The organism is Streptomyces sp. NPDC058662 (genome assembly GCF_042716255.1).
In the GTDB taxonomy this organism is placed as follows: domain Bacteria; phylum Actinomycetota; class Actinomycetes; order Streptomycetales; family Streptomycetaceae; genus Streptomyces.
Genome location: NZ_JBHXRU010000034.1, coordinates 1 through 52362 on the forward strand (window position 1 = coordinate 1; position 52362 = coordinate 52362).

A 52362-nucleotide genomic window follows, 5' to 3' on the forward strand; every position below is an offset into this window, starting at 1 on the left:
CCGGGGCGGGGGGGGTATGCCCCCGCGGCCGCGGCGCTCTCATGCCGGCGGGGGCGGAGTGCTCCCGATCCGGGGGAACGGAGTGGTCGAGAAGATCACCTCGACCGGGACCTCGAAGTACTCCGCGATCCTCAGGGCCAGGTGCAGGCTGGGGCTGTACTCGCCCCGCTCCAGATAGCCCACCGTCTGGTAGTGCACTCCGAGGGCGTCGGCGAGCTGCCTGCGGGTGATGGCGCGCTCGACCCGGAGTACGGCTATCCGGTTGTGGACCGTCTCGGTCCCCGCGCCGCCCCGCGTACGACCTTGCTCGCCGGGCGCCCGCCAGCCCGCCGCGGACGCGTCGGTGGCGGGCCGGGGGTCCTGCGTCCCGGCCTCCGGCTCCGCCGCGCCCCGGCGCGTCACTCCCCGCTTCCTGCCGGATTCCTTGTCACCCAACGCGCTTCAATGCCTCCTGCTGCCGAGCCTCGACCTTCGATCCCGTCTCGCCGCGCACCGTACGGCTCAGGACCTTCGGTGCGATCACCAGCGCGACGACGGCCCAGGCGAGCAGCACGACCGCGGTCATGGGCCTGCGCCAGGAGTCGCCGAGCTCGACCGCGACCGCCGCCTCGGGCAGCAGTGCGGCGCGGGTGCCCAGTCCGACCCAGTACACCGGGAAGACCTGCGCGATGCCCTGGAGCCATCCCGCCAGCGAGGTGATCGGGTAGAAAATACCCGAGATCGCCATCAGGCCCATCGTCGGGAAGATGCCCCACGTGTTCGCGCCGCGCGGGTTCTTCACCATCGCGCCGATGATCAGGCCGATCGGCAGGGTGGCGAGCAGGCCGAGGACCAGGACCCAGAGCAGGTTCAGCCACTTGCCGACCTCCCCCGTCATCAGGTCGTCGAAGAGGAACACGCTGGGCACCAGGATGATGACCAGCGTGAGCAGCGTGCTCAACGCGATGCCGAGCACCCGGCCGGAGATGTACCCGACGAGGCCCTGCGGCACGGTCCTGGCCCGCAGCAGTGTGCCGTCCTCCCGCTCCGCGGCCAGCGCGAAGGCCGCGCCGCCCAGGGCCTGGAAGGCCAGCAGTCCGCCGATCATGCTCGGCATGGACAGCGTCGCCAGCGAGAGGTCGGTGCCCTCCACGGTCGAGTCCCGCATGAAGAACAGCACCCCGAGGAACACGCCCCCGAGGAAGAGGTAGTAGATGATGTCGCCGGGCGAGGTGACGCTCTGCCGGAACTCGGTCCAGCCGCGGCGCAGTCCGAGCCGTACGGCGTACAGGGTGGGATTCACCGGCCTGCCTCCCGGAACGCGGCGATCGCCTCGTCGGACCGGCCTGCCTCGTGCTGCCGGACCATGGTCATGTACGTGTCCTCCAGGCTGGCCCGGCGCACTTCGAGGTCGCGGACCCGGTCCCCGTGCTGCTTGAACAGCTCGTGGACGAATGTGCTGGCGTCGGGGGTGGCGTGGACCAACTGCTCGCCGTTGAGGCTCCAGCGGACCTCCGCCTGGCCCGAGGTCTGACGGGCGAGCTGGTCGGCGCTGCCGTCCGCGACGATCTGGCCCCCGGCCAGGATGAGGATGCGGTCCGAGAGCTTCTCGGCCTCGTCCAGGTCGTGCGTGGTGAGCAGGATCGTGGTGTCCTCCAGATCGGAGAGGCGGTGCACCACGTCGTGGAAGTCCCGGCGCGCCTTCGGGTCGAACCCGACGGTGGGCTCGTCCAGGAAGAGGACCTCCGGACGTCCGACGATGCCGATCGCGACGTCGAGGCGGCGGCGCTGGCCGCCGGACAGGGACCCGATCTTCTGGTTCGCCTGCTCCTCCAGGCTGACCATGGCGATCAGCTCGTCCACGTCGCGCGGACGGGGCCGCTCGGCGGTGGAGTAGGGCCGGTAGAAGTCGCCCAGCTGGGCCAAGAGTTCCCGGACCTTCCATTTCCCGTGGTCACGCCACGACTGGAGCACGATGCCCAGCCTCGCGCGCCACTGCTCGTCGCCCTTGGCCGGATCGACGCCGAGCACACTGACCTCGCCCGCCGAACGCGTCCGGAACCCCTCCATGATCTCGATGGTCGTGGTCTTCCCCGCGCCGTTCGGCCCCAGCAGAGCGAGGACCTCACCCCGGCGGACGCTGAAGTCGACCCCGTTCAGCACGTCCTTGGACCCGTACCGCATGCGCAGTCCACGGATGTCGATCACTCGTTCACCCGCCGAGCCGCCCGACACTCCCTCAGCCTGACGCAGCTCGCGCAGATCGCTTAACTCGGCCATAGGCCCCTACCTTTCGATCAGACCTCTTAGATCAAAGATAGTAGCTCTACTACGACCTGTACAAGTCACATGGCGTTCTGGCTCAGAGGACGAGCGGAGCCTCGATGACGGCTCCGGTGACCCCGGACCGCAGGCGCCGCAGTACGGGCCCGCCGCCCCGGACCTCCGGCGCGTCGGCTGCCAGGACGCGCAGCCCGGTCTCGGCCTGGAAGCGCACCAGCGCGGCGAGCAGCGAGGTGGGCAGGCCCCCGGTGAAGGCCAGCCGCTCCCCGCTCTGCTTCCTGGCCGGGTCGAAAACGGACGGGTCTGCGTGGACCGCGGGGTCCCGCTCGGCCGCCTCGACCGCCACCACGACCTGGCTGCCGGCCGCGACGGCCGTCCCGGCCAGTTCGAGGTCCTCCCGCGCGTACAGGGGCACGAGCCGCAGGGGCGGGGCGTAGCGCAGCGTCTCCTCGACGACGGCGTGTGCGAGGGCCGGGTCCTCGCACAGCGCCCGCCACAGGGCGGGGCGGTCGAGCAGGGCCGCCACCGCGTCGCACAACAGGGTCGCGGACAGTTCGGACCCGACGAGGGCGAGCAGCATGCACACCGACCGCGCCTCGTCCTCGTGCGTCCCCGCCAGCAGGGCGCTGACGAGGTCGTCGCCCGGCTGCTCGCGCCGACGCGCGAGCAGTTCCGTGAACAGGGACCGCATGCCCTCGACGGCAGTGGTCAGGTCGTGCGCCGTACGCAGGTGCGGGGAGCACACGGTGGCGTCCAGGATGCCCGCCGCACCCCGGCAGAGCGCGGCGAAACGGTCGCGGTCCTCCTCCGGTACGCCGAGGAGCTCCCGTACGGCGTCGGCGGCGAACGGCTCCGCGATGTCCGCCCGCAGGTCGGGGCCGGTCCCCGCGGCGGCGAGGGCGCGGCGCAGCGCCCGCTCGAACGCGGGGGCCCACCGCTCCAGGGCCTTCGCGCCGATCAGCGGGTCGAGGAGCTCCCGCACGCGCTCGCAGTCGGCGCGGCCGGCCGTCAGGAAGACCTCGTCGAAGGGGAGGATCTCGCGCAGCGCCGGCACCTCCCACGGCATGGGCTCCCGCCCCCCGCCCCCGTCCTCGGCGGCGGGGGCGTCGGCGTCGGGGTGCCGGACGCTCAGCCGCGGGTCGCCGAGCGCGGCGGTGGCGGTCCCGTGGTGGGCCGTCACCCATGCCTCGGCGCTGCTCCAGTACAGGGGGCCCCGTTCCCGGATCAGTTCGCCGAGGCGGTGCGGGTCGTCGTCGGCCGCCCGCACCAGCAGGGCGTACGGGTCGTCCTTCGTGCCGATGATCCACTGGACGCCGCGGTGCGTGAGCAGCACACGGCCCAGTTCGCTCTCGGTCATGGTCACCATGTGCGCAACTCCGCTTCTTTCGGGGCCCGTGGCGGGGCGGTCCCGGTGTCGGTCAGGTCGGGTCAGGTCAGGTCAGGTCAGGGAGAGCCCGCCGTCGACGGGCAGTACGGCGCCGGTCAGGTAGTGCGCGCGGGGACGGGTGAGGTGCGTGACCCACCAGGCGACCTCCTCCGGGGTGCCGACGCGGCCCTGGGGGGTCAGGGCGCCGACGTGGTGGAGCATGCCGTCGTACTGCTCGGGCGACATGCCCGCCCGGCGCGCGAACCCGGAGTCGACCAGCCCGGGGGCGACGCCGACGACCCGGATGCCGCGCGGCGCGAGCTCGACGGCCCAGCTGCGGGTGAGGAAGTCGAGCGCGGCCTTGGCGGCGCCGTACACGCTGTTGCCCGGCCAGGCCCGGGAGCCGCGCGCACCGGAGGAGCTGATGTTCACCACGGTGCCGCCGCCGTCGGCGGCGAGGGCGTCGAGCGCGTAGCGGGTCAGGAGTACGGGGGCCGCGAGGTTCGTGGCGAGCTGGGTGGCCACCTGCCGCGGGTCGACGTCGGCGAGGGCGCGGTGGCCCAGGGCCGCCGCGTTGTTCACGAGGACGTCGATCCCGCCCAGTTCGCGCACCGCGGTCTCCACGACCTCCCGGGGCGCGTCATCCCCGGTGAGGTCGAGGGCGAGGGCCTTGATCGTGTCGTACCCCTTGGCCGTGTCGGCGAGGTCGGCGGCCGTGCGGCCGACGACGAGGACGGCCGCGCCCTCGTCGGCGTAGGCGCGCGCGGTGGCCCGGCCGATGCCGGAGCCGCCTCCGGTCACCACGACCGTCCGCGGGGCGGGGGGCAGGGGGGCTGTGTCAGACATCGTTCCTCGCAGGTGCGTCGTGTCCGGTGGCTCCGGGGCGCCGGTGTTCGGCGGTGAGCGACTCCAGTACCGGGACGATGTCCCGGGGGGACGGAGTCGCCAGCGCCTCCCGGCGCAGCCGGCCGGCCGCGGCCGCGAAGGACGGCTCCGTCAGTACCCGCGTGAGCGCGTCGCGCAGGGCGTCGGCCGTCAGGGTCTCCGCGTCCAGGCGCAGTCCGGCGCCGGACCGCTCCACGAGGTCCGCGCGGATCCCGTTGTCCCACATCGTGCCGGGCACCAGGATCTGCGGGACGCCGTACAGCAGCGCCGTGTGCACGGTGCCGGAACCGCTGTGGCTGATGACGGCCGAGCAGCTCGGCAGCAGCGCGTCCATCGGGACGAAGTCGACGGTGCGGACATTGGGGGGAAGGCTTGTGGCCCCGCGCAGCTGGCGGGCGTTCAGGGTGGCGACCACCTCGACGTCCAGTCCGGCGACCGCCTCGATCAGCTCGCCGATGGAGGCCTGGTCGCCGCCCATCACCTCCCGGTGCGACACGCCGAGTGTCAGGCACACCCGGGGGCGTTCGGGCGCCCGGTGCAGCCAGGGCGGGATGCCGCCCCGGCCGTTGTACGCGACGCAGCGGACGGGCACGTACGGCAGGTCCACCGGGAGCCGCAGGGAGGTCGGCACCGGGTCGATGGTCCACTGGCCGGTCACCAGGTCCTCGGTGAACGTGCCGCCGTAGCGCTCCATCACCCAGCCCAGCCATTCCCGCATGGGGTCCTCGCGCAGCGCGGCGGGCCTGCGGCGCTCCTCGGCCAGGTAGCTCTCGCGCATCCGGCCGACCAGGTCCAGGCCGAACATCAGCCGGGCGTGCGCCGCGCCGGTGACGCGGGCGGCGACGGCTCCGGCGAAGGTCAGCGGGTCCCAGATCACCAGGTCGGGCCGCCAGCCGCGGGCGAAGTCCACCAGGTCGTCGATCATCTCGTTCGAGGAGTAGTTCTGGAAGACCGCCGAGGTCATCGCGGTGAACACGCCGTGCATGTGGTCGTGGCTCAACTTCTCCGGGCGCAGTTCGTCCATCGCCAGGAGCAGCTGGGCGTCCGGTGCGTCGTCGTCGTACGTGTCGCGGGAGGCGTCCTCGCGTTCCCGCAGCTCCTCCATCACCCGGTCCTCGTTGAGCTCCCGGCCCACCGGGACGGCGGTCAGACCCGTGCGGGAGATCACGTCCGCGAGATCGGGGTGGCTGGCCACGCGGACCTCGTGCCCGGCGGCGCGCAGCGCCCAGGCCTGCGCCACCTGGGCGTGGACGTGGTTGCGGGCGCCGAAGGTGGTGAACAGGACGCGCATCAGCGCTCCCGTGCCGCGCGCTCGGCGTGCTCCTTGGCGAGCAGCATCGTCGCCGTGCTGTTGCGTCCGAGCGCGTCCCGGACGAAGGTGCGGGCATCCTCCACGGTGGCTCCCGCGCCGAGGACCGGGGCGACGGCGTCGCGGTTGAGTACGACGGTGTGCGTCGAGGTGACGGTGCAGCCGGACCCGCTCCCCCCGATCCGCCAGGCGCCGTTGTGGACGGTCATCAGCGCGGGTGTGCGCAGCTGCTTGTAGACGATGGCGGTGGCGGGGAAGCAGACCCGTACCGACTTCGTCGTGTGGACGTCGCCGTTCGGGGTGAGCGTGTCCATCTCCAGCAGCTGCAGGTCGGCGGTGCCCTCCTCCAGCCGGACGCGTTTCACGTGCGGCAGGCGCTCCTCCCACCGCTGGGCGTCGTAGAGGAAGTCGTAGACGTCGGCGGGGTCGCCGGCCACCTCGACCACGTCGTCGAAGCGCAGGTACAGGTCGTCGGCGCCGGACCCGGGTGCCTGCGCGGCCCGGCGCAGGGCGTCCAGTTCGGCGTCGCTGTTGCGGTCGATGGCGCGGGTGATCCACTCCACGCCCTGCGGGTCGTCGTCGACAGCCCGGAAGTCGTGGGTGAGGCGGACCAGGGTCCGGGAGTCCGACAGCGGTTCGATGATCCACTCGCCGCCCATCGCGGCGACCGGCGGCTGGGAGACCTCCTGGCGGAAGCTCACCCGCAGCCCCTCGGGGTCGAGGACCCGGCGCGAGGTCCATGTCTTGACGGCGTCGTTGGCGGTCGCCCAGATCCGGATGCGCTCCTCGCCCGCGGACCGCTCCAGGACGTCCACGTGCACGGTCGGGGGGAAGACCCGCGGCCACGCTTCGACGTCCGCGATCAGACCGAATACGGTGCGCGGGGATGCCTCCACGACGATGCGGTGCTCGGCTCGGTGGTTGTTCGTCATTGCGGGTCTCCTGGTCCTCGGACGGGCCGTCAGTAGTTGCCCAGTCCGCCGCAGACGTTGATCGCCTGCGCCGTGACCGGGGCGGCCTGGTCGGTGATGAGGTAGCCGACCAGCCCGGAGACCTCCTCCGGGGTGGTGTACCGGCCGAGCGGGATCTTCGCCTCGAACCGCTCCAGCACGGCCTCCTCCGTGATGTCCCAGGCCGCGGCGTACCCCTGCCGCACCCGCTGGGCCATCGGCGTCTCCACGTACCCCGGGCAGACCGCGTTCACCGTGATGCCGGACTTGGCCAGCTCCAGGCCGAGCGCCTTGGTGAATCCGACGACGCCGTGCTTCGACGCCGAGTACGGCGCGCCCAGCACCACGCCCTGCTTGCCGCCGGTCGACGCGATGCTGATGATCCGGCCGGTTCCCCGGTCGAGCATGCCGCCCTCGGTGAGGACCGCGCGGGTCACCCTGAGGACGCTGTTGAGGTTGGTGTCGATGACGTCGAGCCACAGCTCGTCGGCGATCTGCGCGGTGGGGCCTCCCCCGCTGCGGCCGGCGTTGTTCACCAGCACGTCCACCGGGCCGTACCGCTCGACGGCGGCCCGGACGAAGGCGTCGACCTGCTCGGTGGAGCGTACGTCGCACGCCTGCCCGGCGACGTCGTACCCCTTGTCGCGGAGTTGCTCGACGGTGGTTTTCACGTTCTCGGCGTCACGGGCGCAGATGAAGACGCGCTGGCCGAGCCCGCACAGCATCGTCGTGACGGCGAGCCCGATGCCGCTGGTGGCACCGGTGACCACGGCGTGGCGGTTGTCTGGGGTGGACATGTCTCTCCTCATCGTTGTCGGGTCACGACCGCGGCCGCGTTGAAGCCGCCGTGCCCCCTGGCCAGCACGAGTGCGGCCGACACGGGTACGTCGCGGGGCGTGCGGACCAGGTCGATCCCGTACTCGGCCACAGGCCGCCGTACGTTCGCCGTCGGCGGGATGACCCCGTCGCGGATGGACAGCACGGCCGTCGCCAGGTCCAGGGCCGCCCCGCCGGCGCCGAGCCGTCCGGTCATCGTCTTGGGGGCGGTCACCGGTACGCCGTGCGGGCCGAAGACCACGCGGACGGCCTCGGCTTCGGCACGGTCGAGTTCGGGGGTGCCCGCGGCGTCGGCGAACACCACGTCGATGTCACCGGGTCCGAGCCCCGCCTCGTCGAGGGCGAGTTCGGCGGCGCGCGCCAGGTTGGAGGGCCGGCCCGTCCCGGGGGCTGGGTCGAAGGTGGACGCCTGGCCGGCGATCTCGGCGTACCAGGACCGGACGCCCCGGGCGCGCGCCGACTCCGGGGACTCCAGGACGAACAGCGCGCCGCCCTCGCCCGGTACGTGGCCGGAGGCGTCCTCGTCGAAGGGCAGGTACGCCCGTTCGGGGTCGTCCACGGTGCTGATCCGGCCGCCCGACAGCTGGGCGACCCAGCCCCACGGCGAGGGTGAGCCGTCGACGCCGCCCGCGACCACCATCGGCACGCCGTCGCGCAGCTGCCGCCGGGCCTTGGCCAGGGCGTCCAGCCCGCCGGCCTCGTCGGTGACGACCACGCCGCCCGGTCCGCGCAACCCGTGCCGGATGGAGATCTGGCCGGTGTTGACCGCGTAGAACCAGGCGAAGGACTGGTAGGCACTGACGTGCTCGGGGCCCTTGCTCCAGAGGTTGTGCAGTTCCCTGTGGCCGAAGGCGAATCCGCCGGCCGTGCTGGCGGTGACGACTCCGATGCCGTACTCGGGCAGGGCCTCGGGCTCCACCCCGGCGTCCTGGAGCGCCCATGCCGCGGCCACGAGCGCCAGCCGTGTCATGTGGTCGGTCTGCGGGAGCAGCCGGTTCGCTATGCCCTGCTCCTGCGGGTCGAAGTCCGCGATCTCGCCCGCCAGGCGGCTGCGGTAGCGCTCCGCTTCGAAGCGCGTGACCGGGCCGATCGCGGTCCGCCCCGCCAGGGTGCTGCTCCAGTGGGAGGACGCGCCCATGCCGGTCGGCGCGATCACGCCCATTCCCGTGATCACAGCGGTGGATGTCATGCCGTCGCCCTCTCCGCGTTCCGCAGCACCATCGCGCTCTGGAAGCCCCCGAAGCCACTGCCCACGGTGAGTACGGTGTCGACGCGCTGCTCGCGTGCCGTCAACGGCACGTAGTCCAGATCGCATTCGGGATCGGGCTCGTGCAGGTTCGCGGTGGGCGCGATGGTGTCGTGCGCGATGGTCAGCGCGCACGCCGCGATCTCCAGCGAGCCGATGGCGCCCAGCGAGTGCCCGATCATCGACTTGAGGCCGCTGACGGGCACCCGGTAGGCGTCCTCGCCGAGGATCCTCTTGAAGGCGGCCGTCTCGTGCCGGTCGTTCTGGAGGGTGCCCGAGCCGTGTGCGTTGACGTAGTCGATGTCGTGGGGGGAGACCTCGGCCCGCTCCATGGCCACGCGGATGGCCTCGGCCATCTCCCGCCCGTCCGGACGCAGTCCGGTCATGTGGAAGGCGTTGGAGCGGGAGGCGAAGCCGCTGATCTCCGCGTACACGTGCGCGCCGCGCCGGCGGGCGTGTTCGAGCTCCTCCAGGACGAGCACCGCCGCACCCTCCCCGAGGACGAACCCGTTCCGGGTGCGGTCGAAGGGGCGCGAGGCGCTCCCGGGGTCGTCGTTGCGCGGTGACGTCGCCTTGATCGCGTCGAAGCAGGCCACGGTGATCGGCGAGATCGGGGCGTCGGTGGCTCCGGCCACCATCACGTCCACGGTGCCGTCCCGTACCAGCTCCACCGCGTGTCCGACGGAGTCCAGGCCGGAGGTGCAGCCGGTCGAGATCAGGGAGACGGGGCCCTCGGCGCCGACATCTCGGGCCACCTCGGCGGCGATCGAGCTCGGAACGAAGTAGTCGAAGAGGTGCCGCCCGGCGTAGGAGTCGTCCACGTGCCAGTGCCGGCCCCCGTCGCTGACGACGGAGTACTCCTCCTCCAGGCTCATGGTGCAGCCCACGGCGCTGCCGATGGCGACACCGGTCCGAGCCGGGTCCAGCTCCGCGGGGTCCAGGCCGCTGTCGGCGACGCCCTCCCGGGCACTCACGACGGCGAACTGCGCGGCCCGGTCCATCCGCCGGACCTGCTGCGGGGTCAGGCCCTCGGCCAGCGGGTCGAAGTCGACCTCGGCCGCGATCTGCGAGCGGTAGGGGCCGGGGTCGAAGAAGCTGATCCTCCGCGTGGCGGTGCGCCCGGCGGTCAGGGCCTCCCAGAAGGGCTTGCGGCCCACGCCGTTGGGAGCGACGACACCGATGCCGGTGATGACGACCCGGCGGCCCGCGGGCGCGGCCATCAGCGGGTCTCCCTCGCTGCCCGCTCCGCCGACACGTACTGCCGGGGGACGTACAGGCCGGGCTCGCTGCTGCTCAGTTCCCTCAGCCGGGCGACGTGCTGCGGGAAGGACGCGGTGCCCACCGCCGCGCGGAAGGCGTCGGCGTCGCGCCAGTGCGCGACGTTGACCCAGCGGGTCGGGTCCTCGGCGTGCTGGTGCAGGGTGTACCGCAGGAAGCCGTCCCGGTCCGCCAGATGCCGTCCGGCCTCGGCGAAGGCCTTCTCGAACTCCTGCGGCGAGGACCGCACGGTGAATCTGTTGATGAAGGCGACCACCCCGCTTCCGGGGGGACCAAGGTCGTTGGGCTGCATGTCACGCCTCTTTTCAGCTCCGCCGTCGGGCTCTGACGATGTGGCGTCGTCCAACGTGGGCGCCGGCTCTCGCAGCCCGCTCAACGGCCCCTGGAACCGGCCGCGCCCGCACCGGCGGGGGATGTCGAGCGGCCGTGGAGCAGCGGGTCGAGCGATCGTCGATCCGCTGACGATCGCGGTGTTGGGATGCTCGTCGGCACGGACACACCGACAGGCGGAGGCCCACTGTGAGTCAGAACCTGGACGCGGTACGGCGGATGATCAAGGCGTACAACACGGGTGAGACCGACGACGTCCACGAGTTCATCCACCCCGAGTACCTGAATCCGGCCACGATCGAGCACGGGATCGGAGAGGGCCCCCAGGCGTTCGCGATGGCGGTAGCCTGGGTGCGGATGACCTTCTCCGAGGACGCGCACCTGGAGGAGGTCAGGATCGAGGAGCGGGGCGACTGGGTGCGCGCGTACCTGGTCCTCTACGGCCGGCAGGTCGGCCCGATGGTGGGCTTCGCACCGACCGGCCGCCGCTTCGCCGGGGAGCAGATCCATTTGCTGCGCGTCGTCGACGGCAAGATCAGGGACCACCGGGACTGGCCGGAGTACCAGAGCACGTACCGCCAGCTCGGCGAGCCGTGGCCCGAGCCGGACGGCTGGCGCCCGTAGAACGAGACCGTGCGAGGAGCCGATCAGATGACCGATCAGATGACCGAACGGCGGACCGTCGATTTCTGGTTCGACCCCGTCTGCCCGTACACGTGGATCACCTCGCGCTGGATGGTGGAGGTCACCAAGGTACGGCCGGTGACCGTCCACTGGCGGGTGATGAGTCTGTCGGTGCTGAACGAGCACCGCGACGACAACCCCGAGGGCGAGTGGGAGGACTACATGTGGGCGCCGGTGCGGGTGTGCGCCGCGGTCGAGCAGCGGTTCGGCCAGCAGGCGCTCGGCGACCTCTTCACGGCGATGGGCAACCGCTTCCACCTCCAGAACGACTGGGGGAACCTGACAGCGGCCCTGGAGGACGCCGGTCTGCCGCCGGAGATCGCGGAGGTCGCCGAGTCCACGGCCTACGACGAGGCCATCCGGACCTCGCACGCGCAGGCCGTCGCCCTGGCCGGCGGCGACATCGGCACCCCGGTGGTGTCGGTCGCCCGGTCCGGCGGCGAGCGGGTCGGCTTCTTCGGGCCGGTCGTCTCCCCCGCGCCCACCGGCGAGACGGCCGGGCGGTTGTGGGACGGCCTCCTGCTGATGGCCGGCGTCCCCGGCTTCTACGAGGTCAAGCGCACCCGGACCGGGGAGCCCCGGTTCGAGCTGGCCGACTGACGCGGCGCGCCGGGCCGGGGCTCGGGGCCGGGGCTCCGGGCCGGGGTTCCGGGCCGGGGCCCCGGCCGTTCAGCGCCGCCGGTGGACGTGCTGGAGCACGGCCTCGGCGAGCGGGCCGTGCACCGACCCGGGCAGCGCGTGTCCCATGCCCTCGATCTCCACCAGGTCCGCCCCCGGGATCAGATCGGCGAGGTGGCGTCCGTGCGGGGGCGGCGCGATCGGATCCTCGGTCGCCTGGATCACCTGGGTGGGGACGCGGACGCCGCCGAGCTCGGCGGCGCGCTCGCGCGGCGGCGGCTGCACCGCGTAGTGCACCTGCGGCTCGGTCAGCGAGCCCGAGTGGTCGATCGCCTCCTGCTCCCAGCGCCGGAACTCCGCCTCGTCGAAGGCGACCTGGTCCCCGGAGAACAGCTTCCACCGGCGCACCCTGCGCCCCAGTTCCTCCTCCGGGCCGTCCACCTCCTCGTTCATGACGGCGAGCGCCCGGAGGAACCGCTCCTGCGGCAGCGGTAGGCCGTCGACGGAGGGCTCTTCGGCGAAGGCGCGTCGGATGTTGCCGGGGAAGTCCACGTCGAGCGCGCCGCCGAGCATCATCGACATGCTCAGCATCCGCCGCGGGTGGTCGAGCGCGACCAGCTGGCACAGGACCGTGCCCATCGACATGCCGACGAAGTGGGCCCGTTCGACGTCCCAGCCGTCGAGCACCGCGACGGCGTCGGCGGCCAGCTGGAGGTAGCCGTAGGGTCGCTCGGCCGGGTCCCAGACCGTGGAGCGTCCCACCCCCCAGTGGTCGTAGCGGATCACGTGCAGCCCGCCGGCGACGAGCCGTTCGACGAACTCGACGGGCCAGCTCATCGCGGTCAGGTTCCCGCCGGCCACCAGCAGCAGGGCGGGGTCGGCGGGATCGCCGAAGTCCTCGCTCCACAGCCGGGCCTCTCTCGACGTGACGACGCGTACGGCCACTTCGGCCTTCCTCTCTCGGCGGGGGAACCCTTGCTCCCGTGATCGACGGTGGTGGTGCGCGGGGGTGGTGGACGGCCGGGCTCAGCGCGGGGCGAGCTCCCACAGGCACGAGTCCAGCGGCACGTTGGGCGACACCAGGGGCCCGGTCCTGGAGACGACGCGGAGGCCGGCGGCGTCGGCCAGATCGGCCCACTCCCGGTCGGTACGGACCCTCCCGCCCAGGAAGACGAGCATGCGCATGTCGAGGACGCTGAAGTACAGGTCCGAGGTCCGCGTTCCGCCGGGGGCAGCCTCGGCCCGCTCCAGGAGGACGATCCGGCCACCCGGCCGCAGGGCGTCACGGCAGCGTCCCAGGATCCGCAGCGCGTCGCCGTCCGACCAGTTGAGGAGCACGAACGACAGCACGACGACATCGGCGGACACCGGCAGCTCGTCGAAGAAGTCGCCGCCGACGACGTCGATACGGCCGTCCGCTCCGGCCGCCGCGACGCGCTCGCGCGCTCTCCCCGCCGCTCCCGGCAGGTCGAGCAGAGTGCCGCGCGCCTCGGGCGCGGCCCGCAGGATCGCGCTGAGGAGGCCGCCGGGCGCGCCGCCGACGTCGAGCACGTGCCGGGCCCGGCTCCAGTCGTACGCGGCGACGGGCGCGGCGAAGGCCGCGTCCTCCCGTACCGCCATCAGCGCCTCGAAGGACGCGCCGAGCTCTTCGTCCTCGGACAGGTCCGTCCAGAACGGCCTGCCGTAGCGCTTCTCGTACTGCGGCCGCCCGGTGCGGACCGCCTCGCGCAGGTCGAGGAACGTGAGGTCGGCGCGCCCGACGGCCTGGTCCAGGTCGAGCCAGGAGCGCTGCCGCGACGGATGGTCGTCGGCGAGCAGGTCACCGAGGGGGGTCGGTGCGTACCGACCCGGCCCGGTCTCCTCCAGCACCCCCGTGGCCGCCAGGTGCCGCATCAGCCGCGCCAGCGCGTCCGCGTCCGCTCCGGTCGCCTCGGCGAGGGCCTCGGGCCCGTCGGCGCCCGCGCGCAGGTGGTCGACGAGGCGCAGGGTCGCCGCGACCCGCAGGGCCATGGGGGTCACCAGGTCGGACATCCGCACCAGGGTGTCGACGGGTCGTTCGCTCCCGTGTCCCGCGTCGGCCGCGTTCTTCGTACCGGTCACGGCGCGTCGCCCTCCCGGTCGGTGCCGAGTGCGTGGGCGCTCAGGTGGTCGACGGCGTCGGCGTAGGTGAACGGCTGCATGAACCAGCCCGCGCGGACGTCGCGGTAGTGGCGGGACAGCGGGTGGTCCGTGGTGAACGAGGCCCCGCCCACCAGGGTCATGCAGTCCTCGACGATGGCCGCCGCGGTGCGGTTGACGATGAGCTTCGCGTACTGGAAGGGGGCCATCATCAGCCGGCCGCGTTCGTGGGGGTCGGCCGCCGCCCGGTGCGCGTGGTGGTCGGCGTTGTCCAGTGCCGCCGCGAGGGCCGTGCGCAGCCCGTACAGCTTCACGTCGAGCTCGGCCACCAGGGTGCGGACCGCGGCCGCCGGCCGGCCGCCGCGCCGGGTGACGTCCGCGACGGCGGCGTCGCGCGCCGCCTGCGCGATCCCGGCGTACACCCCGAGCAGACCGATCGAGCTGACGGTCTGGCCCGCCATGGCGGCGTCGTTGCGCACACCGGCCGGGCCGCGCAGGAAGACGTCGGCCGCGGGAACCGGACAGTCCTCGAAGAGGACCTCGGTACTGGCGGAGGCGCGCATGCCCATGCCGTTCCAGTGGTCCGGGGCCTTCAGTCCGGGGGTGTCGGTGGGGAGGAAGGCGGAGGCGAGGAGCGGCGGGCCGGACACGGGGCGGGTCCGCGCGGCGACGACGACGTGGGTGGCGAAGGGGGCCATGCTGACCAGGATCTTGCGGCCCGTCAGCCGCCAGCCGCCGTCCTGCGCGGGCACCAGCTCGGTGGTGACTCCGGCGTCCTTGAGGGCGCCGCTGATCAGCGCCCCTCCCGTGCCCATCAGGCGCAGCAGCCGCTCGGCCAGGGCGGGTCCGGTCCCGGTGCCGTGCTCGCGTTCGTAGGACATGGTGATCCCGCGGCTGAACTGCATGTGCAGGGAGAGCGCGACGGACGCGTCGGCCTCGGCGATCCGCTTCACGGCGAGGCACACGTCGTGGACGCTGCTCACGCCCAGTCCGCCGAACTCGCGCGGTACGGTCGCGCCGAGTACGCCGTCGGCGCCCATGCGGTGGACGGCGTCCAGGGGGAATGTGCCGTCGCGGTCGTGCTCCGTCGCACCGGCCGCCAGGCGCGGCAGGTGTCTTCCCAGCACCTCCAGCAGCGCGCGGCCCTCGGGTGTGCGGGGCTCGGTGAGGTCCCCCGGCCCGGCCGCGGCCGTGCCAGTGGCGTGATCCGTCATGACGTTTCCGTCCTTTCCCTTCGGAGGGGGTCCGCTGGGCGCGATGCCGCCAGGTACCGGTCGATCGCGGACCGGTGGTATCCCGGCCCGAATCCCAGCCGGTCGACCTCGGGCACCAGCCGCCGCAGCTTGAGTACGGAGGGGCAGTGCTCGATGCTGTCGTCGCTGATCTGCCAGTGGGCCTCGGTGCCGAGCCGCTGTTCGAGGTACCGCACGACGTCGGCCACCTCCACGCAGTCCCCGGAGGCGACGTTCACGGTCTCGTCGCACACCCCGGTGCGGAGCAGGGCGTCCACGACGGTGGTGAAGTCCGCGACGTGGACCATGTCCCGGCGGGCCCCGCGCTGGACGCGCACCCGGCCGGCGAGCACCTGGGTGATGAGCGCCGCGAGGAGGCGGAAGCCGGGTTCGTCGGGGCCCGTCACATAGCCGAGGCGCAGGATGAGGTGGCGTACCCCGGAGGCCCTGACCAGCCGTTCGAGGTCCAGTTTGTGCTGGCCGTAGCGGGTGGAGGCGACGTGCGGGCCGTCCTCGTCCCCCGTACCGCCCGGGCCGCCGTACATGCTGACGGTGGAGAAGAACACGAGCATCCGGTCGCGCCGCAGGCACCGCCGGACCGTGTCCTCGACGAGCGCGGTCTCGCGCCGGTGCTCCGCGTCGGACAGCGGGTGGGTGGGCACGCCCGCGGCCAGCACGGTCGCTCCGGGGTGCTCGGCCGAGAGCGGCGCGAGGTGTCGTGCGAGGAACCCGTTCCCGATGATCTCCATCTGACAAGGCAGCCCTTCGACTCGCTGGGGCACCGACCCTCCCAGCGGGATGTCGAGGGACGCTCGAAAGGTCTCGGACGGCGGACCGAGGCCCGCCCCGGGCGCCCGTTCACCAGGGCTCCGCGTGCCTTCAAGGACTCCGGTGGAGGGTGGCACCACCACCCATCCCTCTCATGAGGCGAGGAGTCCCCATGCGCGTACTGTTCGTCAACTCCCCAGGTCTGGGCCACATCTTCCCCTGTGTGCCCCTGGCGCACGCGCTGATCGCGGCGGGCCACGACGTGCTGTACGCCCAGGGCGGCGACGTCGGCGCCGTGGCCGCCGCGGGCGTCCACGTCGTCGACGTGACCCCCGGGCTGGACTACGCGACGGTGTTCCGGCCCGAGGAGATCGACTTCAGCGTCGACGGCGGGGACGAGTTCGTCGCCGCGCTGTTCGCCAGGGTCTCGGGGGTCACCGTGGACCGGGTGGTGGAGGTCGCCCGGGCCTGGTCCCCCGACCTGGTCGTCCACTCACCACTCCAGGGGGCGGGCCCGCTGGTGGCGCGTGCGGTCGGCGTGCCCGCCGTGTCGGTGGTCACCGGTCCGGCCGACAGCGCCCCGCTGATCGCCGACCTGATGCGCGACCACATGAAGGAGCACTACGTGCGGCACGGCGTCACTCCGGCGCCGGCGCCCGGTCTGCGGCTCAACTCCATACCGCCGAGCCTGCTGGCGCTGCTTCCGGAACGGGTGCGCGCGGACGACGACGTACCGGTCCGGTACGTGCCCTTCAACGGCAACGGTGAGCTGCCCGGCTGGCTCCTGGAGCCGCCGAAGCGACCGCGGATCGCCGTCACACTCGGGTCGATCGCCGGTCTGTGGGGCGGCCTCGCCGTGCTGGCGCCGCTCGTCGCCGCGGCGGGGGACGCCGACGCGGAGTTCGTCGTCACCCTGGGCGGCGGCGACCCGTCGCTCCTGGGGGAACTGCCGCCCAACGTACGGACCGTGGACTGGCTGTCCCTCGGGCCCCTGCTGAGAACCTGCCGCGCTCTGATCCACCACGGCGGTTCGGGCACCTCGGCGGTCGCGATGGCCGCGGGCGTGCCCCAGTGCGTGATGCCGCTCAGCCCGGACCAGAAGGACAACGAGCGCGCCGTCGTCGAGCGGGGTATCGCGATCGGGGCCTCGGCCGAGACGATCGGCGCGGCGGAGTTCCGGGCCCTGCTGCACGACGAGGGGCTGCGGACGGCCGCCGCCGAGGTGCGCGACGAGGCGGCGGCGATGCCGTCCCCCGCCGCGCTCGTCGGGCGCCTGGAGTCCCTGGTGTGAGGCCTCCGGCCGGGCGGGTCGCGGGCGCCGTGGCGCGTCAGCGGCCCGGCGGCCGGACGGACATCGCGTGGCGGAACACGTTCGCCGGGTCCCAGCGCGCCTTGACCTGCTGGAGCCTGGGGTAGTTGTCCCGGTAGTAGAAGGTGTGCCACGGGACCCCGGAGGTGTTCCAGCGGGGGTCGGCGAGGTCGGCGTCGGGGTAGTTGATGTAGGCCCCGCCGTTGGCCGCGTCCGGTACGGGGACGCCGCCGGTGTCCGCGTAGACGTCCCGGTACAGGTCGCGGACCCAGGCCAGTTGCGCGTCTCCGGGGACGCCGGGCCACCAGGAGGTCTCGTACGAGGCGCTGAAGAGGGAGTCGCGGTGCGGGATCGCCGTCGCGGACGCCGGGACCGTGTTGATCGCGCCGCCGAGGGTGGAGAGGTACACGGCGGAGGCCTGGTGCTCGCCCCCGGTCGCGGTCAGGTAGCGGTGCAGGGTCCGGATCTGCGCCTCCGACCAGGCGGTGCGCAGCAGCGCCCCCTTGGACTTGAAGGGGTACCTGCCGCCCGCGTAGGGGTCCGCGGTCAGCGCGGACTTCATCCACAGCGCGGTCGACTCCTCGCTCTCGTGGCGCACCCCGGTGCCGGCTGTGACCGCCGCCGCGTACTCGGCGAGGAGCTTCGTGCCGTGCGCGAGGGAGCCGTCCACGTTGGCCACGAGCGTGAACCGGCCGTTGGCCTGGTGGTTGAGGATGAGCCAGCTGCTGAGCGGCGCGTAGCGGGAGCCGGTGCCGGACTCCTTCTCGTGCCAGGTGCCGTGGTTGCGCAGGATCCGTACGAACGCCGCCTCGGTCATGTCCGCCCAGGACCAGCTGAGGGTGAGGGAGCGTATCGTCGCCGGGGGCTTGGGCAGCAGGGTCGTGGGGTCGCCCGGACGTACGCCGGGCGAGCGCATCAGGTAGCGGGTGACGATGCCGAAGTTCCCGCCGCCTCCGCCCGTGTGGGCCCACCAGAGGTCGCGGTGGGGATCGCCGGACTCACGGGTGGCGAGCACCGTGCGCGCCCGGCCGCCGCGGTCGGCGACGACCACCTCGACGCCGTACAGGTGGTCCGCGACGAAGCCGTGGTGGCGCGAGAGCCCTCCGTACCCGCCGCCCACGATGTGGCCGCCGGCGCCGACGGCGGGGCAGGCGCCCGCCGGTATCGTCACGCCCCAGCCCAGGTAGAGGGTGCGGTACACCTCGCCGAGTGTGGCGCCGGACTCGATGGCGAAGGCCTGGTGCCGGGGGTCGTAGTAGACGGCCTTCATCTCGGAGACGTCGATGACGACCTGGACGGCCGGGTCGTCGACGAAGTCCTCGAAGCAGTGGCCGCCACTGCGTACGGCGATCCGCTTGCCCGTGCGCAGGGCGTCGTCCACGGCGGCGACCACGTGGTCGGCGCGGTGGACGATGCGTACGGACTCCGGCCGGCCGGAAAAGCGCCCGTTGTAGCCTCGGGCGACCAGCTCCTCGTACCGGGGGTCGGCCGGGCCGATGACCTTGGCGGGGGGCGGCGGAAAGCCGCCGCCGCCCCTGGTGTCCGCCGCCGCCGCACCCGTACCGGCCCCCGCGAATGCCGCGGCACCGCCGGCCGCCACGCTGCCCGCGATGAACCCGCGGCGCGATACGTCCTTCATCGCCACTCCCCCATTTTCCGTTGCGCTCACTCGGTCTGTTCAGGTCGTCAGTGCCCTACGGGGCGCACCGGCCGTACGGTCGGCGCCGCCGCGCCGCGCCGGTTCGCCTCGGCGAGCTGTTCCAGGACGGGTACGACGCCGCTCGGCGCGGGCATGCTCCCGGACTCCTGGCGCAGCCGGGCGGCGGCGCGGGCGTAGGAGGGATCGTCCAGGAGCCGCCCGAGGAGCCCGCGCAGCAGGGCGGCGTCGGCCCGTTCCGGTTCGGCGACCCGGATACCGGCTCCCTGCTCCTCCAGCAGGCGGGCCTTGTGGTCGGTGTCCCACACCCCGTCGGGCAGGATCAGCTGCGGCACGCCGGAGCTCAGCGCGGTGTTGAAGGTGCCCGCACCGCCGTGGTGGATCACCGCGGAGCAGCTGGGGAGCAGGGCCTCCAGCGGAACGAAGTCCACGACGCGGACGTTGTCCGGCACCCGGGTGACGGACGCGAGCTGGGCCTTGTTCAAGGTGGCCACCACCTCGACGTCCGCCGCGGCCAGGGCCGCGAGTACTTCCCCGAGCGGCACCCGGTCGGCTCCGAGCAGTTCGCGGTGCGAGACGCCGAGTGTCAGGCAGATCCGCTTGCGGCGCGGCGGCTCGCGCAGCCAGTCCGGGAGGACCGCGCTGCCGTTGTGGGTCACGAGCCGCACCGGTATGCGGTCCGGCCAGCCGGGGAAGCGCAGGGAGGGCGGCAGCGGGTCGATGGTGCGCTGCCCGACGACGAGGTCCTCGGTGAACTGCCCGCCGTACCGTCGCATGGTCCAGCCCAGCCACTCCTCCATCGGGTCCTCCCGCTGCCCGGGGGGCAGCCGGCGGACCGCGTCGAGGTAGGAGCGGCGCATCCGGCCGATGAGGTCGAGGCCGAACAGCAGCCGGACGTGGGCGGCGCCGCAGGCCCGGGCGGCGACGGGGCCGGCGAAGGTGAGCGGGTCCCAGACCACCAGGTCCGGCCGCCACCACCGGGCGTGGCGCACCAGGTCGTCCACCATCGCCGGCGCGGAGTACTGCTGGAAGACCTGGGTGGCCATGGCGGTGAAGACCCCGTGCATGTACGCGTACGACAGTTTCTCCGGACGGATCTCGGTCATGTCCGTCCAGTACGCGAACCGCTCGGCGACCGCCCGGTAGTCCTCGGCGGCCCCGGACTCCTCCCAGGCCCCCGGCTCGTCGTGCTGTTCGTACGACTCCATCTGCGCCGCCTGGTCGAGCGCCGCGCCGACCGGTACGGCGGTCAGGCCGGCGCCCGTGATGTCGTCGGCGAGATCGGGCTGGGCGGCCATGTGGACCTCGTGGCCGGCGGCCCGCAGCGCCCACGCCAGCGGGACCTGGGCGAACAGGTGGGACTTCGCGGTGTGTGTGGTGAACAGGACCCGCATGGGGCACCTCCCTCGGACGGCGTGGCGGGAGCGGGCGCGTGCTCACAGCACGCGGACCTCCGGGACGTAGAGGATCCACTTGCCGCCCGAGGCGCGGAACCGCTGCTCCTTGGCGATGATCTCCTCGGCGTGGTTCCAGGCGAACAGCACGGCGTAGTCGGGGTACGGGTTCTCGAAGGCCTCCCGCGACCGCACCGGGATGTGCGAGCCCGGCGTCAATCGCCCCTGCTTGTTCGGGGTGGTGTCGGAGATGAACGAGATGAGGTCGGGCCCGATGCCGCAGTAGTTGGCCACCGTCGCGCTCTTGGCCGTGGCGCCGTACCCGACGACCGTGCGGCCCTCGTCCCGCAGGGTGCGGAGCAGCGCGACGAGCTCGTCCCGGGCCCGCTCCACCCGGCTCACGAACTCCTGGAGGGTCGCGAGGTCCGACAGCCCGCGCCGCCGCTCCTCCTCCAGCAGTTCGGCGACCGCGGGCGAGGGGGTGCGCCGTCCCGCGCGGGCGATGGTGTAGCGGACCTCGCCGCCGTGCACGGGCAGCCGTTCCACGTCGACGAGTTCGAAGCCGAACCGGTCGACCATGGCGCTCACGGAGGACGCGGAGAAGAAGTAGTAGTGCTCGTCGTAGATCTGGTCGAAGGAGGCCAGGTCGACGATGTCGGCGAGGTAGGGGTCCTCGAAGACGAACACCCCGTCCGGTGCGAGCAGCGCGTCCACTCCGCGGAAGATCGAGTCGAGGTAGGGGATGTGGCAGATCGTGTTGGCCGCGAAGATGACCTGCGCGTGCCCCTCCGCCTTGCGGATGTCGGCCGCGGTGGACTCCTGGAAGAACTCGGTGGCCACCCGGATGCCCTGGCGCCGCGCGATGTCGGCCACGCTCTGCGACGGCTCGACGCCGAGGTGCCGGACGCCCGCCTCGGCCAGGACGCGCAGCATGACGCCGTCGTTGCAGCCCAGTTCGACCAGGAAGGCGTCCTTGCCGGTGAGCTCGGTGTCCAGGAAGTGCTGCGCGGTCGCCTCGAAGTGCCCGCGCATGACGGAGGACCCGGACGACAGGTAGGGGTAGTGGCTGTTGAACATCAGATGGCGCGGTACTTCCTCGGCGAGCTGGACCATCGCGCACTCACCGCACACGCCGACGGCGAGCCGGAAGAAGAACTCGTCGCCGAGGTACTCGGGCTCAAGGAGCCCGCTGGAGAGCGGTTGCTGTCCGAAGTCCATGAACTCGTGCAGGCGACCGCCGCAGATTCGACAACTGGGCACGGTGGATGTCCTCTTCCTTGAGTAGCGGATGGGCGAAGTGGCGGGCGTCATGGCGTGCGGGGGCGGATGCGTCCGGCCCGGGGGCTCACAGCCCTCCCGGCCAGTCGCCGTCGCCGCGCAGCAGGGCCCGGGCCAGGTTCTGGTAGAAGGCCACGACGCCCGGTTCCTTGGGGCTGAGGTGGCCGCGCGCCGCGAAGCGGGACCCGACCGCGCGCTGGACGGCCTCCAGTCCCTGCCGGTCCTCGCTGTTGATCATGGCCGCGTAGGACTCGGCCTGCAGGCGCATCTCGTCCGGGTCGGCGCCCTCCAGCGCCGCGCGCGGCACCAGGATCCCGCCGCGGACCAGCGTCCGGTCGATCGTCTGCGGGATGAGGCTGAGCCAGATGACCATCTCCCCCGCCGCGGCCAGGCTCGCCGCGGGGAAGACGAAGATCCCGTACAGGTGGGCCTTCTCCTCGTCGGTCAGCGGCAGGGTGCGGGTCTCCTGCGGCTCGGTGAACGGCACGAGCAGGCGCAGCGCCCAGGGGGAGTCGACCCGTACGTCCGTGTCGGACCCGCCGGGCGTCGAGGGCTGGAGGGTCTGCGGGTGGAAGCCCATCACGTGGTAGTTCTCGTGGGCGTTCTCCACGGCGACCTTCCAGTTGCAGGCCCATTCCTCGCTCCAGGACCCGAGCTGGACCATGCCGTCGAGCCGGTAGTTGGCCAGGTCGCGGGAGATCCGGGCCAGTGCGGGGGCGAGGGGCGCCGCGGCCGCGTCGAGGTTCACGTACACGAGGCCGTGCCACTCCTCGACCGCGAAGGGGGGCAGCCGGCAGCTCCCGGGGTCGAAGTCGGGGTTGCCGCGCATGTGGGTCGCCCCGATGAGCCGGCCGTCGAGCCCGTACCTCCACAGGTGGTACGGGCAGGTGAAGGAGGTGGCCCGGCCGGCGGAACCGGGCTCGACGAGGGGCATCATCCGGTGCCGGCAGATCGGCGACATCCCGTGCAGCGCGCCGTCCGCGTCGCGGGTGACCACCACCTGCTCGCCCGCGATGTCGACCGACACGTAGCTGTTCGGCTCGGCGAGTTCGTCGCGGTGGGCGATGAGCACCCAGGAGCGCCCGAAGACGCGGGTGCGTTCCAGCTCGTACAGTTCGGGGGAGGTGAACGCGCGCGGCGGCAGGCTGAGCCGGGGGGCGTGGTCCAGGTAGCGGCGCAGTTCCGCCAGGAGTGCGGCGGCCTCGCCGGACGCCGGCGGACCGGCCTCGCCCGCGCCGCCGGCGGCGCTGCCGTGACCGGTGCGCGCCGTGCCCGGGTGCTCCTCGCCGGCGGTCCGGCCTGTGCTCACGCCTGTGCTCACGGTGGGGCTCCAACCTGTGCCGCGGGTACGTGGTGCCCCACCCTGGCAGGGCGGATTCGAACCCTGCTCGACAGCGCGGCCGGTGGCCCGGCAGGCCCCCGGGGCCCCGCGCGTCCAGCCGGTCTCCGGCGTTCCTCTAGGACCCGGTCCGACGATCGGGGCTTCCCGGACCCACGTCCCCCGCCAGGTGCGCAACGAATGAGGTCGCCGTGTACGGAGCCGAACTCGCCGAGATCTACGAGCTGATCCACCGCAGCCGCGGCAAGGACTACCTCAAGGAGGCGGCCGAGGTGGAGCGCCAGGTGCGCCTGCGCAAACCGGAGGCCGCCACCCTGCTCGACGTGGCCTGCGGTACCGGGGCGCACCTGCGCCGCTTCGACGAGCTGTTCGACGAGGTGGCCGGGTTGGAGCTGTCCGAGCCGATGGCCCGGTTCGCGCGGGCGGCGCTGCCGCACGTCCCCGTCCACGTGGGCGACATGCGTGACTTCGACCTGGGCCGCACGTACGACGTCATCACGTGCATGTTCGGCTCGATCGGCTATCTGCTGACGGAGGCCGCCCTGACCGACACGCTGCGCCGGTTCGCACGGCACCTGACACCCGGCGGGGTACTGGCCGTCGACCCGTGGTGGTTCCCCGAGACGTACCGGCACGGCCATGTCGCCGGCAGCACGGCGACCGTCGGGGATCGGACCGTGTCCCGGGTGTCGCACTCCGTCCGGGAGGGGGCCGCGTCCCGCATGGAGGTGCACTACCTGGTCGCCGACGCCGCGTCGGGTGTGCGGCACTTCCACGAGACGCACCTGATCGGGCTGTTCTCGCGGGAGCAGTACGAGGCGGCGTTCAGGGCCGCCGGCTTCGGCGTCGCGTACATCCCCGTCGAGCCCGCCGGCCGCGGCCTCTTCGTCGGCGTCCCGTCCGCCGGCTGACCGGCGGACGGGGCCGCGGCCGCGCTCAGGGCCTGCGGGCCAGCTGCTCGTTGGCCTCGTCGAGGAACTCGTGCAGCGTCTTGATCCGGGTCTCCGCGTCCGGCATGGCGATCGAGTACTTCCGCTCGACCTGGCTGATCGCCTCCAGCAGCGCGAGGGAGTCGTACCCGAGGGCTTTCAGCTCGACGTCACCGACGTCCGCGCCGTCCAGGTCCACTTCCTCGGCCTCGCCGGCGCACTCCCGGAAGATCTCGACCAGGTCCGGCAGGGTCAGTTCACTCATCACGCGTACCTCTCTGCTTGTGGGGAAGGATGCGCTCGCCGCCGAGCGGTGGGGACGGCCGGTCCATCAGTCCGCCGCCTCCCACATGTCGCGCAGGGAGTCGCGGAGGCCGATGACCGGGCGCCAGCCCAGCACGCGTTCCGCGTACCGGATGTCGGCCTTGGTCCAGCCGCCGCCCTTGCTCTCCACCGCCCCGCCCGTCTCCTCGACCGTGCCGGGCGGGAAGCCGGCCACCTCGACCAGGGTCGTGACCAGCTCGCGCATGGTGGGGGTCTCACCGCGGCCGATGTTGAACACCGTGCCGGGGGCCGCCGCGTCGGCGGCCCTCAGGACCGCCGACGCGACATCGCGTACGTCGATGTAGTCGCGTGCGGCGTCCGCGATCATCAGTTGCAGCCGCTCCCCCGGCGCGACGCCGCGCAGCCGGTGCAGCACGGTGCCGAGGAAGCTCGCCTGCGACGGGTGGGGCCCGCACACATTGACCGCGCGCAGGACGACCCCGTCGACGTCCCCGGCGCGGGCCGCCTCCAGCACGGCCGTCGACCCGGCCAGTTTCGTACGGGCGTACGGGGTGCTCGGATCCGGTGCCACCGACTCGTCGATGCTGGTGCCGGGCGGTACGAAGCCGTACTCGTGGATGCTGCCGACCTGGACGAACCGGGGGCGCTTCGGCAGCGCCGCGACAGCGGCGAGCGCGCGGTCCACGAGCGTCACATGGGCCTGGTGCATGGCCTCCTCGGTCACCGCCCATCCGCCCGTGGCGTTGACCACGACCCCCACGTCGTGCGAGGCGAGGAGTTCGGTGATCTCTCCGGGGGCCGCCGACGCGAGGTCCAACGGGACGAAGGGGAGGCCGGCGGCGTGCGGGGCGGGCCGCCGGGCCACGCCCAGCACCTCGTGTCCCGCACGCGCGAACGCCGCGCTCACCTGTCGCCCGATACTGCCGGTCGCGCCCAGCACGGCGACCGTGCCGGTGCGGCGCGCGTCACGCGAGGTCTGCACCGCGTCCACCCCTCCTCGCTGTCCCGGCCGTCCTGGCTGTCCTCGATCGCCGCGGCCGCCGCCCGGCGCCGGTGTCACGGCTGCCGGTCGTCACGGGTGACCCGGCGTGCGCGCACCTTCAGTTCGCCGTCCACCCGCACCAGCACGTCGTCGCACACGCACATCAGATGCAGCCGGGGGCTGCCGCCCCGGGGCGTGGCGATGATCTGCGCGTACGAACGGACGGCCAGCTCGCCGTCCTCCCCCGGCCGGACCGCGACCATGCTGAGCAGGTGCCGGTGCACCTCGCCGGCCTTCGCCAGGGACGCGGCGGCCTCGGCGACCCCCGCGGCCAGCGCGGCCCGGCCGACGACGGGTTCGGGCAGCGAGGGCGGCGCGAACGATCCGTCCTCGGTGAAGGTCAGCGCCCAGCCCTCGCCGTCCCCGGCGTCCAGCAGGTGCATGTGGTGGGCGTAGAACTGCTGCACTTCGGCGTAGAGGGACTCGACCGACGACGAGGTTCCCATCGGCATGGCCACCGCGTCCTCCTCACATTGGTGCCGTTCGGGCGGGTCCGAACGGGCGGCACCCGCGAACGATTCCCGACGCCCTTCGACATCGGCTCGAACGCGACGGGCCGGACCCGAGCGAGACTTGAGCGCTTCTCCGTCCGCCCGGAGCACGATCTGGCCCGTCAGCGCGAGCGGTTCGGTACGGAGGAGGCCCGGGTGCGGTTGATCGACCTGTCATCGGCGGTGGACGCGGCGGCCTACGAACCGGACCCCGTGGTGCACGAGGTACTGACCCCTCGCGAGGGCGCGGAGCACATGAGCGCGGAGATGCGGACGCACTTCGGCCTCGACTTCGACCCGGACGAGCTGCCCGACGGGGAGTTCCTCTCCCTCGACCGGATCACGCTGACCTCGCACACCGGCACGCACGTCGACGCCCCGTCGCACTACGGCTCCCGGGCCGGGTACGGGGACGGCGTGCCGAAGCACATCGACCGGATGCCGCTGGAGTGGTTCTGCAACCCGGGAATCGTGCTCGACCTCACCGACGCGCCGACCGGCGCCGTCGGCGCGGAGCGGCTGGAGAAGGAGTTCGAGCGGATCGGCCGCACCCCGGCCCCGATGGACATCGTCCTGCTGCGCACCGGCGCCTCGGCGCGGGCGGGCACCCCGTCGTACTTCACCGAGTTCGCGGGGCTGGACGGGCCGGCCGTGCGCCTGCTGCTGGACCTGGGGGTGCGGGTGATCGGGACGGACGCGTTCAGCCTGGACGCCCCGTTCACCGACATCATCGAGCGGTACCGGCGCACGGGTGACCGCTCGGTGCTGTGGCCGGCCCATTTCGCGGGCCGGGACCGGGAGTACTGCCAGATCGAGCGGCTGGCGAACCTCGACGCCCTGCCCGCGCCGTACGGGTTCACCGTCGTGTGCTTCCCCGTGAAGATCGCGGGCGCGGGCGCGGGCTGGACACGGGCGGTCGCCATGGTCGACGAGTGACCGGGCCCCCTTCGACCGACACCGACAGGAGTGCAGATGTACGGACAGGAGCTGGCGGAGGTCTACGAGATCTTCTACCGCAGCCGGGGCAAGAACTGGCCGTCGGAGGCCGCCTACGTCACGGACCTGGTGCGGTCGCGGTGCCCGGGAGCGGACTCCCTGCTCGACGTGGCGTGCGGCACGGGGGCCCACCTGGAGACCTTCGAGACACTGTTCGAGCACACCGAGGGCCTGGAGATCGCCGAACCCATGCGGGAGCTGGCACACCAGCGGCTCCCGGAGGTGACGGTGCACCCCGGCGACATGCGCGCCTTCGACCTCGGACGGACCTTCGACGCGGTCGTGTGCATGTTCTGCGCCATCGGCTACCTGGGCACCGTGTCCGACATGAGGGACGCGGTGCGGTCGATGGCCCGGCACCTGCGCCCCGGCGGTGTGCTCGTCATCGAGCCCTGGTGGTTCCCCGAGGACCACGTCGAGGGCTACGTCGCGGGTGACCTCGGGCGGGAGAACGGCCGTACGGTGGCCCGCATCTCGCACTCGACCCGCCAGGGCCGCGCGACCCGCATGGAGGTGCGGTTCCTGGTCGGCGACCGCGACGGCATCAGAGAGTTCTCCGAGGTCGACGTCCTGACCCTCTTCACCAAGGACGAGTACCTCGCCGCGTTCACCGACGCGGGGTGCACCGTCGAGTTCCTCCCCGGCGACCCGACCGGCCGCGGTCTGTTCATCGGTGTACGGCAGTAGGACCCCAGCCAGGCGTACCGGAGACGAGCGGAGACACGACTCAGCCATGACCACTTACGTATGGGACTACCTGCGCGAGTACGAGAACGAGCGCGACGACATCCACGACGCCGTCGAGACCGTGCTGCGGTCCGGCCGCCTCGTGCTCGGCGCCAGCGGACGCGGCTTCGAGGAGGAGTTCGCCGCCTACCACGGCATCGGGCACGCGGTGGGCGTCGACAACGGCACCAACGCGATCAAGCTGGGGCTCCAGGCGCTCGGAGTGGGTCCCGGCGACGAGGTGATCACCGTCTCGAACACCGCGGCGCCCACCGTGGTGGCCATCGACTCCGTGGGGGCGACGCCCGTCTTCGTCGACGTCCACCCGGACACGTACCTCATGGACGTCGAGCAGGTGGCCGCCGCCATCACCCCGCGCACCACGTGCCTGCTCCCGGTACACCTGTACGGGCAGTGCGTCGACATGACGGCGCTGCGGGCCGTGGCGGACGAGCACGGCCTCCTGGTCTTCGAGGACTGCGCGCAGGCCCACGGCGCCCGCCGCGAGGGCCGGCTCGCCGGTACGTGGGGCGCCGCGGCGGGGTTCTCCTTCTACCCCACCAAGGTGCTCGGCGCCTACGGCGACGGCGGCGCCGTCATCACCCCGGACCCGGGGGTGGACGCCGCCCTGCGGCGGCTGCGGTACTACGGCATGGAGGAGCGGTACTACGTCGTCCAGACCCCGGGGCACAACAGCCGCCTGGACGAGCTGCACGCGGAGATCCTGCGCCGCAAGCTGCGCCGACTCGACACGTACGTCGAGGGCCGGCGCGCGGTGGCGCGCAGGTACGCCGAGGGACTCGCCGGCACCCCCCTGGTGCTGCCGTCGGTCGCACCGGGCAACGACCACGTCTACTACGTGTACGTCGTGCGCCACCCGCGGCGCGACGACATCATCGAGGCGCTGAAGAGCTACGACATCGAGCTGAACGTCAGCTACCCGTGGCCGGTCCACACCATGACGGGCTTCTCCCACCTCGGCTACGCCAAGGGGTCGCTGCCGGTCACCGAGGCCGCGGCCGGCGAGATCTTCTCGCTGCCCATGTACCCCTCGCTGGACCCCGCCGTGCAGGACAAGGTGATCGGCGCGCTCCACGACGTCCTGGGGGCGCTGTGAGTCCTGTCCCCACGGGGCGGGACGGCGCCGGGGGCCGCCGGGTCCGCATGGGCGTGCTCGGCTGCGCGGACATCGCGTTGCGCCGGATGCTCCCGGCCATCGCCGCGGCCGATACGGCCGAGCTGGTCGCGGTGGCCAGCCGGGACGCCGGGAAGGCGGAGCGGGCCGCGGCCCGGTTCGGGTGCGCCGGGGTCCGGGGCTACCGGGCCCTGCTGGAGCGGGACGACATCGACGCGGTGTACGTCCCCCTCCCGCCCGCGCTGCACTTCGAGCTGGTGGCCGAGGCCCTGGAGGCGGGCAAGCACGTGCTGTGCGAGAAGCCGCTGTGCACGACCCACGCGGAGGCCGCCGAGCTGATGGGGATGGCGCGGCGGCACCGGCGGATCCTCGCCGAGAACTTCATGTTCCTGCACCACTCCCAGCACGCCGGGGTCCGACAGCTCATCGACGCGGGCGCCATCGGCGAACTGGAGGTGCTGTCCGGCTCGTTCGGCGTACCGCCGCTGGATCCCGCGGGATTCCGGTACGCCCCCTCGCTCGGCGGCGGCGCGCTGCTGGACGTCGGCGTGTACCCGCTGCGGGCGGCGCAGATGTACCTGAACGGCGAGCCGGAGGTGCTGGCCGCCACCCTGCGGGTGGATGCCGCGACCGGGGTGGACGTGGCGGGTACGGTCCTGCTGTGCGCCCCCGACGGCGTGGCGGCGCAGCTCGACTTCGGTTTCCGGCACTCGTACCGCTCGCGCTACGCGCTGTGGGGCCGCGAGGGCCGGATCTCGGTGGAGCGGGCGTACACCCCGCCGGAGCAGTTGAAGCCGGTGGTCCGGCTCCAGCAGCAGGACCGGCTGACCGAGCTCGCGATGCCCGCGGACGACCAGGTGCGCAATGCGCTGGCCGCGTTCACCGGCGCTGTCCTCTGCGGCGGGGACGGCCCGGTCGGCGAAGCCGCGTCGCTCCTGCAGGCGCGGCTGGTCGAGGACGTCCGCAAGGCGGCCCGGGTCGTCACCGGCTGAACGGCCCCGCACGCCGCGGCGCACCGGCACGCGCCCTCACCCCGGTATGCCGCGGGGCCGGGCGCCGGCCGGCGCCGCGGGCCGCGCCGCCGGTGCCGTGGACGGTGCGGAGCCGTCCTGCAATACCCTGCGGGGAGCGTTCACGCCCTTGATCGTCCCGCTCCGAGAGGCCCGCCGCCCATGCGCGCACCCACGAGACCTTCCGCACCCGGCCGCGGAGCACTTCCGGATGCGGCGGCGCGCGGCCGCGTCCGCACCGATCGTGAGGACGCGTGATGTCCGGCTCCGCCGCGGGAGCCCCCGCGCGGCCGGCCCGCCGCTACGGGCGCCGCACCCTGCTGCCGCCCGTCGCCGCGTGGGTGGCCGCCAACCTCTTCACCTGGCTGATCGCGAAGCTGTCCGTGACCGGCGACGGGTCCAAGGTGGCCTTCTGGTCCACCGGAGGCCGCCAGCGCTGGGACTCCGGCCACTACCTCTCCATCGCCAAGACCGGCTACGAGATGTTCTGGTGCCGGGAGCGCTACGAGAACTTCCCCGACGTCATGTGCGGGAACGTCGCCTGGTTCCCCGGGTACCCCATGTCGGTCCGGGCGGTGTCCGCCACCGGGCTCTCCTACGAGATATCGGCTGTCGTCGTCACCGAACTCTGCCTGCTGGGCATGTTCGCGGTCCTGTGGTGGCTGCTCGGCTCGCGGCTCACGTGGGCGACGGGCCTCACCCTCGCCGTGGGCACGGTGTTCCCCGGCGGGATCTACTTCCATGCCACGTTCCCGATCGCCATGGGGACGCTGGCGCTGCTCGTCTGCGTCGTCGGGGTGAAGCGGGGCTCCTGGGCCCTGGCCGCCGCCGGCGGTTTCGTGGCGGCCTCCTGCCACCTCGTCGGGGCCGTCGCCGTCGGCATGCTGCTGCTGAGCGCGTTCTTCGCGTGGCAGGGGGACCCGCGGCCCAAGCGGTTCCTCAAGGCGGGCGCGTCGGCGGCCCTCGCCGGCTGCGGCGTGCTCTGGGCCAAGTGGCAGATGTGGCAGGGGACCGGCCGCTGGGACGCGTACGAGACCATCCAGGAGTCCAGTTACAAACAGGGCGACCTGCGTCAGCCGTTCGAAGAGATGGGCAAGGCCTACCAGTTCCCCTTCAGCGACTGGTACAAGCCCAAGGGCGACATGTCGTGGCTGGTGGAGCACGCTCTCGCCGCGCACCGGACCCAGCTCTGGCTGAACATCGCGTTCATCCTGCTGGTCCTGGTGACGGCCGCGTTCCTGCTCGTGCGCGACCGCCGGCTCGAAGTCGAGGAGTGGGCCGCGCTGCTGCTGACGGTGGCCGTCTTCCTGCTGCCGTTCTTCGCCGGTGCGCAGATGTCGTGGTACCGCAACCACGCGCAGATGTTCGTCGGGCTGATCCTGGTCGGGCGGATGCCCCGATGGGTCCAGGTACCACTGCTGGCCGCGTGCGCGGTGCAGTTCGCCCTCCTGGGGGCGATGTTCTTCGCCGGAGTGCTGGTGTAGCCGCGGGTCACTGCTTCTCCTCCTCCGTGTCCCGGGCGACGAAGTACGTGGGCCGGCCCTGGACGGCGGTGTAGATGCGGGCCACGTACTCCCCGAGCATGCCCACGCAGAACAGCTGGACGGCGCCGAAGAACAGCACCGTGATCATCAGGGAGGTCCAGCCGGGCAGGGTGTTCCCGGTGATGTGGACGGTGAGCGCCCAGACGAAGAACGCCAGGCAGACGAGGAGGCTGAGAGCGCCGATCGCCGTCGCCAGACGCAGCGGGAGGGCCGAGAAGCTGGTGACGCTGTCCAGCGCCAGCAGGACCATCTTGTGCAGGGGGTACTTGGTGGCGCCGGCCGCCCGCTCCTCGCGCTGGTAGGCGATGCGGCCGCTGCGGAAGCCGAGCGAGGGGATGAGCAGGCGGTAGATCTGCCCCTGGTCGGGCAGGGTCTTCAAGGTCTCCACGACGGACCGGGAGAGCAGCCGGAAGTCGCCCGCCTGGGCCGGGACGAAGGAGCCGGCCAGCCGGCGCATGAGCCAGTAGTAGGCGCCCGCCGTGCGGCGCTTGAAGCCCGTGTCGGTGGAGCGGTCGGCGCGGACGCCGTACACGATGTCCAGACCGTCCGCCCGGGCCAGGGCGAGCATGTCGGGGATGAGCTCCGGCGGGTCCTGGAGGTCCGCGTCGATGCTGACCACATGGGCGCCGCGGGCGCGGTGCAGGCCCGCGGTGAGGGCGGCCTGGTGGCCGCTGTTGCGCCGGAGGGTCACGACGCGCAGCTCGGGCCAGGCGGAGCGTACGCCCTCCAGCAGTTCGGGAGTCCGGTCCGTCGACCCGTCGTCGACGGCGAGGACCTCGTACGGTTCGCCGCATCCGTCCAGGATCGGCCGGAGCCGCGCCACCAGGACGGACAGGACCTCCTCCTCGTTGAAGACGGGCACCACGATCGACAGCGCGACCGTTCCCCTCCACGTGTCATACACAGCACTCATGATGGGGGAACGGCCGGGAGCGGGCAGGGAGGCGGGCCGGACGAAGCCGGCCCGTCCCCGTTCGGTCAGGTGTTCAGGAGGCGGTTGAAGAAGGACCGGTAGCGCTGCAGCGCCAGCCGCAGGTCCTCGGTCGCGACCTGCTCACCCTGGCTCCACTGGCCCTCCAGCCCCTGCTTGTGGTCGGAGAAGGTGCGGGCGAGGGTCTGCATCACCTCGGCGACGAGGGCGTCCGCGGACCTCACCGCGTCCTGCGGGTCGTCGACGAAGCGGCCCTGGATCTCGCTCCAGCTCTTGCGGTAGTCGGCGGTGTCCTGGGCGCCGAGCAGCGGCTCGTCGGTGCTGCGGTCCGCGCCGGTCGGTCCTGTGTCCGCCATGCGGTCCCCCGGGCTCTCGTCCCCGCGCCCGCCGATCTCGTTCCCGTCCTCGTCGGTGGCCGTCTCCCAGGTGGCCTCCCCCGGGTACACGGGCGGTGTGCGGCCGCCGGTCGTCCCGTCGCCGAATTCCGAGGCGCCCGTACCCGTGTCCGTGCCCGTGTCCGTACCGGCGCCCGTGGCCGGGGTCGGGTTGGCGATGTCCTCCGTCGTGATGCCGGCCTCGCCGGCCCGCTCGTCGTCGCTTCCGTGGTTGCGCATCTCAACGGCTCCTCTGGTCACTCAGCAGGTCGTCGAACAGAGCGCGGTAGTGCACCATCGCTCCGCGGAGTTCCTCGGTGGTCGTGCGGTGGTCGGCGGTGCGCACCTTGACGTCGTGGGCGGCCCGGTAGTGCTCCAGGGTGCGGCCGTGCTCGACCGAGAGGTCGCGCAGCGCGCCGTCGTAGTCGTCCGTGGGGTAGCCGCGCTCGCGCATCAGGCGCGACACCAGTTCGTCGGCCTCCTGCACGGAGCCCTCCGGCCGGTCCACGAAATGCTCCTGGACCACGCTCCACTCGCCGGCGTACAGGTCGCGCCGTTCGGGGGGCAGCTCCTTGATCTCCAGCTTGTCGTGCCGTTCCTCGCGGGCGCGCAGCTCGCGCTCGGCGGCCCTGCGGCCGCCCTCCGCCTCGACCGTGCGGTCGTACTCGGGTCCGAACCTGTCCTGCAGGTGCCGTCGGCGCGTGGACATCCACAGTGCGACAGCGAGCGCGATCACTACGACCGCTGCGACAACGATGAGGACGACGAGCGTACTGGTTGACATGGCTGGCCTCCATCCCGGGGCCTCGTCGGATACGTTCACGCGTCTGCGCCGCGCCTACCCGGCCGGGCACGGCTCAAGCGGCGGGCCCGGCACCGATGTGCCGGTCCGCGGGGCGCGGGTGGTCCGGCACCGGTCGGAGCCGCCGGTCTCCCGCGGACACGCGTCTGCCCCCGTACGGCGGCGGTCAGACGTCGAGGGCCGCCAGCACGCGGTCGGGCGTCAGGGGCAGGCTGCGCAGACGCCGTCCCGTGGCGTGGCACACGGCGTTGCCGATCGCGGCCGCCGTCCCGACGATCCCGATCTCCCCGATGCCCTTGCTGCCCATGGGGTTGAGGTGCTTGTCGTGCTCGTCGATCCAGTGGGCCTCGATGTCGGGCACGTCCGCGTTCACCGGTACGTGGTAGGCGGCCAGGTCGCTCTCCGTGAAGTCCCCGTGGACCGGGTCGACGGTGCTCTGCTCGGTCAGCGCCATGCCGAGGCCCATCACCATGGCGCCGACGAACTGGGACCGGGCCGTCACCGGGTTGAGGATGCGGCCGGCGGCGAACACGCCGAGCAGGCGGCGGACGCGGACCTCCCCGGTGACCGTGTCGACCTGGACGTCGGCGAAGTGGGCGCCGAACGCGTGGCGGGCGTACGGCGACTTCTGCGCTGTCGACTGGGCGGTGTCCGCGGACGCGGACAGTCCCGCGGCGGGGATCGGGCCGTGGTGGCGGGCGAGGCGCGCGACCAGCGCGTCGCAGGCGTCGTGCACCGCCCAGCCCCAGGAGGCGGTGCCGCTCGAACCGCCCGCGAGGGCGGCCGGCGGCAGCCCGGTGTGGCCGACGGCCACGGTCACGGCCCCCAGCGGGACCTGGAGCGTGTCGGCCGCGACCTGGGCGAGGACGGTGCGCGCCCCGGTCCCGATGTCGGTGGCGCCGACCTCGACCACGTAGGTGCCGTCGGGCCGGGCGTGGGCGCGGGCGGTGGAGGGGGCCACGAGGTACGGGTACGTGGCCGCGGCCACCCCCGTCCCGCACAGCAGCGGTCCGTCCCGGCGCGGCGTGCGCAGCGAGGCCCAGCCGAAGCGGTCGGCGCCCTCGCGCAGGCACTCCACGAGGTGGCGGCTGCTGAAGGGGCGGCCGCTGTCGGGTTCCTCGGCGGGTTCGTTGCGGACGCGCAGCTCGACCGGGTCGAGGCCGAGGGCGTCGGCCAGTTCGTCCATGGCGGATTCGAGCGCGTACATGCCGGGGGCCTCCCCCGGGGCGCGCATCCAGGAGGGTGTGGGCACGTCCAGGGCGACGGCCCGGTGGGTGGTACGGGTGTCGGCGACGGCGTACATGACGCGGCCGGGTACAGCGGCCTGCTCGACGAACTCCCTGACCCGGGAGGTGTGGGTGGTGACCTCGTGGGTGAGCGCCGTGAGGGTGCCGTCCGGGCGGGCGCCGAGGCGGACGCGGTGGAGGGTGGGAGCGCGGTGCCCGACCGCGGCGGGCAGCTGGCGCCGGGGCAGGGCGCAGGTGACCGGGCGGCCCGAGTGCCGTGCGGCCATCGCGGCCAGGACCACGTGCGGGCGCGGTGTGCCCTTGGAGCCGAAGCCCCCGCCCACGTGCTCGGAGACCACCGTGATCCGCTCCTCGGGGAGGTCGAGGAGGGAGGCCAACGCGGAGCGGACCGGCCCGGCTCCCTGGCTGGAGTCGTGCACGGTGAGGTGGCCCCGCCCGGCGTCCCACTCGGCGGTGGCCGCGTGCGGCTCCATGGGGTGGTTGTGGAGCGGCGGCACCGTGTACGAGCAGTCCACCCGCACGGGCGCGGCGGCGAAGGCGGCGTCCGGGTCGCCCTGTTCCCGGTGCGCGGGGTGTCCGCCGTTGGCCTCCTCGGGGGTGTAGGCGCCGGGGTGGTCGGTGCGCAGGCCGGTGTCGTGCTCCTCGGTTGCGTAGCTGACCCGCACCTCGGCGGCGCCGGCCCGGGCGGCTTCCGGGGACTCCGCGATCACCAGTGCCACGTACCAGCCGCGGTGCGGTACCGCGGTGTCCTGGAGCACCTGGAGCGTGGGGTCGTCGGAGGGTCCGAGCCGGGGCGCGTTGTAGGGGGTGAGGACGTCGAGCACGCCGGGGAGCGCGAGGGCCGCCTGGGCGTCCACGGCGGTGACGCGGCCGCGGGCGACGGTGGCGGGCACGGGCCGGGCGTGGACCCGGCCGGGCGGAGCGTGGTCGGCCGCGTACCGTGCGACGCCCGTGACCTTCTCCGGCCCCTCCGCCCGGTCGGCGGGGGTACCGAGTGCCGCGTACCGCATGGGTGTGCTCCTCGTGGTGGTGTCGGCGCCGTCCGTCAGGAGGCGGCGGGGGGCCGCTGCGCGCGCCGGACGAGCGTGGCGAGCGCGTCGCACGCGAGGCGTTCGGCGAGGGGGATCTTGTACGCGTTGTCGCGCAGCGGCCGGGCCTGCGCGAGCTCCGCCCGTACGGCCTCCCGCACGGCGTCGGCCGTGGGCTCGGCTCCGGTCAGCCGGGCCTCGGCGGTGGCGGCCCGCCAGGGCCGGTGGGCGAGGCCGCCGAAAGCGAGGGCGACGCGCCGCGCGCGGCCGTCCTCCAGCTCCAGGACGGCGGCGACGGAGGCGAGCGCGAAGGCGTAGGAGGCCCGGTCGCGGGCCTTGCGGTAGAGGGAGGCCGCGCCGGGGGCGGCGGCGGGCAGGAGGACGGCGGTGACGATCTCCCCGTCGCGGATGGCGGTGTCGCGCTCGGGGCGGTCGCCGGGCAGCCGGTGGAACGCCGTGGCCGCGACCGTGCGGGTGCCCTCCTGCCCGTACAGCTCGACGGTCGCGTCGAGCGCGGCCAGGGCCACCGCCATGTCGGAGGGGTTCGTGGCGATGCAGTGGTCCGAGTGGCCGAGGACGGCGTGGTCGCGGTGGACGCCGTCCCGGGCGCCGCAGCCGGAGCCGGGCTCGCGCTTGTTGCAGGGTTTGGAGACGTCCTGGAAGTAGGGGCACCGGGTGCGCTGGAGCAGGTTGCCGCCCGTGGTGGCGACATTGCGCAGCTGTCCGGAGGCCCCGGCCAGCAGTGCCTGGGAGAGGGCGGGGTAGCGCGCCCGTACGAGGGGGTGCGCGGCCACGTCGCTGTTGCGGGCGGCGGCGCCGACGCGCAGCGTCCCGTCGGGCAGCTCCTCCACCTCGTGCAGCGGGAGCCGGGAGAGGTCGATGAGGTGGCTGGGCGTCTCGACGCCCAGCTTCATCAGGTCGACCAGGTTGGTGCCGCCGCCGAGGTAGCGGGCGTCCGGGCGGCCGGCGTGGACGGCGGCGGCCTGCTGGAGGGAGGTGGCCCTCGTGTAGTCGAAGGGCTTCACGCGATCACGTCCGTCACGGCGTCGACGATGCGGGGGTAGGCGCCGCAGCGGCACAGGTTGCCGCTGAGCCGCTCCCTGATCTCCGGGGCCGTCAGTGGTACGGGGCCCGGTTCGGCCAGGGATTCGGCGGGGGTGGCGTGCGAGGGGTGCCCGGCGGCGGCCTCCTCGATCGCTCCGGCGGCGGAGCAGAGCTGGCCGGGCGTGCAGAAGCCGCACTGGTAGGCGTCGCGGCGCAGGAAGGCCCGCTGGAGCGGGTGCAGACCGTCGCCCGCCGCGCCGGGGCCGTCCGCGAGGCCCTCCACCGTGGTGATGTCGGCGCCGTCCTGGGCCACGGCGAGCAGCAGGCAGCTGTTCGCCCGCCGCCCGTCGACCAGGACCGTGCAGGCGCCGCACTGGCCGTGGTCGCAGCCCTTCTTCGCCCCGGTCAGGTCCAGGTGCCCCCGCAGGGCGTCGAGCAGGGTGACCCGGTGGTCCAGCCGCAGCACGTGGCTCGTGCCGTTGACCCGCAGGGTGACGCGGGAGCTCGGGACCGGGGCCGCTTCGTGCGCCGCGCCGGTACCCGTACCGGTCGGTTCGTCCTGCCGGGCGTCAGCGTCACTCGCCACCGTGTCCTCCGTCCGTGCCCGCACCGGGCCGCCGTCCCGTCTCGTGCACAGCCTGGACCATCGGGCCCGCTCCGGCATCCCGAGGGGCCGGGCCCCCCGCCGCCTCAGGCATCGGCGGCGGTGGCGCCGGTGAGCAGGGAGACGAGTTCCGGCACGCCGCCCTCGGCCAGGGCGCGGCGCTGGCGGTCGGCGGGAGTCCCCTCGCGCAGGAGGCGGTGGACGAGGGCGCTGGTCTGCCGCAGGTCCCCGGCGTCCTCCAGGGCGGGGGTGATGTGCCGCAGGAGGGAGCACAGCACGTCGCCGCTGCTGCGCGGGCGGCCCAGCGGATCGACCAGGGTGGCGTTCAGGCCGTGCCGGGCCGCGTGCCACAGGCCGGCCCGTACCACCTCGGGGGCGGGCGCGGGCGGCGGGGCGCCCGCCTCCTCCTCGGCGATCGCCGTGGCGACCAGCGCGCGGACGATCCCGGCGAGCATCACGGCGTCGTCGGCCCGCAGCTGCACGTCCGGGCACCGCACCTCGATGGTGGGGTAGCGGTCGGACAGGCGCGCCTGCCAGTACGCCTGGCCGCGGTCGGCGATGACACCGGAGTCCACCAGTGCGTCCAGCCTGCGTTCGTAGTCGGCCGGCCCGTCGAAGTGGGGCGGCGGACCGCTGACCGGCCAGCGGCCGAACACGATGGTGCGCCAGCTCGCGAACCCGGTGTCCTGCCCGTCCCACAGGGGCGAGTTGGCGGACATGGCCAGCAGGGTCGGCAGCCAGCCGCCGATCCGGTTCAGCACCGCGACCCCCGTCTCCCGGTCGGGAATCGCGACGTGGACGTGCATCCCGCAGATCAGGTGCTCGTCCACCAGCTGCCGGGCCTCCCCCTCCATCCGCAGGTAGCGGGGCCTGGGTGTGACGGGGACGGGCCCGGCACCCCGCAGGGGCGCCGCGCCCGTGGCCGCGATCCGGCAGCCGTTCGCCTCGGCGGCGGACGCCAGCGCGTGCCGCAGGCGCAGCAGGTGGCCGCCCACTTCCTCCAGGGTCGAGCACACCGGGGTGGCCACTTCGATCTGGGCCTGCAGCAGCTCGTCCTGGACCTCGGCGCGCTCGGCGAGGAGCCCGCGGCCGGCCGTGCGGCGCACGCCCTCCACGAGGGGAGCGGGAAGCCCTGTGGCCTCGTCCACCAGCAGGTACTCTTCTTCGACACCAAGCGTGATCACGGTCTGCGGCTACCCGGGCCAGTCATGATCACGCCCGCTCCGGTGTACGCTCCCGGCGGATCTCAGGCGGCGGGCACGCGGGAGAAGGGGCCGTGGTCGAGCCCGGCCAGGAGATCGGCCGGGTCGCTGTGGACGGCGACCGCACCGGCCTCCTCCAGGTCCGCCCGGGGGATCCCGCCGCACAGCAGGCCGACGGCCGTCACCCCGGCCCGGGTGGCCGCCTTCATGTCCCACACCGAGTCCCCGACGAACACCGCGCGCTCGGGCGGTACGTGCGCCAGTTCGAGGGCGTGCAGGACGGGATCGGGCGCGGGTTTGCCCCGCTCGACGTCGTCGGAGCTGGCGGTGTCGGTGAGGGCGTCGTCCGCGCCGATGGCTGCGCGCAGGGCCCGCAGCTCGCGGTCCTGGGCCGAGGTGACGAGGACGACCTTCCATCCGGCTCCCGCGAGGGCGCGCAGCAGGTCCGCGGCCGCGTCGAAGGCGAGGAAGCGGTCGAAGTACGTGGCGTAGAGGGTGTCGTGGGCGGCGCTGAGGCTCTCGTCGGCGCCCTTGTCCCGGTCCTCGCCGAGGAGGTGGGCGATGAGGTCCTCGCCGGGCAGGCCGATGGCCCGGTGGACGGCGTGCATGGGCACGCGGTGCCCCGCCTGGCGCAGGGCCTCCCACCAGCACGTGACGTGCAGGTGGTTGGTGTCGGTGAGCGTACCGTCGACGTCGAACAGGGCGGCGCGGTCCATGGCGGCGTCCTCACAGGTTCCGCAGGGCGGGCAGCAGCTTCTGCTCGGCCCACTCCAGGTACGGCTCCTGGTGGCCGCCGCCGATCTGGACCAGGGCGACCTCGGTGAAGCCCGCCTCCGCGTAGGGGCGTACCGCCTCGACGAACTCGTCCACGTCGTCGCCGCAGGGGAGGGCCTCGGCGACGTCCTCGGGCCGGGTGAACTGCGAGGCCTGGTCGAAGGAGGCGGGTCCGGGCAGCTCCGCGTTGACCTTCCACCCGCCGAGCGCCCAGCGGAACTGCTCGTGCGCCCGGGCCACCGCGGCGCCCCGGTCCGGGTCGTAGCAGACGGGGAGCTGGCCGACGCGCGGCTTGCCCGCGCCGCCGTGGGCGTCGAACTGCTCCAGCAGCTCCGGTTTGGGCTCGGTGGCGATGACGAGGTCGCCGAGCCGGCCGGCGAGCTCGCAGGAGCGGGCTCCGGAGACGGCGATCCCGATCGGCGGCGGCTCGTCGGGCAGGTCCCAGAGTTTGGCGTTCTCGACGTCGAAGTGGGCTCCGTGGTGGCTCACGTACTCCCCGGAGAACATCCGCCGGATGATGTCGACGGCCTCTTCCAGCATCTCCAGGCGTACGTGGGCGGCGGGCCAGCCGGCGCCGACGATGTGCTCGTTCAGGTTCTCGCCCGAGCCCAGTCCGAGCCGGAACCGGCCCTCGGACAGGATCTGGAGGGTGGCCGCCTTCTGCGCGACCACCGCGGGGTGGTAGCGGAAGGTCGGGCAGGTCACGTAGGTCATCAGGGGGATCCGGGAGGTCGCCTGGGCGGCGGCGCCGAGGACGCTCCACGCGTAGGGGGCGTGCCCTTGCGAGTCCAGCCACGGGAAGGAGTGGTCCGAGATGACCGAGAAGTCGAACCCGGCCCTCTCCGCCCCCACCACGTGGGACACCAGCTCACGGGGGCCGGCCTGCTCGGTCATCATCGTGTATCCGATTCGCACCATATGGCTCGCCTTACCGCTGGGACGGCGCTCGAAACCCCCTGCCACCCGGGTGGCCCCCGCGGAGGGGGGCCCGGCTCACTCCGGCAGGGTGGGCGCAATCTTCGCGGCGTGCACGACCAGCCGCCCGATGCGCGTCTCGTGGTTGGACGCCGTCGCGCTGCAGTCCGCGACGCTCTCGGGCCGCGCGTCATGGAGGTACCAGGTGGTGAGCGGGGTGCTCTCCCCGGCCCCCACCTCCTCGATCCTGACGTGGCGCGGCATGCGCGAACCCTCCGCCGAGAGGGCCCACTCCTCGGCGTTCGGCACGTCCGTCAGGACGCAGTCGTCCAGGGTGAGGGTGAGCTCCTGGCCGGGCAGGCCGAGGTCGCCCTGGGGGCCGAGGCCCGTGATCTCACCGCAGGTGAAGCGCTCTCCGCGCACGGTGACGTAGTAGCTGCTGCGCGTCTTTACATCCGAATCCGTCATGACCACTCGCCTGCCCCGGCGGCGCCGGTCCAGACAGCACGGCGGCCGCGGAATCGCGCGCCCGGCCCGCCCCCGGCTACTGCCAGTCGTCCCACGGCGGCACCGACTCGTCGTGCGGGTCGAAGGGGGGTTCGTCCGGGTCCGGAGCCGCGTGGCGCGCAGCCGGTACGGGCGCGGGGGCCCGGGCGGGCGCGGGGGCTCGGGCGGGCGCGGGCGCCAGGGCGGGCGGGGCGTCGGCCGGCTCGGCCGCGTCGCGCTGCGCCAGGGTGTCCAGGACGCCCTGTCCGTACTTGGCGAGCTTGGCCTCGCCGACTCCGCCGATGGTGGCGAGCTCCTCCACCGTGGCGGGGAGCCGGGTCGCGATCTCGCGCAGCGTCGCGTCGTGGAAGACGACGTACGCGGGCACGCCCTGCTCGCGCGCCGTCGCGGCCCGCCAGGCGCGCAGGGCCAAGAAGACGGGCTCGGCCGCGGCCGGCAGGTCGACCGGTACGCGGGCGCCCTTCCCGGAGCGCGACCCGGACTCCTTGCGGGGCGAGCCCACGGCCGCCTTCTCCTTGCGCATCGAGACGCTGCGGCTGCCTCCCAGCACCTCGGCGCTGCCGTCGGTCAGCACGAGCGTCCCGTAGTCGCCCTCCACCGCCAGCAGCCCCTGCGCCAGCAGCTGGCGCACGACCCCGCGCCACTCCGCCGTGCTCAGCTCCGCCCCGACGCCGAACACGGACAGGCCGTCGTGGTCGAACTGGATGACCTTGGCCGTCTTCTTGCCCTGGAGGATGTCGATGACCTGTCCGGCGCCGAACTTCTGGCGCCGTTCCTTCGCCAGCCGCCACACGGTGGACAGCAGCTTCTGCGCGGCGACCGTCCCGTCCCAGGACTCGGCCGGCGTCAGGCAGGTGTCGCAGTTGCCGCACGGCTCGCCCGACTGCCCGAAGTACGCCAGCAGCCGCGTACGACGGCAGTGGACCGTCTCGCACAGCGCGAGCATGGCGTCCAGGTGCATGCCCAGGGACCGGCGGTGCGCCTCGTCGCCCTCGGAGCCCTCGATGAGCTTGCGCTGCTGGACCACGTCCTGCAGGCCGTAGGCCAGCCAGGCCGTGGCCGGCTCTCCGTCGCGGCCGGCCCGGCCGGTCTCCTGGTAGTAGCCCTCGACCGACTTCGGGAGGTCGAGGTGGGCCACGAAACGCACGTCCGGCTTGTCGATGCCCATGCCGAAGGCGATCGTGGCCACCACCACGACCCCGTCCTCCCGCAGGAAGCGCGCCTGGTTCGCCGCACGCGTACGGGCGTCCATGCCGGCGTGGTAGGCCACGGCGTCGATGCCCTGTTCCACCAGGAAGGCCGCGGTCTTCTCCACCGAGGCGCGGGAGAGGCAGTAGACCACCCCGGCGTCCCCGTCGTGCTCGGTCCGGATCAGCTCCAGTACCTGCTTGAGCGGGTTGCCCTTGGCGACGATGCGGTACTGGATGTTCGGCCGGTCGAAACTGGCGACGAAGTGCTTGGCGTCCGCGAGGTTCAGCCGCGTCACGATCTCGGCGTGGGTGGCCTCGGTGGCCGTCGCGGTCAGCGCGATCCGCGGCACCTTCGGCCAGCGCTCGTGCAGCATGGACAGCGCCAGGTAGTCGGGCCGGAAGTCGTGGCCCCACTGGGCGACGCAGTGCGCCTCGTCGATCGCGAACAGCGACACCCTGCCCCGGTCGAGCAGGCGCTGGGTGCTCTCCGTGCGCAGCCGCTCGGGAGCCAGGTACAGCAGGTCCAGCTCGTCGGCGAGGAAGGCCTGCTCGACGGCCCGCCGCTCCTGCGCGTCCTGCGTCGAGTTGAGGAAGCCGGCCCGCACGCCGAGGGCGGTGAGCGCGTTCACCTGGTCCTGCATCAGCGCGATGAGCGGCGAGACCACGACGCCCGTGCCCTCTCTGACCAGCGCGGGGATCTGGTAGCAGAGCGACTTGCCGCCGCCGGTCGGCATCAGCACGAGGGCGTCGCCGCCGCCCACCACCTGCTCGATGATCTCCCGCTGCTCGCCACGGAAGGAGCTGTACCCGAACACGCGGTGCAGTACCTGCGAAGCGTCGGAGGTCTCGGGGGAAGCGTCGGGGAGGGCCATCCGAGAAGCCTATCGGCACTCGCCGACACCCCGCCGCCACGTCCCGGTAGCTGTGGACGGGCAGCCCCGCGGGCGCCTGTCAAGTGACGAACAGCCGGGACTACGGCCGCCGCGCCGCGCGGGGGACGGTGGAGGCCGACCGTCCAGCGGGAGCCGGCCGCCCGGGCCACGACGACAAGGAAGCCCTTCCATGAGTGACATCGCCATCACCGGTCTCGGCTGTCGCCTCCCCGGTGCCCCCGACATCCGCGCCTACTGGAAGCTCCTGCTGAGCGGGGAGCGGCAGTTCGGCCCGGTCCCGGCGGAGCGCTGGAACCACGCGGCCTTCCACGCGCCGGGCGACCCGTCCGCGCCGCACGCCGCGTACACCGACCAGGTCGCCTTCCTCCCGGCCGTGGACCGCTTCGACGCCCTGCACTACGGGGTACCGCCCGCCCGCGCCCGGGCCATGGACCCGCAGCACCGCCTGATGCTCGACGTCGTCCGCGAGGCCCTCGACGACGCGGGGCTGGGCCGCGGGGACTTCGACCGCGAGAACACCGGGGTCTTCGTGGGCATGTCGGTGTCCGACTACAAGGACCTGATGACGGCCCCCGTCCGGGCGCTGGCCCTGGCCGACGCGTCACGGGCGGCGGACCGGCCCGACGGCACGGGCGCCGCCGGGGAGCCGGCGGACGGGCTCGGCACGCTGCCCGCCTTCGCCCTGCCGGGGAGCCTGCTCAACATGGCCGCCGGCACCGTGAGCCGGCAGTTCGACCTCGGCGGCCCCAGCTTCGCCGTGGACGCCGCCTGCTCCGGCTCGCTCGTCGCCCTCGACCAGGCCATCGCGCACCTGCGCCGGGGCACCTGCACGACCGCCGTCGTGGGCGGCGTGTACCTCAACCTCACCCCCGACACCCTGGTCGGCTTCTCCAGGATCCGCGCCCTGTCCGCCACCGGGGTGTGCCGGCCGTTCGACGAGCAGGCCGACGGCTTCGTCCTCGGCGAAGGCGCCGGCGCCGTGGTCGTGCGGCCGCTCGCCGACGCGCTCGCCGACGGCGACCGCGTCTACGCCGTGATCAAGGGCATCGGCTCCGCCAACGACGGCGCCTCCCCCGGGCCGCTCGCCCCGACCGCCGAAGGCCAGCTGCGCGCGATGCGCCGGGCCTACGACGACGCGGGCCTGGCCCCCTCGTCCGTGGGCTTCCTGGAAGCCCACGGCACCGGCACCACCGTAGGAGACCGGGCCGAGGTCGAGGCGCTGCGCCGACTGCGCACCGAGCACCCCGACGAGGATCCCGGTCTGTGCTATCTCGCCTCCGGCAAGGCCCTGATCGGGCACTCCCTGTCAGCGGCGGGCATCGCGGGGCTGATCAAGACGGCCCTGGTCGTCCACCACCGCACGATCGTGCCCCAGCCGGACACCGCCCCCCACCCCGACCTGGGCGTCTCCGCCGCCGGCCTGCGCTTCGCCGACACCGCGCGGCCCTGGCCCGGTGGCGGCGCCGCCCCGCGGCGGGCGGCCGTCAGCTCCTTCGGCTTCGGCGGCACCAATGTGCACGTGGTCCTGGAGGAGCGGCCCGCCCCGGCCGCCGGCCACTTCTCGGTGCGCACGGAGAGCACCGGGCCCCAGCTCGTCCTGCTCTCGGCCGGCAGCCGCGAACTGCTGGACGAGCACATCGGCGAGGTACTCGACGCACTGGACCACGCACCCCGCGTACCGCTCGCGGCCCTGGCCCACACCCTGGGCGGGCGCCGGCCGCTGGCCGCCCGGCTCGCGATCGTGGCCGGCGACACGGACGAGTTCACGCAGCGGCTGCGCCACGCCCACCGGCAGCTCGCCGCCGGCGCCGGACGCGACCCCGGTGACGGCACCGGAGGCGATCTGGGCGACGGCGCCTTCGCGGCCGACGCCCCCCTGCCGGCGGCGCGGCGCCGCATCGCCTTCCTCTTCCCCGGGCAGGGCAGCCAGCGGCCCGGCATGATGCGGGACCTCCATGAGAGGTTCCCCGGCTTCCGGGCGGCCCTCGCCGCCCTGGGGGCCGTGGCCCGGCGGGACACCGGCGTGGATCCCGCCGACCTGCTGTACGGCGAGGCCTCGGCCGTCCGGGGCGACGCACGGGAGACGGTGCAGCGGCTCGCCGCCACGGACGTGTGCCAGCCCCTGCTCGGCAGTGTCCAGCTGGCCGCGACCCGCCTCCTCGCCGACTGCGGCATCGGCCCCGACCTCGCCCTCGGCCACAGTGTCGGGGAGTTCGCCGCGGCCGCGGCGGCCGGAGCGCTCACCGCCGAGGACACCGTCCGCCTGCTCGTCCGCCGGGGTACGGCCCTGCGGCAGGCCGAGAACGGCCTGCGGGGCGGGATGCTCGCCGTACAGAGCGACAAGGAGACCTGCCGCCGGCTCAGCAACGGCATCGACGACGTGTGGCTGGCCTGTTTCAACCAGCCGCACCAGGTCGTGGTCAGCGGCACCCCGCACGGGCTGGCCGCCATGCGCGAGGCCTGCGCCGAAGCCGGGATCGTCACGGTGGCACTGGACGTGTCCGGCGCCTTCCACTCGCCGCGGCTGGCCACGGCCGAGGAGTCCATGCGCGCCGACCTCGCGGCCCACCCCGTGAGCAGCCCGGTGCTGCCGTTCGTCTCGACGGTGAACGCCCAGGTCTGCACCGATCCCGGCCTGCTGCGTGAGCTGTGGGCCCGGCACGCGTCCACACCGGTCCACTTCGGCGACGCCGTCGGCACCGCCTACGACCAGGGAGCCCGCGTCTTCCTCCAGGTGACCGGCGGCAGCTCGCTCCTCAGCTCGGTCCGCCGCAGCCTCGCCGGCCGCGTCGACGTGCACCTCGTGCCCGTCACCGGCCCGGCGCCGGACAACGGGCGCAGCCTCGTCCTGGCCCTCGCCCGGCTCGCCGTCCTGGGCGCCCCGGTCGACCCGCGCGCCCTGGTCCCCAGGGAGGACCGCCGCCTGCTGGACCTGCCGGTGGCGAGGCTCGACGGCCAGTCCTACTGGGTCCCGAGCCGGCGCCCCGCACCGAAGGCCCCCTCCGCGGACCCGACGACCGCACCCGCTCCCTCCCCGGGCCCGGCCACCGCACCCGCTCCCTCCCCGGGCCCGGCCACCGCACCGGCTCCCGCCACTCCCGTCCCGACCCCGCCCGCCCCTCCCGAGGAGACCCCGATGCAACACCGGACGAACGACGTGCCGAACCACCCGACCGGCGACCCGGCGAACGACCCGATGGCCGATCTGCTCCGGCTGGTCCAGCAGCAGGTCGCTCTGATGTCCCGCCTCACCGGCACGCTCCCCGCGGAACCCCCGGTTCCTCCGGCCACCGCCGCGGTCTCCGTTGCTCCCGAGGCCTCCGTGGCTCCTGAGGTTCCTGTGCCCCCTACGGCCCCTACAGCCCCAGCGACCCCTGTGACCCCCATAGCCCCCGTGACCCCCATAGCCCCCGAGGCCCCCGAGACCCCCGCCGCCCCCGCCTCCCAGCCGTCGCCCGCCGCGGGCACCGGCGGGGTCGGGGACTCCGTACGTGCGCACGTGGCCCGGATCAGCGCGTTCCCGGTGGGGTATCTGAACGACGGCCACCTGCTCGTCGAGGAGCTCGGTTTCGACTCGCTGATGCTGACCGACCTGTTCGCCTCCCTCGCCCGGGCGCACCCGGGGTGGACCCCCGACGAGAGGGCGGCCGACCGCCCGACGGTCGGCGGCGTCGCGGCGATGGTCGCGGCCTCAGCGGGCCCGGCGAGCGCAGCGGCCCCAGACGGCACGGCAGACGCAGCGGGCGCCGCCGGCGTCGCGCCGACTGCCGTCCCCGAGCCCCGCGCCGAGGCACCGGCCACGCCGCCCGCCGTCCCGCGCACGGAGCGGCCCGCACCGGCCGCCGCCACTCCCCGGCCGGACGAGCGGCACACCCGGATCGAGCACTTCCCCGAGGTCGCCGCCCACAGCGAGCGCCTCGCCACGCTCGACCGCCTGGGGCTGCCCAATCCGTACTTCCTCGTCCACGAGGGCGCCATGACGGACACCACGGTCGTCGACGGCCGGGAACTCGTCTCCTTCTCCAGTTACAACTACCTGGGCATGGCGACGCACCCCCGGGTCAACGAGGCCGCCAAGGAGGCGATCGAGCGCCACGGCACGTCGGTGTCCGCCAGCCGGCTCCTCTCGGGCAGCCGTCCGCTGCACCTGGAGCTCGAAACCGAACTCGCCGACCTGCTCGGATGCGAATCCGCGATCACCCTGGCCAACGGCCACGCCACCAACGTCACGGTGATCGGGCACCTCGTCGGGCCGGGCGACCTCGTCGTCCACGACTCCCTCGCCCACGACAGCATCCTGCAGGGGTGCAAGCTCTCCGGCGCGACCCGGCGGCCGTTCCCGCACAACGACGCGGCCGCCCTGGACGCGCTCCTCGGGCAGGTCCGGTCCCAGTACCGGCGGGTACTCGTCGTCATCGAGGGCGTCTACAGCATGGACGGGGACATCGCCGACCTCCCCGCCCTCGTCGAGGTCAAGGACAGGCACGGCGCCCTGCTGATGATCGACGAGGCGCACAGCATCGGGACGATCGGCGCGACGGGCCGCGGCGTCGGCGAGCACGCCGGCGTTGACCGCCGGGCCGTCGACCTGTGGTCGGGCACGCTGTCCAAGGCCCTGGCGAGCTGCGGCGGATACGTCGCCGGCAACCGCGCGGTCGTGGAGTACCTGCGCTACACCGTTCCGGGCTTCGTCTACAGCGCGGGCATGACCCCGGCCGACACGGCGGCGTCTCTGGCCGCCGTGCGGCTGCTGCGTGCCGAACCGGAGCGCGTGACCCGGCTCACGGAGAACGCCGCGCTGTTCGCCCGGCTCGCACGCGAGGCGGGCATCGACATCGGGGACAGCCGGGACACACCGATCGTCCCGTGCATCGTCGGGGACTCACCGCGGACCCTGCGGCTCGCGGAGGCCCTCTTCCGGCGGAACATCAGCGTCAACCCGATCCTCCACCCGGCCGTCCCCGAGGAGGCGGCCCGGCTGCGCTTCTTCGTCACCTGCGAGCACACCCCCGACCAGATCCGCCAGGCCGTGACCGCGCTGGCGCACGAGCTCCGGCACCTGGACACGGCCCCCGTCGCGTGACCCGCACCGCCTCCCCGTACGCCGGGCGCGTCCGGGGAGGCCGTGCGTTGGTGCTCACTGCCCCGCCGGATCATGCTGGTCTGAGGGACCCCTGGCCGTGCGGGCTGCCGTGGAGCGGCGACAGGACTAGCGAGGGCGAGATGAGCGGCGATGGAGCAACTTCCCACCTCACCCGGTGAGCGGCCGACGGATACGAGCGCCCCGCGCGAGCCGGCGTACACGGCCACGGCCACCGTCAGCGGGCAGGGCATCGTGACCGAGTGGAGCGACGACGCCCGTCGCCTGCTCGGCTACCCGCCCTCCGAGGTCGTGGGGCTCCCCGTCGGCCGGCTGCTCGCCGACGGCGGCGACACCGGACGCCGGACCCCGCCGGGGCAGGACCGGTGGAGCGGCACCGTGGCGCTGCGGCACCAGGACGGACGGCGTCTGGAGGTGGGGCTGCTCGCGCACCGCTGGACCTCCAGCAGCGGCGCCACCAGGTGGTCGGTGGTGTCCGCCGTGCCGGGCGGTCCCCCCGCCGCGGCGGACGGCGCCCGCGTGGAGGAGTGGGCGTTCGCCCAGTCCCCCTGCCACCAGGCTGTCTTCGACGCCGACCTGCGCCTGGTACGGGCGAACGCCGGCATGGAGCGGGCCCTCGCCCTCACGGAGGCCGAGGTGCGCGGGCTGCGCCTGCCGGACATCGCGCCGGATCCCTTGAGCGACGAGACCGAACGCAGGATGCGCCTGGTCCTGGAGACCGGTGAGCCGCAGTACGTCGACTTCTTCGTCCCGCCCGCGGAAGGGCTGCCCGGGCACGGCTGGGCGGCGTCGCTGGCCCCCCTGCGGGATACGGACGGCCGGGTGGCCGCCGTCTGCCTGACCGCGCACGACAGGAGCGCACCGGACGCCGCGGGTGGCGAGGTGAGCCGGCAGCTGCTCGTGCCGGACCTCGCGGACGCCGGCTCCGGCGTCGCCCCCGACAGCGCTCAGGGCGGGGCCCTCACGCCGCAGGGGCTGGTCGACGCGGACCTCCACAGCGAGCGCCGCCAGCCGCGGGAGCACACCAGCACCATGACGCTGCAGCGCAGCCTGCTCCCGCACACGCTGCCCGACCACGCGGCGTTGGAGATCGCCTCCCGGTACCTGCCCGCCGGTACGGAGGCCGGTGTGGGCGGCGACTGGTTCGACGTGATCCCGCTGTCCGGCGCGCGCGTGGCCCTGGTCGTGGGCGACGTCGTCGGCCACGGCATCCGGGCCGCCGCCACCATGGGCCGGCTGCGTACCGCGGTCCGCACCCTGGCCGATGTCGACCTGCCGCCCGACGAACTGCTGACCCACCTCGACGACCTGATCATCCACTTGTCCGCCGACGAGTCCGACCAGGACGCCGCCGGAGAATCCGCCGGGGGCATCGGCACCACCTGCCTCTACGTGGTCTACGACCCGGTCACCCGCCGCTGCACCGTCGCGCGCGCCGGGCACCCCCCGCCCGCGGTGGTCTCCCCCGAGGGCTCGGTCTACCTGCTGGACGTCCCCGCCGGCCCTCCGCTGGGCCTGGGCGGCCTGCCCTTCGAGACCGCCGAGGTGGAACTGGCCGAGGGAAGCGTCCTGGCCCTCTACACCGACGGTCTGCTGCAGGTCCGCGAGCACGACATCGACGAGGCCCTGGACAGCATGTTCGCCGCCCTCAGCCGGCCCGCATCCACCCTGGACACGGTCTGCGACCGGGTCCTGACGGCTCTGCTGACGCACCCGCCCGAGGACGACGTCGCCCTCCTCGTCGCGCGGACCCGGGCCCTGCACGCCGACAAGGTCGTCGTCTGGGACCTGCCGTCCGACCCCTCCGTGGTCTCCCTGGCCCGCCGGCAGACCACCGAGCAGCTGACGGCGTGGGGGCTCGACGAGGCGGCCTTCGTCACCGAGCTGCTGGTCAGCGAACTGGTCACCAACGCCATCCGCTACGGCGAGCCGCCCGTGCAGCTGCGGCTGATCCACGAGAAGAGCACCCTGATCTGCGAGGTCTCCGACGCGAGCAGCACCGCCCCGCACATGCGGCGGGCGCGGATCTTCGACGAGGGCGGGCGCGGTCTGCTCCTGGTGGCCCAGCTGGCCCAGCGGTGGGGCACCCGCCACGCACCGGTCGGCAAGACCATCTGGGCCGAGCAGTCCCTCGTCGGATTCTGATCCGGCCCGCTACGCCCGCTCGGACGGCGGGCCGAAGACCGGCCGCGCCCAGGCCGGGGGGTCCGGCGGCGGCGCCGCAGGCCCCGGAGCGGTCGCGCCGGCGGCCAGGCCGGCGCCGTTCCCGGCGGCGGCGCGCAGGGCCGCGATGAACTCCAGGCAGGAGTCATAGCGGTCCTCGGGGACCTTCGCCAGTGCCTTGGCCAGGACGGCGGCGGCAGCGGGCGGCACCTCCGGCCGCCGCTCGGTGACGGGCGGCGGCTGGTCGTACTGGTGCGCCCACAGCAGTGCCACGTCCTCGTCCCGTTCGAACGGCGGCCCGCCGGTGAGGGATTCGTAGACGACGCAGGCGAGGCTGTACAGATCGCACCTGCCGTCCACCGGGCGTCCGGTGATCTGCTCCGGCGCCATGTAGTCGAGGGTGCCGACGAACTCGCCGGCGGTGGTGAAGCCGCTGAGCGACAGCGACTTCTTCGTCAGTCCGAAGTCCGTGAGGTAGACGTGCTCGGGGTGGTCGCTGTCGGTGCCCGCGGCGACCAGGATGTTGGCGGGCTTGACGTCCCGGTGCACCAGGTCGTGCTCGTGCGCGGCGTCGAGCGCGGACGCCACCTGGGCGGCGATCCGCAGGGCGGTCGCGACGGGGAGCGGGCCGTCCCGGTCCAGCAGGCCGCGCAGGTCCAGGCCGGACACGTAGCGCATGGCGATGTAGAGGACCCCGTCGGTCTCGCCGGCTTCGAAGATCGGGACGATGTGCGGGTGGTCGATCTTGGCGGCCACCCGGGACTCGTGGGTGAAGCGGCGCCGGAAGGTGTCGTCGCGGGCGCGTTCCGGAGCGATCAGCTTGAGCGCCACCGTACGGTCCAGTCGCAGGTCCTTCGCGCAGTAGACGACGGCCATGCCGCCGCGGCCGATCATCCGCTCGACCCGGTAGCCCGCGATCTGCTTGCCGATCAGGCCGGAAGGCCGGCCCGCGTACAGGCTCAGGTTCGATGCCGTGCCCATCAGGGGCCTCTCTCACCGGGTCGGCCGGACGGCGGCTCCGCGCCGTCGCGGCGCCCGTGGGCGAAGGTGCCGGTCATGACGGCTCCATCCTCTGAAAGTCTATCCAGTGGTCCCCGCGCGTGCCCCTCCGTACGCGGCGCGGCGGGAGCGCGGGCGCTCGACGGCGTACGAGGTCCCCGTGTGCGGCGTGCACACGGGGACCTCGGGGGGCGCCTGCCGGCCGTACGGCCGGTGGGGCCCGGGTGGCGGGTCAGCCGGCGCCGCCGGCGCCGCCGCGGCCGCCCTGCCCGCCGGTCTGGCAGCCGACGCCGACGCAGATGCCGCCGGTGCCCCCGGTGCCGCCCTTGCCGCCGTCGCCGCCCGGGATCGGGGCGTTCCCACCGGTTCCGCCGGTACCGCCGTTGGCGCTGCCGTGGCACACTCCGGCGCAGACCCCGCCGTTGCCGCCGGTGTTGCCGGCGCCCCCGGGCCGGCCGGTGGTGCCCGTACCGCCGTTGGCGCTGCCGGTGCAGAGGCCGGCGCAGATCCCGCCCTTACCGCCGTTGGTGCCGTTGACCGAACCGTCGCACTTGCCCGCGCAGACCTTGTCGCCGACGCGGACGCTTCCGTTGCCCACCTTGACGCCGCCCAGAACCGAGCCGCCGCCGAAGCGGTTCCCTGTCGGCCGGCTGTCGTTGCCGCCGGGCGCCGTTCCGGTCTGCTGGCCGCCGAGCGCCGGGGCCGCCTGGCCCACCGCCGCCGGAGCGGGTGCCGCCGTGGCGACGGGGACCATCGCGCCGCCGCCGATCAGTGTCGTCGAGATGACGAGACCGAGACGGAACTTCCAAGATCGCACGCGCATGAGATTCTCCTTGCCTTGCCGAGGAATTGACGCCCCGTTGTACGGGAACGAGGCCGGAGGGCGGACTACCGGCCCGCCGGCCTCGTTCTTCGGTTTCAGCCCCTGTCGCCCGCCGCTCGCCTCAGCAGAAGGGGAGCCCGGTTCCCATCAGGGCGCACCAGTCGCCCTCCGTGTACTGCTGCTTCCAGGTGTCGATCTCCTCGGTGGAGATCTTGTACTTGTCGGCGATCTTCTTCTTCATGTCGTCCGAGTCGTCGGCCAGGACAGCCATCACGATCTGGACCTTGTCCACGGCCGTCAGCTCCGCCTTGGTCTTGTCGGGCAGGTCCTCGAAGCGGAAGCACCCCACCCCGCCGGGCTTGCCGGGTTCGCCGGGCTTGCCGGGCTCGCCGCCCCTGCCGCCCTCTCCGCCCTTGCCGCCCTCGCCGCCCTTGCCGAAGCCGACGCAGTGGGAAAGCGAACCGGACAGGACCGAGGAGGCGCCGCCCGCGGGCTCCGAAGCTTGTGCGGCGCACGCCGTACCGGTGACCAGGGCCAGGGAGGCCACGACCAGGACGATCGGACGCTGCCAGGTGCTTGTGAACATGGGGGTTCTCCGTATCCGTGAGCCAAGAGTGTCGATTGCGGACGTTGGGTGGGGTGGTGGTCGGGGGCCGGGGGGTGGGGGGGGGGGGGGGGGGGGGCCCCCCCCCCCCCCGTGAAGGGGCCCCGGGGGCACAATATGGACCCCCCCGCGCCCCCCCCCCC

Annotated in this window: 47 protein-coding genes; 11 read left to right on the forward strand and 36 right to left on the reverse strand. The window is 73.5% G+C overall.

The features are described 5' to 3' along the window. Window positions 1-39 precede the first annotated feature (39 nt). The 11 genes from ACFWUQ_RS14920 to ACFWUQ_RS14970 form a co-directional block, all read right to left on the reverse strand. Window positions 40-258 (reverse strand): helix-turn-helix transcriptional regulator, encoded by a 219-nt coding sequence (locus tag ACFWUQ_RS14920; protein WP_384537886.1) that lies wholly within the window; start codon window positions 256-258, stop codon window positions 40-42. 169 nt (window positions 259-427) lie between these two features. Then, window positions 428-1282 carry an ABC transporter permease gene (locus ACFWUQ_RS14925; protein WP_384537770.1) on the reverse strand — a complete coding sequence of 285 codons (855 nt, stop codon included), beginning with the start codon at window positions 1280-1282 and terminating at the stop codon, window positions 428-430. Continuing rightward, window positions 1279-2163 (reverse strand): ABC transporter ATP-binding protein, encoded by an 885-nt coding sequence (locus ACFWUQ_RS14930; RefSeq protein ID WP_384537889.1) that lies wholly within the window; start codon window positions 2161-2163, stop codon window positions 1279-1281. The genes ACFWUQ_RS14925 and ACFWUQ_RS14930 overlap by 4 nt, the downstream gene beginning before the upstream one ends. A 178-nt stretch (window positions 2164-2341) precedes the next feature. Further along, window positions 2342-3628 (reverse strand): P450-derived glycosyltransferase activator, encoded by a 1287-nt coding sequence (locus ACFWUQ_RS14935; RefSeq protein ID WP_384537772.1) that lies wholly within the window; start codon window positions 3626-3628, stop codon window positions 2342-2344. A gap of 72 nt (window positions 3629-3700) precedes the next feature. Then, a complete protein-coding gene (locus ACFWUQ_RS14940; RefSeq protein ID WP_384537775.1) occupies window positions 3701-4474 on the reverse strand; it encodes an SDR family NAD(P)-dependent oxidoreductase in 774 nt (257 codons plus the stop codon). Next, window positions 4467-5804: an activator-dependent family glycosyltransferase gene (locus ACFWUQ_RS14945; RefSeq protein WP_384537778.1), complete on the reverse strand. Its 1338-nt coding sequence runs from the start codon at window positions 5802-5804 to the stop codon at window positions 4467-4469. The genes ACFWUQ_RS14940 and ACFWUQ_RS14945 overlap by 8 nt, the downstream gene beginning before the upstream one ends. Next, window positions 5804-6754, reverse strand: coding sequence for an aromatase/cyclase (locus ACFWUQ_RS14950; RefSeq protein ID WP_384537781.1), 951 nt, complete (start codon window positions 6752-6754; stop codon window positions 5804-5806). The genes ACFWUQ_RS14945 and ACFWUQ_RS14950 overlap by 1 nt, the downstream gene beginning before the upstream one ends. Before the next feature lie 29 nt (window positions 6755-6783). Beyond that, window positions 6784-7569 carry an SDR family NAD(P)-dependent oxidoreductase gene (locus tag ACFWUQ_RS14955; RefSeq protein ID WP_384537784.1) on the reverse strand — a complete coding sequence of 262 codons (786 nt, stop codon included), beginning with the start codon at window positions 7567-7569 and terminating at the stop codon, window positions 6784-6786. A gap of 8 nt (window positions 7570-7577) precedes the next feature. Beyond that, window positions 7578-8798, reverse strand: coding sequence for a ketosynthase chain-length factor (locus ACFWUQ_RS14960; RefSeq protein WP_384537786.1), 1221 nt, complete (start codon window positions 8796-8798; stop codon window positions 7578-7580). Further along, on the reverse strand, window positions 8795-10075 hold the full coding sequence (locus tag ACFWUQ_RS14965; protein WP_384537789.1) for a beta-ketoacyl-[acyl-carrier-protein] synthase family protein: 1281 nt from the start codon (window positions 10073-10075) through the stop codon (window positions 8795-8797). The genes ACFWUQ_RS14960 and ACFWUQ_RS14965 overlap by 4 nt, the downstream gene beginning before the upstream one ends. Next, a complete protein-coding gene (locus ACFWUQ_RS14970; protein ID WP_384537791.1) occupies window positions 10075-10425 on the reverse strand; it encodes an antibiotic biosynthesis monooxygenase family protein in 351 nt (116 codons plus the stop codon). Before ACFWUQ_RS14970 ends, ACFWUQ_RS14965 begins: the two co-directional genes overlap by 1 nt. A gap of 227 nt (window positions 10426-10652) precedes the next feature. On the opposite strand from ACFWUQ_RS14970, the gene ACFWUQ_RS14975 reads away from it, so the two are divergent. Together ACFWUQ_RS14975 and ACFWUQ_RS14980 are read left to right on the forward strand one after the other, a co-directional pair. Beyond that, window positions 10653-11087 carry a SnoaL/DnrD family polyketide biosynthesis methyl ester cyclase gene (locus ACFWUQ_RS14975; protein WP_384537793.1) on the forward strand — a complete coding sequence of 145 codons (435 nt, stop codon included), beginning with the start codon at window positions 10653-10655 and terminating at the stop codon, window positions 11085-11087. A 27-nt stretch (window positions 11088-11114) separates the two neighbouring features. Then, entirely contained in the window at window positions 11115-11747 is a 633-nt protein-coding gene (locus tag ACFWUQ_RS14980) for a disulfide bond formation protein DsbA (RefSeq protein WP_384537796.1), read from the forward strand. 69 nt (window positions 11748-11816) lie between these two features. Here ACFWUQ_RS14980 and ACFWUQ_RS14985 read toward each other — a convergent pair whose 3' ends face one another. The 4 genes from ACFWUQ_RS14985 to ACFWUQ_RS15000 all read right to left on the reverse strand — a co-directional run bounded on the left by ACFWUQ_RS14985 (window position 11817) and on the right by ACFWUQ_RS15000 (window position 15864). Next, window positions 11817-12710 (reverse strand): alpha/beta fold hydrolase, encoded by an 894-nt coding sequence (locus ACFWUQ_RS14985; RefSeq protein ID WP_384537798.1) that lies wholly within the window; start codon window positions 12708-12710, stop codon window positions 11817-11819. 81 nt (window positions 12711-12791) lie between these two features. Continuing rightward, entirely contained in the window at window positions 12792-13865 is a 1074-nt protein-coding gene (locus ACFWUQ_RS14990) for a methyltransferase (RefSeq protein WP_384537800.1), read from the reverse strand. Further along, the gene (locus ACFWUQ_RS14995) at window positions 13862-15097 is read right to left on the reverse strand and encodes an acyl-CoA dehydrogenase family protein (RefSeq protein ID WP_384537803.1); all 1236 of its coding nucleotides are present in this window, start codon (window positions 15095-15097) and stop codon (window positions 13862-13864) included. Before ACFWUQ_RS14995 ends, ACFWUQ_RS14990 begins: the two co-directional genes overlap by 4 nt. After that, complete coding sequence (locus ACFWUQ_RS15000) at window positions 15094-15864, reverse strand: NAD-dependent epimerase/dehydratase family protein (RefSeq protein WP_384537806.1); 771 nt, start codon at window positions 15862-15864, stop codon at window positions 15094-15096. The genes ACFWUQ_RS14995 and ACFWUQ_RS15000 overlap by 4 nt, the downstream gene beginning before the upstream one ends. Window positions 15865-16055: 191 nt before the next feature. On the opposite strand from ACFWUQ_RS15000, the gene ACFWUQ_RS15005 reads away from it, so the two are divergent. Beyond that, window positions 16056-17174, forward strand: coding sequence for a nucleotide disphospho-sugar-binding domain-containing protein (locus ACFWUQ_RS15005; RefSeq protein WP_384537807.1), 1119 nt, complete (start codon window positions 16056-16058; stop codon window positions 17172-17174). 37 nt (window positions 17175-17211) lie between these two features. Here ACFWUQ_RS15005 and ACFWUQ_RS15010 read toward each other — a convergent pair whose 3' ends face one another. The 4 genes from ACFWUQ_RS15010 to ACFWUQ_RS15025 all read right to left on the reverse strand — a co-directional run bounded on the left by ACFWUQ_RS15010 (window position 17212) and on the right by ACFWUQ_RS15025 (window position 22830). Next, window positions 17212-18831, reverse strand: coding sequence for an FAD-binding oxidoreductase (locus ACFWUQ_RS15010; RefSeq protein WP_384537810.1), 1620 nt, complete (start codon window positions 18829-18831; stop codon window positions 17212-17214). Between the two features lie 47 nt (window positions 18832-18878). Beyond that, window positions 18879-20243 (reverse strand): activator-dependent family glycosyltransferase, encoded by a 1365-nt coding sequence (locus ACFWUQ_RS15015; protein WP_384537813.1) that lies wholly within the window; start codon window positions 20241-20243, stop codon window positions 18879-18881. Between the two features lie 42 nt (window positions 20244-20285). Further along, a complete protein-coding gene (locus tag ACFWUQ_RS15020; protein ID WP_384537815.1) occupies window positions 20286-21503 on the reverse strand; it encodes a methyltransferase domain-containing protein in 1218 nt (405 codons plus the stop codon). A gap of 85 nt (window positions 21504-21588) precedes the next feature. After that, window positions 21589-22830, reverse strand: coding sequence for an aromatic ring-hydroxylating dioxygenase subunit alpha (locus tag ACFWUQ_RS15025; protein ID WP_384537817.1), 1242 nt, complete (start codon window positions 22828-22830; stop codon window positions 21589-21591). A 221-nt stretch (window positions 22831-23051) separates the two neighbouring features. Here ACFWUQ_RS15025 and ACFWUQ_RS15030 point away from each other — a divergent pair, with 221 nt between their 5' ends. Next, complete coding sequence (locus ACFWUQ_RS15030; protein ID WP_384537819.1) at window positions 23052-23771, forward strand: class I SAM-dependent methyltransferase; 720 nt, start codon at window positions 23052-23054, stop codon at window positions 23769-23771. Window positions 23772-23796: 25 nt separating this feature from the next. On the opposite strand, the gene ACFWUQ_RS15035 is transcribed toward ACFWUQ_RS15030, so the two are convergent. The 3 genes from ACFWUQ_RS15035 to ACFWUQ_RS15045 form a co-directional block, all read right to left on the reverse strand. Beyond that, window positions 23797-24054: an acyl carrier protein gene (locus ACFWUQ_RS15035; RefSeq protein WP_384537821.1), complete on the reverse strand. Its 258-nt coding sequence runs from the start codon at window positions 24052-24054 to the stop codon at window positions 23797-23799. 66 nt (window positions 24055-24120) lie between these two features. After that, a complete protein-coding gene (locus ACFWUQ_RS15040; protein WP_384537823.1) occupies window positions 24121-25056 on the reverse strand; it encodes an NAD-dependent epimerase/dehydratase family protein in 936 nt (311 codons plus the stop codon). Between the two features lie 74 nt (window positions 25057-25130). Further along, window positions 25131-25568: a nuclear transport factor 2 family protein gene (locus tag ACFWUQ_RS15045; protein ID WP_384537892.1), complete on the reverse strand. Its 438-nt coding sequence runs from the start codon at window positions 25566-25568 to the stop codon at window positions 25131-25133. A gap of 195 nt (window positions 25569-25763) precedes the next feature. Between ACFWUQ_RS15045 and ACFWUQ_RS15050 the strand changes: the two genes are divergently transcribed. The 5 genes from ACFWUQ_RS15050 (at window position 25764) to ACFWUQ_RS15070 (ending at window position 30958) form a co-directional block, all read left to right on the forward strand. Continuing rightward, a complete protein-coding gene (locus ACFWUQ_RS15050) occupies window positions 25764-26543 on the forward strand; it encodes a cyclase family protein (RefSeq protein ID WP_384537895.1) in 780 nt (259 codons plus the stop codon). 36 nt (window positions 26544-26579) lie between these two features. Further along, entirely contained in the window at window positions 26580-27290 is a 711-nt protein-coding gene (locus tag ACFWUQ_RS15055) for a class I SAM-dependent methyltransferase (RefSeq protein WP_384537826.1), read from the forward strand. A 46-nt stretch (window positions 27291-27336) separates the two neighbouring features. After that, window positions 27337-28446, forward strand: coding sequence for a DegT/DnrJ/EryC1/StrS family aminotransferase (locus ACFWUQ_RS15060; RefSeq protein ID WP_384537829.1), 1110 nt, complete (start codon window positions 27337-27339; stop codon window positions 28444-28446). Window positions 28447-28493: 47 nt separating this feature from the next. Beyond that, entirely contained in the window at window positions 28494-29456 is a 963-nt protein-coding gene (locus ACFWUQ_RS15065; RefSeq protein ID WP_384537896.1) for a Gfo/Idh/MocA family protein, read from the forward strand. Window positions 29457-29731: 275 nt separating this feature from the next. Continuing rightward, complete coding sequence (locus tag ACFWUQ_RS15070; protein WP_384537831.1) at window positions 29732-30958, forward strand: hypothetical protein; 1227 nt, start codon at window positions 29732-29734, stop codon at window positions 30956-30958. A gap of 7 nt (window positions 30959-30965) precedes the next feature. Here ACFWUQ_RS15070 and ACFWUQ_RS15075 read toward each other — a convergent pair whose 3' ends face one another. The 11 genes from ACFWUQ_RS15075 to recQ form a co-directional block, all read right to left on the reverse strand. After that, the gene (locus tag ACFWUQ_RS15075; RefSeq protein WP_384537834.1) at window positions 30966-31931 is read right to left on the reverse strand and encodes a glycosyltransferase family 2 protein; all 966 of its coding nucleotides are present in this window, start codon (window positions 31929-31931) and stop codon (window positions 30966-30968) included. Window positions 31932-31996: 65 nt separating this feature from the next. After that, a complete protein-coding gene (locus tag ACFWUQ_RS15080; RefSeq protein ID WP_384537837.1) occupies window positions 31997-32563 on the reverse strand; it encodes a hypothetical protein in 567 nt (188 codons plus the stop codon). Between the two features lies 1 nt (window position 32564). Then, window positions 32565-33107 (reverse strand): hypothetical protein, encoded by a 543-nt coding sequence (locus ACFWUQ_RS15085; protein ID WP_384537839.1) that lies wholly within the window; start codon window positions 33105-33107, stop codon window positions 32565-32567. A gap of 184 nt (window positions 33108-33291) precedes the next feature. Beyond that, a complete protein-coding gene (locus ACFWUQ_RS15090) occupies window positions 33292-35382 on the reverse strand; it encodes a xanthine dehydrogenase family protein molybdopterin-binding subunit (RefSeq protein WP_384537841.1) in 2091 nt (696 codons plus the stop codon). A 35-nt stretch (window positions 35383-35417) separates the two neighbouring features. Then, window positions 35418-36425: an FAD binding domain-containing protein gene (locus ACFWUQ_RS15095; RefSeq protein WP_384537844.1), complete on the reverse strand. Its 1008-nt coding sequence runs from the start codon at window positions 36423-36425 to the stop codon at window positions 35418-35420. Next, on the reverse strand, window positions 36422-37030 hold the full coding sequence (locus ACFWUQ_RS15100) for a 2Fe-2S iron-sulfur cluster-binding protein (RefSeq protein WP_384537847.1): 609 nt from the start codon (window positions 37028-37030) through the stop codon (window positions 36422-36424). The genes ACFWUQ_RS15095 and ACFWUQ_RS15100 overlap by 4 nt, the downstream gene beginning before the upstream one ends. 104 nt (window positions 37031-37134) lie before the next feature. Next, window positions 37135-38232: a glutamate--cysteine ligase gene (locus tag ACFWUQ_RS15105; RefSeq protein WP_384537849.1), complete on the reverse strand. Its 1098-nt coding sequence runs from the start codon at window positions 38230-38232 to the stop codon at window positions 37135-37137. A 62-nt stretch (window positions 38233-38294) separates the two neighbouring features. After that, window positions 38295-38966, reverse strand: a complete 672-nt coding sequence (locus ACFWUQ_RS15110) for an HAD family hydrolase (RefSeq protein WP_384537852.1) — start codon at window positions 38964-38966, stop codon at window positions 38295-38297. Window positions 38967-38976: 10 nt separating this feature from the next. Continuing rightward, on the reverse strand, window positions 38977-39942 hold the full coding sequence (locus tag ACFWUQ_RS15115) for an LLM class F420-dependent oxidoreductase (protein ID WP_384537855.1): 966 nt from the start codon (window positions 39940-39942) through the stop codon (window positions 38977-38979). 75 nt (window positions 39943-40017) lie between these two features. Continuing rightward, on the reverse strand, window positions 40018-40407 hold the full coding sequence (locus ACFWUQ_RS15120) for a hypothetical protein (RefSeq protein ID WP_384537857.1): 390 nt from the start codon (window positions 40405-40407) through the stop codon (window positions 40018-40020). A 76-nt stretch (window positions 40408-40483) separates the two neighbouring features. Beyond that, window positions 40484-42508, reverse strand: coding sequence for a DNA helicase RecQ (gene recQ, locus ACFWUQ_RS15125; RefSeq protein WP_384537860.1), 2025 nt, complete (start codon window positions 42506-42508; stop codon window positions 40484-40486). A gap of 190 nt (window positions 42509-42698) precedes the next feature. On the opposite strand from recQ, the gene ACFWUQ_RS15130 reads away from it, so the two are divergent. Both ACFWUQ_RS15130 and ACFWUQ_RS15135 read left to right on the forward strand, forming a co-directional pair. Further along, the gene (locus tag ACFWUQ_RS15130; protein ID WP_384537863.1) at window positions 42699-47612 is read left to right on the forward strand and encodes an aminotransferase class I/II-fold pyridoxal phosphate-dependent enzyme; all 4914 of its coding nucleotides are present in this window, start codon (window positions 42699-42701) and stop codon (window positions 47610-47612) included. A gap of 150 nt (window positions 47613-47762) precedes the next feature. Further along, on the forward strand, window positions 47763-49775 hold the full coding sequence (locus ACFWUQ_RS15135; protein WP_384537865.1) for a SpoIIE family protein phosphatase: 2013 nt from the start codon (window positions 47763-47765) through the stop codon (window positions 49773-49775). Window positions 49776-49784: 9 nt separating this feature from the next. Here the strand turns inward: ACFWUQ_RS15135 and ACFWUQ_RS15140 are convergent, their stop codons facing one another. The 3 genes from ACFWUQ_RS15140 to ACFWUQ_RS15150 form a co-directional block, all read right to left on the reverse strand. Next, a complete protein-coding gene (locus tag ACFWUQ_RS15140) occupies window positions 49785-50774 on the reverse strand; it encodes a serine/threonine-protein kinase (RefSeq protein WP_384537868.1) in 990 nt (329 codons plus the stop codon). Between the two features lie 250 nt (window positions 50775-51024). Continuing rightward, complete coding sequence (locus tag ACFWUQ_RS15145) at window positions 51025-51615, reverse strand: hypothetical protein (RefSeq protein WP_384537871.1); 591 nt, start codon at window positions 51613-51615, stop codon at window positions 51025-51027. Window positions 51616-51736: 121 nt separating this feature from the next. Continuing rightward, the gene (locus tag ACFWUQ_RS15150) at window positions 51737-52201 is read right to left on the reverse strand and encodes a hypothetical protein (protein ID WP_384537874.1); all 465 of its coding nucleotides are present in this window, start codon (window positions 52199-52201) and stop codon (window positions 51737-51739) included. Between the last annotated feature and the right edge of the window lie 161 nt (window positions 52202-52362).

Coding starts and splice junctions, on each gene's coding strand:
- ACFWUQ_RS15080 (WP_384537837.1), bottom strand. CDS start 32,563: ATGCGCAACCACGGAAGCGACGACGAGCGGGCCGGCGAGGCCGGCATC.
- ACFWUQ_RS14930 (WP_384537889.1), bottom strand. CDS start 2,163: ATGCGGTACGGGTCCAAGGACGTGCTGAACGGGGTCGACTTCAGCGTC.
- ACFWUQ_RS15015 (WP_384537813.1), bottom strand. CDS start 20,243: ATGCGGGTCCTGTTCACCACACACACCGCGAAGTCCCACCTGTTCGCC.
- ACFWUQ_RS15035 (WP_384537821.1), bottom strand. CDS start 24,054: ATGAGTGAACTGACCCTGCCGGACCTGGTCGAGATCTTCCGGGAGTGC.
- ACFWUQ_RS15140 (WP_384537868.1), bottom strand. CDS start 50,774: ATGGGCACGGCATCGAACCTGAGCCTGTACGCGGGCCGGCCTTCCGGC.
- ACFWUQ_RS14970 (WP_384537791.1), bottom strand. CDS start 10,425: ATGCAGCCCAACGACCTTGGTCCCCCCGGAAGCGGGGTGGTCGCCTTC.
- ACFWUQ_RS15060 (WP_384537829.1), top strand. CDS start 27,337: ATGACCACTTACGTATGGGACTACCTGCGCGAGTACGAGAACGAGCGC.
- ACFWUQ_RS15150 (WP_384537874.1), bottom strand. CDS start 52,201: ATGTTCACAAGCACCTGGCAGCGTCCGATCGTCCTGGTCGTGGCCTCC.
- ACFWUQ_RS15075 (WP_384537834.1), bottom strand. CDS start 31,931: ATGAGTGCTGTGTATGACACGTGGAGGGGAACGGTCGCGCTGTCGATC.
- ACFWUQ_RS14960 (WP_384537786.1), bottom strand. CDS start 8,798: ATGACATCCACCGCTGTGATCACGGGAATGGGCGTGATCGCGCCGACC.
- ACFWUQ_RS14950 (WP_384537781.1), bottom strand. CDS start 6,754: ATGACGAACAACCACCGAGCCGAGCACCGCATCGTCGTGGAGGCATCC.
- ACFWUQ_RS14945 (WP_384537778.1), bottom strand. CDS start 5,804: ATGCGCGTCCTGTTCACCACCTTCGGCGCCCGCAACCACGTCCACGCC.
- ACFWUQ_RS15130 (WP_384537863.1), top strand. CDS start 42,699: ATGAGTGACATCGCCATCACCGGTCTCGGCTGTCGCCTCCCCGGTGCC.
- ACFWUQ_RS15000 (WP_384537806.1), bottom strand. CDS start 15,864: ATGGAGATCATCGGGAACGGGTTCCTCGCACGACACCTCGCGCCGCTC.
- ACFWUQ_RS15115 (WP_384537855.1), bottom strand. CDS start 39,942: ATGGTGCGAATCGGATACACGATGATGACCGAGCAGGCCGGCCCCCGT.
- ACFWUQ_RS15110 (WP_384537852.1), bottom strand. CDS start 38,966: ATGGACCGCGCCGCCCTGTTCGACGTCGACGGTACGCTCACCGACACC.
- ACFWUQ_RS15145 (WP_384537871.1), bottom strand. CDS start 51,615: ATGCGCGTGCGATCTTGGAAGTTCCGTCTCGGTCTCGTCATCTCGACG.
- ACFWUQ_RS15090 (WP_384537841.1), bottom strand. CDS start 35,382: ATGCGGTACGCGGCACTCGGTACCCCCGCCGACCGGGCGGAGGGGCCG.
- ACFWUQ_RS15120 (WP_384537857.1), bottom strand. CDS start 40,407: ATGACGGATTCGGATGTAAAGACGCGCAGCAGCTACTACGTCACCGTG.
- ACFWUQ_RS15005 (WP_384537807.1), top strand. CDS start 16,056: ATGCGCGTACTGTTCGTCAACTCCCCAGGTCTGGGCCACATCTTCCCC.
- ACFWUQ_RS14965 (WP_384537789.1), bottom strand. CDS start 10,075: ATGGCCGCGCCCGCGGGCCGCCGGGTCGTCATCACCGGCATCGGTGTC.
- ACFWUQ_RS15045 (WP_384537892.1), bottom strand. CDS start 25,568: ATGCCGATGGGAACCTCGTCGTCGGTCGAGTCCCTCTACGCCGAAGTG.
- recQ (WP_384537860.1), bottom strand. CDS start 42,508: ATGGCCCTCCCCGACGCTTCCCCCGAGACCTCCGACGCTTCGCAGGTA.
- ACFWUQ_RS14935 (WP_384537772.1), bottom strand. CDS start 3,628: ATGGTGACCATGACCGAGAGCGAACTGGGCCGTGTGCTGCTCACGCAC.
- ACFWUQ_RS14940 (WP_384537775.1), bottom strand. CDS start 4,474: ATGTCTGACACAGCCCCCCTGCCCCCCGCCCCGCGGACGGTCGTGGTG.
- ACFWUQ_RS14995 (WP_384537803.1), bottom strand. CDS start 15,097: ATGACGGATCACGCCACTGGCACGGCCGCGGCCGGGCCGGGGGACCTC.
- ACFWUQ_RS15070 (WP_384537831.1), top strand. CDS start 29,732: ATGTCCGGCTCCGCCGCGGGAGCCCCCGCGCGGCCGGCCCGCCGCTAC.
- ACFWUQ_RS15085 (WP_384537839.1), bottom strand. CDS start 33,107: ATGTCAACCAGTACGCTCGTCGTCCTCATCGTTGTCGCAGCGGTCGTA.
- ACFWUQ_RS15135 (WP_384537865.1), top strand. CDS start 47,763: ATGGAGCAACTTCCCACCTCACCCGGTGAGCGGCCGACGGATACGAGC.
- ACFWUQ_RS14980 (WP_384537796.1), top strand. CDS start 11,115: ATGACCGATCAGATGACCGAACGGCGGACCGTCGATTTCTGGTTCGAC.
- ACFWUQ_RS15055 (WP_384537826.1), top strand. CDS start 26,580: ATGTACGGACAGGAGCTGGCGGAGGTCTACGAGATCTTCTACCGCAGC.
- ACFWUQ_RS15065 (WP_384537896.1), top strand. CDS start 28,494: ATGGGCGTGCTCGGCTGCGCGGACATCGCGTTGCGCCGGATGCTCCCG.
- ACFWUQ_RS15010 (WP_384537810.1), bottom strand. CDS start 18,831: ATGAAGGACGTATCGCGCCGCGGGTTCATCGCGGGCAGCGTGGCGGCC.
- ACFWUQ_RS14955 (WP_384537784.1), bottom strand. CDS start 7,569: ATGTCCACCCCAGACAACCGCCACGCCGTGGTCACCGGTGCCACCAGC.